Raw genomic sequence first — 57671 nt, 5'->3', positions numbered from 1 at the left:
CAGTCTTCAGAAAATAGCTAAAAACATAGTTGAGCAAATAGATTACATTGGAGGCCAAAATTCGCATAACTTAGCAGAGGGCATTCGTGATGCGGTAGCAAGGGAGAAAGGCGATTTTGCTCTAATAATAGGGAATAAGGGCGCGGGGAAGTCGACTTATATAGAGCGATTTTTCAAGACCACGCTTGATGCTGAAACAAGAGAACGCTGCTTGGTGCTGCGAATTGATTTGAGGTCCTCTTCCGGTCAAATTTCCGATTTAGTTAACTGGTTAGATGACACGCTGTCCAATCTAGCCGAAATCGCATTATTTCCTGAGGGAGAGCTCACTTATGATGATCTCCAAGGCGTATTTTTTAGAGAGTACAAAAGATGGTATCAGGGGGAGCTTAAACATCTTTACGAGTCAGACAAGACACAATTTAAAATAGAGTTTGGTAAATTCATTCAATCGCAGCGATTGAATGAGAAAGGAAAATACCTAAACGCTTTGCTTTGGCATACGATCGGCGGGCGGCAAATGATGCCATGCCTGATTTTTGACAATGCTGACCACTATCCTAAAGAATTTCAAGAAGCCGTCTTTCAGTATGCCCAGTCATTATTTCGAGTAGTAAACCACTGTTTTATAATTTGCCCCGTGACTGATAGAACAATTTGGCAGCTATCCAAAAACGGTCCCTTCCAGTCTTATACATATAAAGCATTCTACTTGCCTACCCCAGCAACCAAAGAAGTGCTTCAGAAGCGAGTGGAATTCTTAAGGCAAAAGATCAAGGCAGTCTCTACTGGTCCGAAAGAGCAATATTTTCTATCAAGAGGAATTCGAGTCAGTCTTCAAGATATAAATGCATTCACTGCTTGCATCGAGAGTATATTCATTGACACAGACTATATATCACGACTAATCGGCTCGCTCTGTAATTTTGATATTCGGCGAACGCTTGAACTGACAAGGCGAACCCTCACCTCGCCACATATTGCCATCGATGACTTAGTAAAAACATATTTGTCACAGTCAGGCAGAGTTAGGATACATTCATCTAAAATAAAAAAGGCTATTTTTCTTGGCGATTACAACTATTTTTCTCAGTCGGATAATGCATTTATCCTTAACGTGTTTACCATTGATCCGTCGCAGATAAGTACACCGCTTGCAAAACTTTCTATTCTTCAAGTTCTTAAGCAAAAATCAGTTGATGCACAGAACCCGGAGACGCAGTACATGGATGCATATTCTATCGCCACGTTTCTTGAGCCGATGGGGATGTCCAGAAAAACAACTATGAGGCACATGGAAGATTTATTTTCCTATCGTTTAGTTGAGCCATACGACCCTACTAGCGAGGAGCTGAATGAAACTGTTCGTTTAAGAATCACAAGCTCTGGCTTGATGCATATAGAACTTGGAACGGAAGACCTTACCTATTGTGAACATGTAGGCTTAGCATCACCAATGCGTAGCTGTGAGAAATTTGACAAAATGAGAGAAATATTTAGTAAAAAACTCTCTTTAGAGGGTTGGGAGTTACTTTCAAAAGTCTTTATTGAATACATTAACGAGCAAGATGAAACATTTTGCCCAGCAGCCGAAAAGTTGCCTGGACAAGATTTAATCCGGATGCCATTGCGCCGACGCATCGCTTAACCCGACCAGATGGCGGGATAACCAGCCTTTAGTGCTTGGCCCGCCATCTATCTGCTAACTCTAAATTCAAGCGCACGATTACCACTATGTGAAGTTTTTGACTCAGTGGCAGATTCTGGTCAGTTGTGGTGCAGAGACTGCTCAGATCGAACGTAAATCAAAATGTAATCCCTTCAGCAGCCTGGATTATCAACTGCTCCACTCGCCACATGCCCTGTGAAGTGGAAAGCATCGCAATCGGCGTTTCTCCAGAAAAACGTTTTTTTGGCGTGGACAACCAGCGCCTGGCTTTCGCCTCATCACCAAAAAAAACATCTGCCAATGCAACAATCTGCGTAATGCGAACTAGGTACGCGCCATCATTCTCACTCAGTAGCTGCGTAAGCGCTGGTTGCATTTGGTTCGTACTCAAAGCGGCAAATCCTGCACGGTCGAGTAGATCTGGACTGAAGTGTTCGCAGAACGAGTCTAAACTGGAGGTCGGAAGACCAGCTGCAATTCTTGCGTGGATATCATCGTCCGTGGCGCAGGAGGGAATATGGAGCATCACTTCCAGATGGGCCCTATACGATTGGTATGCCTTCGCAAGCATGGCTTCAGTAGACATAATCAACACTCATACACCGCGCTTATCAAAAACAGTTTTACATCGGAGATAGCTTCGTCTCTAACTTGAAACCCCACCTTGGTCCGCTCCTTAGAACCTCTAAAGCATGAGGGGAGCTCCGAAGCATCGTTGATGATGGCTACATCTATTTTCCCCCAGCCAGGCTGCCAATGGGTTCTAGATTCTTGTCAACAATTGATACCGCATCTAGAAACCGACTAGCACGAGCTGAACGCCCAGCGAGCAATCGACGCGCTTCCCGAGTTATCTTGATCGCCATGATGGGCTTGATAAATGGCTCGTTCTTTCGTTTGTTTTTCTGTTTCCGCATAACAGCCTCTCACATTGGCCATCAGGCAATGACCTGTATCAACCACATCAATGTTGGCTTCCAACTCGCTGCGCTCGCACGGTGTAGTCACGGGCGAACGAGGCGAAACTGCTCCTAACACCAGCCCCCGGCGCATTACATTTCTTTCAGCACACACTCAAAAGCTGAGTTCGGTACTGCTGAGAAAAATTTAGCTCATAAATGGAGCGCTCAGATGAGCCGAGAATTGAGATGGCTTGGTCGCCTCCCTTTCGTGCAAACGCCCCGCTGATTGAACCGTCGAGGATGGCTATCTCGAGTCCATTCGGATCTTCTGATTGGTCATCGACCTGATTCTCGGGCCCGAACTCCGAAGCGCGCACGACGCTCAACACCGCGTGATCGTCGGGCAGGTCATTGGCCAAACGCTCCGAAAAATGCTGGAGTGCGGGCTCTGCAAGGACATACAGCCATGCTTCATCATCTGAATCGCTGCAGCACCTGAGAATTCTACCCAGTACCTGACGGTAGTGCAGTTCGGTACGTATACGACTCAAATGACAACACACCCGCAGCCTGGGTATATCCGTTCCCTCGCTGATCATGCCTACCGCAATAATCCAGGCGCAGCTCCCATGTCTAAAATCGTCGATGACCTGTTGTGCGTTCGGCGTCTTGTTGGTCACGATTTGGCACGCCTCACCATCTGCCTGCATGATGCTGGCTATGAGATGAGCGTGTTCAATGTTTGTGGCAACCACCAACCCCCCAGCATCAGGGTGCAATTTTCGGGTTTCGCGCAACTTGGCACACCCCATCAACAAAATCTGCCGCAGGATGTCGTCATGAAAGAGCAAGTTTTCGTATGACACGGGGGATTCAGAAAGCAGCCTAGCAATGCTTGGAAACGTCGTAACGGTACTCTCCGTGGATAGGGCTTCGGTCAACCTGACCATGCTGTTATCCAACACGACTATACGTGGCGATCGACATACGCCGTCAGCGATTGCCTCCTGTAAACCGTATCGGAAGTCACATATCAAAATTCCATCGGGATGCGAATATCGAGCAAGCGCAATTGCCTTTTGGTCAGATCGCCAAGGAGTACCCGAGAGAGCAAGGGTGAAGGTGGCTCTGTCTTGAATCCTTTGGACAATCTGCTGTCCCCATGCATTGCTCAGCAGCAAGTCATGACCCGCACAATGATGAATTTCATCAAAGACGGCGAACACCCTATAGTCGTCGAACAATCTCCAAAATGCGGCATCTCGATACTCCATTCCCTGATATGTACAAGCGACACCAACGGCACCAATCAATCCATCCAGACGCTTTCCCAGGACGGCAGTGAACGTCTTTTGAAAGCCATTCATTGTCTGACGTGACGGAGCAAAGCAGAGGATGAGATCGATCTTGTCTTGTTGGAGCAAGTGCTTGGCTAACTCTGCGGCCATTTTTGTTTTGCCGGCTCCAGGAGTGGCTTGGCAAAAAAAATGAGGTTGCTGCGTGTAGTGCTCTAAAGCCAACTTTATGCAGTCGTGCTGCCATACCCTGAGTGAGGCTTTCATGCGGCCGAAATCGCCTTAAGCGTATTCTCAATTGCACGCAGATGGCCAAGAAGCTTGGAGCTTCTGTCGCGCACCTCCAGATACACCGTTTCAAGACGCCCTTTCAGATGAGGAATTTCCTCAAACAACTGCTTGTAGCGCTCTGTCTCGCCCATGGAGGAGAGCAGATCGAGTCGTATTTCTTTCAGCATTGCTTGAAGCCGAGCCTCATCGTCAGGCGAAGTCAATTCCATTGAGGTAGACAAAGGAAGGGGGCTTTCTCTTTCCTCATCTGCTGGAATATCCGCAGGTTCGACGATCTTGGAAAAGCAGCTATCTACAAGTACCAGCTGAAGTTGTTGCGGCATCTGCAGCAAGCGGAATACTTGTCCCCGCTTTTGACGCTGCTCATTCATCTCCACCCAGCCAACCCGAACCAGCCTGCGAATCTGCTCATAAACATAAATTCGCACGTCCGCGAGCCGGTAGCTCGATGGATGAAGCAGAGCCGCGTACGCGTCTCGAAGCTGCCGGGTTGTGAAGTCCACGGAAAACTGCTGGCAAAGCAGATCATGAAGCTGCCTGTCGAATTTGAATACATCTTGTTTCATGCAGGCATCTCGTTGATCCGCAAACAAAATACGGATTATAGTCCGTGGCTGATTCGTCCGCAAACCCACGATAGTCCTTCCTCATACGTGTCGAGGCGGCTATGGGGAATCTCGCGAAAGAATTGGGGACAAAGATCAGGCAAATGAGGAAGGCGAAAGGACTATCGCAAGACATGCTAGCCCTGATTTGCCAAATCGATCGAAGCTACATGGGCAGGATTGAACGTGGCGAAGTGAATCTCACGGTGGAAAAACTGTACCAGATCGCTGAAAGCCTAGCGTGTGCTCCGGTGGAATTACTACCGTAGAAAATATCTCCGTCTCATGGCAATGAGGTCATGGCCTCATTGAGAGCCTTCTTGATAGCGTCAGACAGCCGTGTTTGTAGGCTTCGCGCTTGTTTTTCTCCTTCACTAGGCCCGCTGTGTTCATAGATAATTAAATCCACTAAAAAAATCATCCGAAATAGCCGCTTTCAACGCATCAATTTCCAAGTCATCCAACCAGTTCGATGTTCAGCAACTCGCCGAGAAGGACGTCCATCACTGAAACGACATGCAGAAGGAGATCAATAAACACATCCCACTGCCATCGCATGTGTTCTGAAACTTCACAGTCGTCCGCACAGAATAACTATTGGATATTCACTCCACTTCTGGCAGATGAACTGATCCCATATCCAACGCCCGTACATGGGCAACCGACAGCGTTCGGCCAAAAGCAGCCGCTCGCAACAGAGAAGGCGGCCATCTCCATTTCCGCATAACTGCGTCGACAGCGAATCCCGACACAGTCGATGGCGGTTGGCCACTGGTTGTTGCGGAGGAGGTTGTAGCGCATTCTGAAGGATCGTCGTTTGTGAGTGCGTTATGGACAAGCAGCTCGTGGGTCTTTCGTTGATCATGACGATCGTCTGGGTCTCAGTGGTACTCTTGGTGATGTATTGGATGGCGTCGTGAAGACAATCCCAAACTATTAGCCATTGCCCTTGTAGTCTCCACCTTCAATCTCTCCCACCGGCTCAATCAGGGCGCGTCCCTGGTTCCGCACGTTGCCAATTGACCTGTCCACCTTGAACCATTCGAACATCTCGCTGGGCTCACCCTGCAGTAAAGCCATCTGCTCGGCACGCTCATTGTGAGTGGAAGGATCCAACCACTCCCGGGCCAAATCGGGTGAAAACACCACCGGCCGCCGGTCATGGATGTCCACCATGCCGCCCGCGCTGTCGGCGGTGATAATGACAAAGCCATCATGTTCAGCAGGCTCGCGTTCGGCATGCGGATATTGACCGATCGCTGCGCACAGAATCGGTGATTGATCGCGGTGGCGGATTAGATACGGCTGCTTTTTCGGCCCGCCTTCGTCCACCCATTCAAACCAGTTGTCGATGGCGATGATCGCCCGGTGCCGCCAGATGGAGCGGAAGAAGGGGCCATGGGCCACCTTTTCCACACGGGCATTGATCGGCGCAGCGCGGTCTTTGGCCCAGTGTGGGCGCCACCCCCAACGCACCATGTCGGCGCGCAGGTAATGTCCTTCCTGGTGGAAGAGGGCGAGCTGCGTCGTCGGGGCGGCGTTGTAGCGATCAAAGGGTTGGTCGCCAGCGTAGTTGAGCAGCGCGTTGGGAATGCTCAGTGCCGCGACAAAATCGTGAATACCGCGATATTGAGAAAGGCGTCCACACATGGCCAAGTTCTCCAAGGGTGCTTTCAGGGTAGACCAGGCAGCGGGCGCTTTGGCACAAAGCCCGATCCGCTACAGGCTGAACAGTCTTCGCGCTGGTCGAAACGATCCCAGCAAGCCGAGCAAAGACGAAAGCAGGCCAGATCAATCAGCGGGCGTAACTTTTCGAAGGTCCGCAGATCGCGTCCTTCGTGGGCCACTTGCGCGACGTCAATCAGGGCACGGTAGGTGTCCGCATCATCCAGGGGCTCGTAGGTCACCCCGTCAATGGTGCGGGCTGTCTCGATAAGGCTGTACTGCTTACCGTCCGGGAGTGTCAGGCTCAGCCCGCTGATCCGTGCAATCTCTCCAGAGGGGTTGAGCACCAGGTTGGCCCCGCTGGCATCGCGATATACTTTGCCGTCGTAGGAGGAGGGGTGAGCGTCGGCCAGCGACTCGGTAGCATAAAAAATCGAGCGGCCGATCTTGCCGAACAGCGCGCCGTGGCCGTCGATCACGTCGTAGGATGAGGCCCCGCAATAGTGGACCGCATAGCTCTGCAGTTCCTCCACCGCGTGCCAGTACGCCGCATTCGCCATCTCGTTCAGGTCAAATTGCTGCAGCGCGTCGATCAGTCCCTCGCTGAACAAGGTGGCGCTCATGGCAAGCAGGGTGTGTCGATGTGCTTCCGGGTTCTGCAAACGAAAGTCGTGGTCGTCGAGGGTCGAGCGCCACTGCTGCAGTCTCAGCGCTTTGGCCTGATCGAAGTTCATGGAAAGGTTCGCTGTAGAAAAATACTGTGTATTTGCACAGTAAATCACATTCGAAGTTCAAACGAGGGGTAGGCGACCGACAGCCATCGTGGCGGATGTGACTGACTCGAGGGTGAGGCGGTGGCGGCTGGTTGCCGCTATCGCCTTCAAAGCTCGACGATAAACCCGCGCAACCCGATGCCATCGGCGAACCGCCCGACGGCCGTCAGGCTGGCCCAGGTGCGCAGCTGCTCGCGCCGCGATCGCACCGGAATCAGCCGCGCGCTCGGGCTGCCGAGTCGCACCGACAGCGACCACTGTGTGTCATCCCCCGCGACTCGGCCGACCCGTACCTCACGGATCGCGTTCTGCTCGACCAGCACGCGCAGCACCTCTTCATGGATGCCTTCACCGATCATCTTCGAACCCCCAGCTGCATCTGCCTCGCTTGCGCGGCGCCATCGAAGGCCAGGTACAGACCTTCGAGGCTCGCCGTGTTCAGCCCCTTCAGCGTTTCCAGACCCAGCACAAAACCTTCCGCACGGTCCAGAGCGTGCAGCGTGTCCGAAACGGTGGTCGCGCGCAAAATGCTCTGCCACAGTTTCAGCGCCTGGGCCTGCACCGCCGGCGGCAGGTTCAGCCCGGCAAACGGGTTATGTGCGTCAAGATCGCTCATATATCGGTCACCATCTTTTTCCCTGCAAGCGCTGCAAGGCATCATTCAGCGCGCGCTGGGCGGTGGCCTGCATGAGCGTGCTGTCGACCGTATCGATGAGTTCCGCATCCTGCAAGGCGGCCAGATAACCCAATGCCTGGTGGTAGCTCTGGCGCGCGTCGGTGGGCAAGCGCGCGCCCATGATTGCGGTCAACAAGTTGAACCAGGCGGCTTGCGTTCGGTCGTTGGGCAACAACGGTTGCCCGATCAGTTCTTCGGGTGTTTCGGGCATGGCCGACTCCCGTGCAGAGGGGCTAAACCAGAGGGCAGTACCATGGTAGACCAGTCCTTGGGGAGCTGGTAGCGGCGGGCCAACCCCCGCAGTGAGACCAGGTGCGGGGGCCGATTGAACGAAAGTCCCGTTATGCGCGACACAGCGGGCAGGTCTTTGAGCGGCCAATTGCGGACCTTCGGCTTCCAGCTTCTGGGCCGTTTAGCGGCTAGCTTAATGCCAACACGCATAGCAAAGAGGGAATTGTCGTTCTTTGCGGTTGCTGGAACCGATCATTCGACTAATTAGTCACCGTCCGAACCCCGCAATCGGTCAAGGATCAATTTCTGTTGGAGTGATGAGGATCAAGCAGCGCTTGTGCGACAAAGGACATTGCTTGCTCAATTTTCGATTCTGTGTGCGCGGCGAATCCCATCACCAGACCCGGCGGCATTTCGACGCTTTGAGTGTACCGGCTGAGGGGAAAGGCACCGATACCGCAGTTTTGCAGCAACGCCATTGCGTCGGGTTCTGAAAAACTCTTCAGCCGTCCCGCTACGTCGAGGCCGGCGTGGATAGGTGTGAACTCGATGAAGTCGGCCCATAGCCGCTTGGACAAGGTTTCGAACGCTCTTGCACGGGCGGCATAGAGCTTGCGCATCTTGCGGATGTGACGATCGAAATGGCCCTCGGTCATGAAGTCCGCCAGCACCGCCTGGGCCAGGCTGTTGGCATTGCGTGCGGTCAGGGACATCGCTCGAGTGAAAGGCTCGACCAGCTGTGGTGGGAGCGCCAGGTAGGCCAGCCCGATGGCGGGAAACAGCAATTTGCTGAAGGTGCCGGCGAGGATCACATGGCGGTCGCCCTGGGGCATGCTCTTGAGCGCGGGGATCGGTTTGGCGATGAACCGGTACTCACTGTCGTAATCGTCCTCAAACAAATAGACGCCATTGTCTCGAGCCCACTGCAACAGCGTCAGGCGCCGGTCCGGTGACAGGGCCACCCCCATGGGAGCCTGTCGACAGGGCGTCACGTAGACAAAGCGCGCGTGCGGCGCTTTCCTGATGCCTTCGTCGACGACAATCCCCAATTCGTCTACAGGTACGTCAACAACGTTCGCACGGGCGCCGAGCATGATCTGCCTGGCACCGGTGTAACCCGGATCCTCCATCCACACCGTATCGCCCGGTTCGATAATCAGTCGCAAGCAAATATCCAAGGCCTGCTGCACGCTGCTGACCAGCACGATATGTTCCGCGCTCACCGCTACGCCCCTGGCGATCGCCAGGTGATCCGCGATGGCCTGGCGTAATGCCGGTAAGCCCTGCGCGGTCCGCCTGGACAGGATCGTCGGCTGGACGGCGGCCAGGTGTCTGGCGTGCAGTCGCCGCCAGATATCGATCGGGAAGTTGGCGACATCGCAGCAATGCGGAACGAAGGGTTTAGTCTGGAATTGCGTATCCAGCAGAAACGCGGGGGACTGTTCGACCAGCTCACGTGCCCAGCGGGAAACGGGCAGAAGGGGCGCCGCCTCAATTGGTACTGTGGATTTGGGCGCATGGCGCGCCAAGGCGCGGTGGTCGTGGGGCAGAGTGAGGCTGACCCGTGTTCCGCTGCCCCTCGCGGTTTCCAGATAACCCTCGGACAGCAGCTGGTTGTATGCCGCCTGAACCGTTCCCCTGGCCAGACCGTATTGCGCCGCGAGATGGCGTGTGCCGGGCAGCAAATGATTGCGCGGCAGGCGCCCGCCGAGAATGTCCTGACGAAGCGCTCTGTAGAGCCAATTCTGCAGGGTTTCACCCTCCTGGCGAGCATCGAGGGCGAGGGACCAGGTGACCTGGCTGGAAATGCTGTCGTTCATGGATGGCGCCTGAAGTGGCTCAATCAGATTGTTGAAAACTGGATCAATACTTTAGTCCAGTCCCGGACAAAGATGATCACCTCCTTATGGTTTTCATGCTACTGGGTACTTTTTATGCGCACATATCAGATGCAGTCGGCTTCGACGGCTTCAGCAGTCAAGCCCCAGACGGAATGGTTTATCGGACCGATCATCGCGTTGATCTATCCCTTTCTGCTGATCTGCTTCAACACCTACAGCGTCAAGATCACCCAGGGTGCGGGTGTTGCCTCATGGCTGATGGCCGGGCTGGTGCTGATGCTCGCCATTTTCATGCCCTTGATTGGGCTGCTCTGTGCGATTCGCCTGGGGAATAATCCGATGCCCAGTTCAGCCGAAGTGCTGGCGCGTCGAGTGGCATTGGTGTCGGGCGCAGTGGCGCCGATTTTCGTCTTTACCGGCGTGATCTTCCTGCTATTGGGCAAACCGACCTGGGACATCGGTTTCCTGACCGTGGTCTGGACTTCCTTCATCGGTCTGATCGCCATTGCGGACAAAACGCCGCGGCAACCCAAACCTTTGGTGGAGGGCAAGCACAGAGTCAGGTTCTGGCACGGTGTCGCCGCAGCAGCTGTGGTGGTTTATCTGGGCTTCCATTTCAGCAACCACTTCTTCGGCCTGCTCGGCCCTGAGGCTCACACCGCGGTGATGAAAGTGTTCCGGGTGGTTTATCGCTCAGCGGTCATCGAACCGCTGCTCACCCTAACTTTCGTGTTCCTGATCGGCAGCGGCGCCTACATGGCCTGGCGCCTGACCGATCGGCAGGCCGATGCCATTCGCACGTTCCAGATCGCCGGCGGTGTGTTCCTCGTGTTCGCGATCACCAGCCACATCAATGCCGTGCTCTACTTGGCTCGTGTGCACTTTCAGATCGACACGGATTGGGGATTCGCCGTCGGCGCGCCCACCGGCATGTTGAAAGACCCGTGGAGCATCCGTCTGTTGCCGTATTACTTCCTGGCAGTGTTCTACGTGATTTCCCACGCCTTCTGCGGACTGCGCGGCGTGATGCTGGCGCACAATGCCAGCGAGCGCACGGCGAGCCGTGTGTTGGCGGCGGGGATGGTGATGGCGGCGCTGGTGGCGATCATCATTATTCTGGCGATGTCGGGAATGCGAGTGCGGTTCGAATAGCGGGAGTAGCTTGGTCAACTGAGAACCGACATCGTTGTCGGCTTCTCAGTCGAACATATTTCGAGGCACTGCCAAATGCTAACTCGACAATCAGAGTAGATTATCGTGCGATTGCATGGTCGATGGAAAACTTTCCTGCACCTTCGAGCATGATCAAAATACATGCACCGAGTAAGGCGAGCGCAAACTCATAACCGTTGTTAGCCATGAACAATCCGTTACTGATGTGTACCGAAAAAATCGCCACTAAAGACAGAATGGTTAACCCTAATGCCGCAGGACGAACTAGTAGCCCTATGATGAATGCCAGACCGGCGAAGAATTCAGTTCCGCCCGCGAGCGTCGCCATGAGATAACCAGGCGTCAGTCCCAGACTTTCCATGTAGTGAGCAGTCCCGGCCAAGCCATAACCACCGAACGCGCCAAAAATTTTCTGCGAGCCGTGAGCGAGGAAGATTAAACCGACGAAAATTCGCAGAACTGTCACGCCGTAACCAGCACGGGTCAGGAGTAGTTTATCGATTAGTGTGCTCATGCTTTTATCCTTTGTGCAAATTAATATTGGGAAAATATTGGTCGGCAAAAATATTCACTTCGACTAATAGTCACAATCATACTTCAGTGTAATTTGCGGAGACATTAGGATTGCGCTTGATACAAAATTTGCCAGATAAATTCCAGCTAATAGAGCTGGGCGTAGATAAGGATTAGCTTAAACTCCCGTTAGCCCCGTCAATATGTTCTTCGTTAGATTATATCTAGGTATAAAAAACTGAATATTAGTCTAAGTGCATCTTCAGCTATTCAATGACATGGTATGCAGTTCATCCAGGCACCCATTTTTTCATTTTGATAAAAATCATGAAAAACGGACATTTCTCAATTCTTTGAATGCTGGCGCGCACTCGACCCGCTTTCTTCAAGTTCCGGCCGCCAAATGTCGAGACAGGCTAAGCGGATTGAACGATGCGAAATAATTGGTTTTTAAAGTTAGATGGATCCCAACATGCAGATATTATGGGGAGACAGTGAACGTGTCTTCTATAGAGTATTACGTTCGGACGTAGAAGGTAGTCGTAGCGTGCTATTGTCAAAGCCCGCCGCGCAACAGCCTTTACCGGCTAGCCTTGCCCGACTTGCCAACGAATTTATGTTGAAAGAGGATTTGGATACCAGTTGGGCAGTTATGCCACTGGAAATATTACGTACAGACGGACAAATGCATTTGATCCTTCAGGATCCTGATGGACACCCGCTAGAGCAGTTGCTGACGTCTCCAATGGATATTGCACCATTCTTCCAGCATGCTATTAGTATCGCGAGGGCACTGGGTAAGCTCCACCAGCGAGGTCTTATCCATAAAGACATCAAACCAGGCCATATTCTGGTTAACTGCTTCGATGGACAGGCCAGAATCACAGGTTTTGGTCTAGCCGCCCGATTGTCCAGTGAGCGTCGGGTGCCGGAGATGATTGCGGGCACACTCGCCTATATGTCTCCCGAGCAGACTGGCCGAATGAATCGCTCGATTGATTTGCGAAGTGACCTTTATTCCTTCGGGGTTACTCTGTACCAGATGCTCACCGCTACACTGCCATTCAGCGCCATCGACCCTATCGAATGGGTGCATTGTCATATCGCCAGAAAACCAGCTCCTGCTAGTTCGAAAGTCGACAGCATTCCACGCGTCCTTTGTAACATTGTCGGAAAATTACTCGCCAAAGCTCCGGAGGAGCGCTATCAAACCGCTGCCAGTGTCGAACACGATCTGCGCAGGTGTGCAGCCGAATTGCAGCAAACGGGGCGGATCAAGCCCTTCAACCTTGACGAGCTTGGCACATCCGATCGATTAAAAATCCCTGAAAAGCTCTTCGGACGCGAACGTGAGATTGAAACCCTAAAAAACGCTTTCAACAGGATTACTGTAAGCGGCAGACCTGAGTTGGTATTGGTCACGGGCAATGCAGGTATCGGTAAATCCTCGGTTGTCAATGAACTCAACAGAGTGGCGGTGCAACCGCAAGGGCTTTTTGCTTCCGGAAAGTTCGACCAATACAGCCGCGACATCCCCTATTCGACTCTGGTACAGGCTTTTAGAAGTCTAGTCCGTAACCTGTTGGGAAAAAATGAGAGAGAACTGGCCGGATGGCGCAGCGCTTTGCAGCATGCACTGCAGCCAGATGCGCGGCTGATGACCGACCTGATTCCCGAATTAAAGCTGATCATCGGTGAACCGCTACCTGTTCCGGCGCTGGATCCACAGCAGGCGCAATGTCGATTCAGGCGGGTGCTGCGCCGTTTTATCGGTGCTTTCGCACACGTCGATCACCCACTCGTTTTGTTCCTCGATAACCTGCAGTGGCTTGACGCAGCAACTCTCGAATTGCTCGAGAACCTGATGACCGACACATATACACCACACCTGATGCTCATCGGCGCTTACCGAAGCAACGAAGTGGACGCCACGCATCCTTTGTCGGTGAAGATCAAGGCCATCCGAGAGGCTGGTAGCAGTGTCGAAGAAATAAACTTGCCCCCCCTTACCAAGAACCACATCGAACAGTTGATCGCTGAAGCACTCGATGATCAGATCGATCGGGTAGAACCTCTAGCGCAATTGGTGCGCGACAAGACTGCTGGTAACCCCTTCTTCGTGATTCAGTTTCTGCAAACTCTCACCGACGAGCGATTGCTGAAGTTCGACTATCGCTTGAATCACTGGTCCTGGGATCCCGACCGTATCCATACCAAGGGCTACACCGACAATATTGGCGACCTGATGGTCGACAAGTTAACCCGCCTTCCAGTCGAGACTCAGCATTCGTTGCAACGGCTTGCCTGCCTGGGGCACATCGCTGAATTCCAACTGCTCGCCACTGCCATGGAGGTGCCCAAGCCACAATTGCGAACGTTGATGTGGGAGGCAATTCGTCAAGGGCTTATTGAGAGATCGGATGGTGCCTACAGATTCGTTCATGACCGTATCCATGAGTCCGCCTATTTATCGATTCCCGAGGAGACGCGCGCCCACATGCATTTGCGAATCGGCCGCCTGCTTTCTGCTCAGTTGCCATGCGTAGAGGAGGCGATCTTCGACGTAGTCGGCCAGCTCAACCGTGGCATTGCTTTACTCACCGAGCAGTGCGACCGCGAGCAACTCGCCGAATACAACCTTATCGCGGGCCAACGGGCCAAAGCGTCATCGGCTTACGTCTCGGCGCTCAATTACCTCACTACCGGCGCCATGCTACTGAGTGAGGACTGCGGGACGAAGCGCAATGACCTCAGCTTTGCTTTGGAATTGAACCGGGCTGAGTGCGAATTCCTCACCGGCGAGTTAATCGTTGCCGATGAGCGTTTGACCGCGCTGGCCAAGTGCGCAATGACCGTAATCGACCGCGCAAACGTCGCTTGCCTGCATATGGATGTCTATCTGTTGATGGATCGCAGTGACGCCTCGGTTGCTGTTTGCCTGGACTTCCTGCGGTATGTAGGCATTGAATGGTCAGCCCACCCAACGGACGATGATGTATGGCAGGAATACAGCCGAATCTGGTCGCTGCTGGGTGCACGGGAAATCGAAGAGCTTGTCGATTTACCACTGATGCAGGACATCCCATCTCTGATGGCAGTCAGCGTTTTGGGCAAGCTCTTTCCCCCTGCTTTGCAGACGGATGCGAACCTAACATGTCTGTCCATCTGTAAAGCAGTTTGCCTTAGTCTCGAACGCGGTAACTGTGATGCATCGTGCGTGCACTATGCCAATCTATTCCGAGTTGCCGGACGTCGTTTTGGTGACTATCAGGCAGGGTACCGCTTCGGACAATTGGGTTGCGAGCTGGTCGAACAACGTGGATTGACACGCTTCGAGCCGAGCACCTTTCTTTGCTTCTCGAACTTCACTGCACGTTGGATGAGTCCAGTGGCGGATTGTCGGGACCTCCTGCTCCGCTCGTTCGCGGTCGCAGATCGTGTTGGAGACTTGCCGTACGGTGCTTACGCGGGAAATAGCCTCACATCTGACGCGTTGTTCGCCGGAGAGGCTTTGTCTGATGTTCAATGCGAGGCTGAGCGGGGACTGGCATATGCCATCAAAGTAAAGTTTGGCCTGGTAACCAATCTCATCGAAACGCAATTTGCGTTCATCCGAATGCTTCGAGGCAAGACGAAAATTTTCGGCTGTTTTGACGATCAGCAATTCGATGAATTGACGAGCGAAGCCTATCTATCCAGCAGTCCAGATTTAGCGCTCGCAGAATGTTGGTATTGGGTACGAAAAATACAGGCGTACTACATGGCCGGCAATTTTCGGGCGGCCATGGCAGCTGGTACTCGTGCGCAGCGGCTGCTCTGGACATCCAACTCATTCTTCGAGGAAGCTGAATACTATTTCTATCATGCGCTGGTTCGGGCAGCGTGGTGTGACACCGTGCCAGAGTGTGAGCACGCACAGCACCTTGTCGTGATGGAAGCAAGTTTTCGGCAGCTGCAGATGTGGGCACAACAGTGTCCTGAGAATTTCGCAAGTCGGGCTACGCTGATCGCTGCGGAAATCGCCCGGGTCAAAGGGCAAGTGATGGATGCCGAGCTGCTTTTTGAGCAAGCCATCAAATTGGCGCAACAGAGTGGCTTCATTCAGATAGAGGCACTCGCCAATGAACTGGCGTCTTGTTTCTACGCCCGTCGTGGGCTCGGGAAAATAGCCAGGGTTTATCTGCAGGATGCCCGTTACGGCTATCTGCGGTGGGGAGCTGACGGCAAGGTCCGTCAACTTGATGCGCTGTACCCGTCGCTGCGTCCAGAAGAACAAGCCGTCGGCCCGACTACTACCATGGCTGCGGCAGTGGATCATCTGGATTTGGCGACTGTGCTCAAGGTATCCCAAGCGGTCTCAAGCGAAATCGTTCTGGAGAAATTAATTGATAAGGTGCTGTTAACAGCTATCGAGCAGGCCGGTGCCGAACGCGGGCTGCTGGTTTTGTCAGGCTGTGGTGAGCCCCGTGTCGTGGCGCAAGTGACTACCGGAGATGATGTGGCGCAATTGCGCGATGCGCCAGTCAGCGCCGAGCTAATACCGGAATCCGTTCTTTATCATGTTTTGCGCACCCGCGAGAGTATCGTCCTGGTCAACGCTGCTGCCGAATCGCCATTCGCTGCTGACTCTTACATCATTGATAAAGGCACCCGTTCAATTCTTTGTCTGCCACTAACGATTCAGACCAAGCTAGTTGGTGCCCTTTACCTGGAAAACAATTTGATTGCAGGCGTATTCGATCGGGACCGTATCGCCATACTGAAATTGGTAGCGTCACAAGCGGCCATATCGCTGGAAAATGCCCGGCTCTATCGTGAAGTTGCAGAGCGTGAGACGAGGATTCGACGCCTCGTGGATGCCAACATCATTGGAATCGTGGTCTGGAATAACGACGGACTAATCGTCGAGACCAATGATGCCTTTTTGAACATGCTTGACTACACCCGCAAAGACCTTGCCTCGAACCGGCTACACTGGCGCGATCTGACGGTGCCGCAGTATCGCGATCTCAGTGAGCGATCAATTTTGGAAGCGGCTCGCAACGGTCACGCGCAGCCTTTCGAAAAGGAGTATTTCAAGAGAGACGGCAGCACGCTGCCGGCAATTGTCTGTCTGGCCATGTTCGATGCAGATATCAAGGAAGGGGTAGCTTTCATCCTTGACCTGACCGAGCTCAAGCTGGCGGAAGAGAAAATGCGTGAAAGTGAGCGGCGCTATCGGGAAGTGCAGACCGAACTGTCCCACGCGAACCGTGTCGCCACTATGGGAGAAATGGTGGCTTCGATCGCACATGAGGTCAATCAGCCAATTGCCGCAGCCATCCTCAACGCCAATGCCGCGCAGCGTTGGCTGAACATTCAACCACCAGCACTCGACGAGGTGCACCAGGTGCTCGCTCGCTTGATCCAGGATGCCAACAGGGCTGCGGATGTGCTGGGGCGAATCCGGGGATACATCCGCAAGGCACCACCGCAAAAAATCCCGTTGAATATGAACGCAACCATCACTGAAATGATCGAGTTCACACGCGGTCAGATTACGAAGAGTGGCGTGTTGTTACAGACCCAACTCACCGATAATTTGCCGCTAGTTTTTGGTGATCGTGTCGAGCTGCAGCAAGTGCTGCTCAACCTGATCATGAACGCTCTTGAGGCGATGGGTAACACACCCGAAGGCGAGCGCGGTTTGCACATAAGTACAGTAGCGAGGGACAAAGGCTTCCTTTTGGTAAGCGTTAGCGATTCGGGACCTGGTTTCGCCTCCGAGAACCTTGAACAAATTTTCGCCTCTTTTTACACAACCAAAGCTACCGGGCTAGGCATGGGGCTTTCAATCTGCCGCTCAATCATTGAGGCCCATGGTGGGCGTTTGAAGGCGAGCGCCGACAAGCACCGCGGTGCCACGTTTCAGTTCACGTTGCCAGTGGTGAATCAGTGAAACACGACTGTACACGGAAAAAATCGCACCCTGAATTTTTTATCCCCTGAGCTCTTATTTGTTAGGGCGCTTCATATTTTTCTTTTACGAGTTAGTGCATGAGTCTGACATCTAGTAAAACGCATGTTCACGATGCCGCTGTTTTCGTAGTTGATGACGATGCTTCCATTCGATACGCCGTGAGCAATCTTTTGCGTTCGACTGGTATGCATGTCGTTGCTTTTTCGACTCCTGCGGAATTCTTACTTCATCCAGTATCCGGAGGCGCAAGCTGCCTGGTGTTGGACGTGCGCTTACCTGGTATCTCCGGTCTGGACTTCCAACGCCAATTGTCTGAGTTAAAAAGGACAATCCCAATTATTTTTATCACCGCCCATGGCGATATCGAGATGTCAGTTATGGCGATGAAGGCCGGTGCCGTGGACTTTCTAGTGAAACCGGTTCGCGAACAAACTTTATTGGATGCTGTGTCCACCGCGCTTCAGATCGACCTAAACCGTCGCGACATTGAACGGCGAACTCTAGACCTGCATGCTGCCTACCATTCGCTAAACCCGCGTGAAGAGGAAGTCATGGCACTGGCGGTAAAAGGCCTGATGAACAAACAGATCGCGGGACAGATGAACTTGAGTGAAGTCACAATCAAGGCCTATCGCTCTCGCGTAATGAAAAAAATGCATGCCCGATCCTTCGCTGATCTGGTACGAATGGCTGTCGCGTTGGCTGACAGCCCCCCCATCGCTTCGCCATATCGAAAAAGATGACTCCAAAGCGCCAAGCTAATTACTTTCTTTCAATCGTTCCCGATAAAAACTGAGGGGCCCACTGCTAGGCATGTGAATGGGTGGGCACGTCTGTTTAATTGCAGCGCCGAACGGAGTTGGAAGGATTATCGTCGAAGATATATAGGAAGAGGCGCTACTCCCCTTGGTCGAGCAGCACGCCATTCGAGAGACACGGGCCTGCTGGGTCGCGGGGCATGAAACACAGTGGTCGCTATCGGTGCGCCTGGCCAACTTAAACGTAACTGGTGTCCCGGTGTACTCGCGGCACGAACAGCTATGTACCTGGGCCCGCCTGACGGCGGTGGGAATATTCGCCGACGACATCCGGCTGTGCGGATTTTGGATGAGTTGAGAGGGTAATTTCTGGCCCTAGCGGTAATGACCGCTTTTGGGCCGATTCTGTTGAAAAAGTCGGCTCTTCCAAACTGCCCGCATTCTGACCGCTGAAAACGCCTTTATTGCGCGCCGCTACGCGAAATCTGAGCCCAGAATCTTCTGATCGATCCAAAGATTTCAATCTCAAGCGCGTACTTTTCTAGCGAAGAAACCATGGCCGACTTTTTCAACAGAATCGGCCAAATGCAGCCGCTCGAGTGGATAAATCATCGCTACCTTTTGTTTTGTGCAAAGGCGAGCCGACTGGCCCGACTTAGAGCAGCGAAGCGAGTCTAGGGGTTCAAGAGGACTTTAAAGTGGTGCTGAAAATCCAATGATCGCCTTGGTCTCCAGATATTCTTCGAGACCGTAAACACCATATTCTCGACCATTGCCAGAACGTTTGTACCCGCCGAAAGGTGCCATTGGGTCCCATGCCGGGTGATTCAAATGTACTTGCCCGGCGCGTATACGTGAGGCGACCGCGCGTGCAAGGTCCAGGTTCTGAGATTGCACATGAGCACCCAGCCCATACACGGTGTCGTTTGCGATCTCGACAGCGTCATCGATAGTTTCATAAGGAATGATGCACAGCACTGGACCGAAAATTTCTTCCTGCGCGATCCGCATGGCCGAATCAACCTCCGAGAACACAGTCGGCCGGGTGTAAAAGCCTTTTTCATAACCTTGAACACGACCTGGTCCACCGCAAACCAGTTTTGCGCCTTCTCTCAGTCCCGCCTCGATCATTTCCTGTACTCGATTGAACTGGGCCTCGTTAGCGATGGGGCCGAGCACCGTATCCTCCGAGCGCGGATCGCCGACAATTATCGCATTGGCGGTTGCGACTGCGAGGGCTTCTACCTGTGCCAGTCTGTCCTTGGGTACGATCATTCTTGTCGGAGCGCTGCACGACTGTCCGACGTTGCGAAACGCCGACATGACTCCTAGAGGCACGGCTTTGGCAAAGTCGGCGTCGGGAAGCAGGATGTTCGGGGACTTGCCTCCCAATTCCTGGGTGACTCGCTTGACTGTATGCGCGGCCGCCTGCGCAACCAGTGCGCCCGCGCGGTTTGATCCGGTGATCGAAATCATATCGATGTCGGAATGTGCAGCCATCGCTGCGCCTACTTCGTGGCCACTTCCATTCACCAGATTGAATACGCCTGGTGGAAGGCCCGCGTCGTGGACCAATTGTGCAAACAGAAGAGCGCTCAGAGGCGAAAGTTCGCTTGGTTTGAGCACCACTGTGCATCCGGCCGCGATGGCAGGGGCGACCTTCGCAGTGATTTGATAAAGCGGCCAGTTCCATGGAGTGATAAGACCACAGACGCCTATTGGCTCGCGCTCAATCGCGGTTCCACCTTGAACCGTCTGAAAGCGATAAGTGGACAGCAGATCGCGGGCGACCCGAACGTGTTCAGCGGCAAGAGGAACCTGCATTGCCCGGGCGGAACTGATGGCAGCGCCCATTTCGTGCGACAGGGTCTGCGCCAGCAGTTCTTTTCGCTCGAGCATCAGCTCATGGATTTTGCCCAGGATGAGCGCACGCGCCTGAGGAGGTGTAGTGGACCAGCCGGCAAACGCTGCTCGCGCCGCCGCAACCGCCCGGTCGACGTCTGCAGAGGTGCCTTGTGCGACTTCGGCGAAAATCTCCTCGGTAGCCGGATTGATTACTGGCAGCGTGGCAGCATTACTCGGAACCGACCAGCCCCCATTGATATAAAGCTGTCGGGCGGTTTGCGGGTCAATCAAAAATGGGGTTGTCATCCAACGGGCTCCTATAGAGCGGTACCGGCAATACCAGCGACATAATCCTGATGCCATTTACTGCACCGAATTTGCCCCGATGTGCCGTTGTTAAAGTCGATTAAGGAAAATCAATGTTTATGTCGAACCAACTTCACCTGGACGTAGCCGGGTTCAGTGCTGTTTCGTCGGTTCTTCCAACATCTGCGATTGAGCGCCGCGAGCTTGGCGCGCGGGGTCGTCGATGGCTGACTCGTCGTCGTTTTCCATAGATTTACGGAACCCCTTTATCGTGTCACCGATATCCGAGCCCAAACCCTTCAGGCGTTTGGTGCCGAAAAGCATGATCACGATCAATAGAATGATCAGGAACTTCCAGATACTGATGCCGCCTATTCCCATGATGTGCGCTCCGAAGCAAGTGGGCGTCCCTGGCGAAACGCTAACCACCGAGTGCGTTCGCGTGCCCGACCGATACGAATGGCGCCTGCAGATTGATGGTTTGCAGGCACCAGCTATTTTTCGCGTTTATTTGACGGCGTAGAGCTTGCGAACGTAGACCGTGCTCTTCCACGCGCAAGGCACGCCTTTGGGTACGAATACGGTATCGCCGGTGTTGACCGTCAATTCACTTCCGTCCGCCGCCTGCAGCGTGACGCGGCCTTCGATCAAGTGCATCAGTTCATGCAGTTTGTGCGGACGCCCCCGGCGCGTATAGGGCGTTGAGTCCCAGACGCCAATGTTCAGTTTGGTCGGTTCTTCAATGAACATACTGTTGGAGCGGCATTGAGGCGCTGGACTGAGCAGAATCGCGGCGTCCAGTCCTTGGGAAGGCGCCAGCGCGGCGAGCGGGTTGAGCTCAGTCAGCCCGGGATTGCGTTCATCGATGCTCTGGATATCGGCGCAGAATGCCCAACGGGCATTGTCGTGTGCTTCGACCTGAAGCTGTGAACCACGGCCGATCACGGCGCTGGAACCTGGGCCAAGTTCCAGGGTGCTGCCCAGGCTTTGCAGGATGACTCGACCGCAATGGACCACGATCATTTCGGAGTAAGGGTAATCCTCGATACTGAATTGTCCGCTGGCTTCGACCAGGCCGGCTGCGATTTCCCCCGGACTTGCATAGGCCGTTTTGCGCAGCGCGCCAAAAGGATCCCCTGCACCCAAAGGTCCACGAGTGAACGTTGTCGAGACAGGATTGCCGTCGGCGCGGGCCAGCAGCACTGTGGTGGGTTCTGACATCAGGATTCTCCATGTAGAGGTGGGTCAAGAAGCTGGATGTGTGCGTTGGTGATCAGCCAATCGCTTGGGTTACCAAGGCGTATTGACTAACGTCGCCGACGGACTGAGGCGGGGTTCCGCGAGCCATTTGGGCGACTTTGTCGACCTGTTTCAAACCCGCGGTCTCGAGCCAATCGGACAGGCCGCAATCGGCGGGTACATCTATGCGTACGAACGTATCCGGTACTTGCGCCAGCAAGGAGCCGATCAGGTGTTTGGCCTGATCGGCCGTCTGCGCGATGACCGGACCGACGCAATAACCGCGGCCAAAGGCGCGCAGGATCGCGAAGGCGGACAACTGGCCATCGCGCTCGATACCAACGGCGTGCTCGGTGACATCAAGCAATACGTTGAGGACGGATTCCCGATCAAGTCCGCTGCCGGCATTGGCCAGTTCGAGTTGGCGGGCCCGATCGGACACGGTCAAAGGGCGAGACCGTTCGTTTACCGGCAGGGTAGGGGTATCGATGACTTTTGCCTGGCCCTGATGTTGTTGGATAAGACCGAACTCGACAAATCCCTGGCTGATGTACAGCGGGGCGCCAGCCAATGTGGCGTTGAGGATGGCGGTGCGTGGCGTGGACGCCTCAAGCGCCAGCTCCATCAATTTGCGACCAATGCCCTGGCCCTGGTAATCGTCGCTGACGATGACCAGGCCGATGGTGGCATACGCCCCTTGGGGACACGTGAATGCGGTACCGATCAAGTGCTCGCCGTCTTCGGCGACGAAGCCTTCAGCGATGCGCTGCAACATGGCCCAATCTTCCAGGCGGTGAGGCCACTTCAATCGGACCGACAAGGCGTGTGCCGCAGGTACATCGGCACTGGTCATGGGGCGATAGCGCAACGAGACGGACATGGCAGAACTCCGTTAACAGGTTTGCCGGTGTGAAATTTTCACCGACGATAAGGCTTGTATCCCACTTGCGTTGGGGCCTGACAAGGGGGTGGATTCAATTCGGCAGATTCACCAAGTCACCGGTTCATGAGCCCAATTTTTGACTTGAACGGGGCTAGCTATCGGCAGTAAATACTTGCCTGTTTTTTCCGAATGGAAACAGCGCAAGGGGCTTTGGCAAAATCACCCAGAATGAAAAAAAGGCGCCGAAAGGGCGCCTCAGGCTAAGGGAACGTGGAGAAAGCCTTAAAGAAAACCGACCGGCCCGAAGAGGGAAAAGCCGACCGGGTAATACCGTTACAGAATGCTCAGTGGATACTCGATGATCAGGCGCACTTCATCCACGTCGCTCTCATACGAGCTCGCGCGGTGAGTGGCCTGGCGCACGCGGAATGACAAATCCTTGGCCGAGCCCGACTGGACCACGTATTTGGCTTCAATGTTGCGCTCCCATTCCTTCTCGTCGTCAGCACCGGCACGGTAATAGGCCCCCGAGGGATCGGCCTTGGTGAAATCGATCTGGTCGCCCTTGATATAGCGGGTCATAAACGTCAGGCCCGGCACACCGAAGCTCGCCATGTCAATGTCGTAGCGAATCTGGACGGACCGTTCGTTCGGGCTGTTGAAATCCGAGTACTGCACAGAGTTGGCCAACCAGATGGAATCGACACCGATATAGTCGAAGGTCTCGTTACCATCAATCTTCTGGTAGGCCAGGCTGACTTTGTGGGGGCCGTAGGTGTAAGCGGCCTTGGCAGACCAGCTGGTGGTGTCGATCTTGCCGGCACGAGCCTCACCTTCGTCGTTGGTCTTGTAGGCAAGCAAGCCGAAGTTCAATGATTGCTTTTCGGCCAGCGGGATGGTGTAGGAAGCGCTGCCGAAGTACTGGCGCCAGACCTCTTCGGCTCGACTGGTGTAGGCCATCAGGCGAAGATTGTCACTGACCTTGTAGGAGCCGCCGAGGAAATCGACGCTGTCGGCTTCGACACCTGCGTAGCTGGTGGTCAGCTTGTCATTGGAGTTGGTCGAGTTTCTACCGTTGTAAGCGGTGAAGTGACCGGCCTCCAGAAAAAGATCATCGAACTCTTTGCTCGACAGCTGGAAACCGGTGGCCACTTCGGGCAGCAAGCGGTTGTCCCCCATGGCGAAAACCGGTGCGGTTGGCCGCTGTTCGCCAAATTTCAGCACCGTGGAGGAAACACGTACTTTCACCGCTCCGCCAATTTCACCGTATGAGTCCGGCACATTAGCGTCCAAGGTTTTATTGTTGCTGATGGGAAGCAGCCCGTTGCCGACCCGGCCCCCACCGGTATCCAGTTTGACCCCGCCGTACGCAAAGGCATCGGTACCGAAGCCGACGGTGCCTTGAGTGAAGCCTGAGGCGAAGTTCAGCATAGCGCCCTGCGCCCACTCTTCTCGATAACCGTTGCGCTCGCTGGCTGGTTTGGCGCCGTTGGTGCCCTGGCTGTTACTGCCACCGTTGCGCAAGTCTCGGTTCATGTAGAAGTTACGGTTGAGCAGATTCAGGCTGCTGTCCTCGATAAAACCTTTGGCTTCCTCCTGCTGGCTTGCGATTGCCAGTTGCGAGGCCGTGGCGGTGACCGCCAGGAAAAGGCAGCTGTGTTTCACGACGTTCATGGGGTGCTCCATTGAATTTTTATTAGGTGTCGTTGCCCCGACGGCGGGACAACGCTTTTGCGGCAGACCGGTGAACTGCCCAGAGCAAATCCGAGGGTGTGGCTCGTTGTCGGCAATGCCTGATAACGCCAGCGAACCGCATTGGATGCCCTGTCGGCGGTGGCTGTATCGCAGCTGCTGGGACGCCTGACAAGAGGCCAAAACCAATTCGGTAGATTGCATAAAAAATGGCGAATCAGACCGCATCTACGACTCAATTCGGGACCAAAGTCGGCAGCAAATATCGACAGAATTTTTACGGCTGAGACGCTGGAAATCGCCTTAACGAAGTGCTCTGATTCCGTCAGCGAACAAAAAACATGGGCGAGTTTTCTCTTCAGGCGTCGTCTAGCGAGAGAGCCGCTTTCGCGTCTGGATGTGTCGCGTAGTCTCACCGCGTTTTTAAACTGTAAGTGCGCAGGAGGGTGAGACTGTGCCCGCCACTTTCGGGCTGACGTCGAACCCATCCGTAGCAAATGTGGGGGGGATTGCGCGGGTAAAAAAAGGCGGAAGCAAGCTTCCGCCAAATAACGAAGAAGTAGGATCAGAAATCAGAAACCTTGCCCCAAACCCCTTTGTTAAGACGGGCAAGCGTGTATTGGGTGTGGTCTACAAATGGCGTCTTACCCGTCACCAGTTCGGCAATGAGCCGCCCGGCACCAGGGCCGATGCCAAAGCCGTGACCCGAAAAGCCGGCGGCGAGAATGAAGCCGGGCAAGTTTTGCGCTTCGTCGATGACCGGGACGCCGTCGGGTGTGCTGTCGATATAGCCTGCCCAACCAGCCTGAATGGGTACGCTACCCAATGCAGGCAACAGGCGCCTTGCTCGGGCAAGGGTTTCCCTCAGGATGGCCTCTGACGGGCGAGGGTCCAGGATACGAACGCGCTCCATCGGTGTAGGTTGGTCGAGCGCCCACTTGCGCAGTGTCTCGTGTCCGTACTGCCAACCCTGCAGATCGCCGGGGGAGAGCATTTGCCAACGCTTGGCGAACATCGGGAGAAAGGAGGGGGAGAACCGAAGTTGCTGAGGCGTCGGGTCCACGCAGGCCCGTCCGGAAATGGCCAGAGTATGGCCGCCATCCCCGCGCCGCGTGACGGTCACGTTGCTGGTATGAAGCGCATCGGGAAGTCCTTTGGCACCCGGCATGACGGACAGGATGCTCGATCGCACCGACGCCTGCGGAAAACGTATACCGAGCTGGGCGCAAAAAGATGAGGCCCATGCGCCGCCTGCCATAACTACCTGACGGGTTTTGACTACTCCCTTTTCAGTAATGACCCCCGACACCCGCCCGGCTTCGGTCTCGACGCCTCGTGCGGCACAGAACTGGTGGATCGAACCGCCATGCTTGAGTACACCCTTGGCAATCAGCGGCGCCGCCCGCGACGGATCGGCGATACCGTCGGACGGCGAAAAAACCCCTCCCAACCAGGGCTTGCCGGTTGCCGCGCCTCGTTGTGTGGCTTCGGCGCTGCTCAGCATATGAGTCGTAACACCTTGAGTAAGCGCGAAGTCACCCCATTTTGCCCAACCATCCAGTTCGGCCTGGTTATCCGAGAGATAGAACAAACCACAGCGACGAAAACCGAGATCTTCGTCAAGGTCGGCAGTAATCTCTTCCCAGAGCGCGAGGCTTTGGGTCGATAACGGCAGCTCACGTGCGTCGCGGTTCTGTTGGCGGCACCAGCCCCAGTTGCGGCTGGACTGCTCGGCGCCTATGCGCCCCTTCTCGATGACGGCGACGTTCATCCCCTGGCGGGCCATGAAATAAGCGGCACATACACCGATGATACCGCCGCCGATGACGACAGCATCGGCACTCTTTGGCAGCTCCGGTGTGGACGCAATGGTTATCAAGGGAGCCGGCATTCTATTCTCCAGGCCTTAAAATTAAGTGGGGTAGAGCTTCCACCGTTTCGTAATGTCGGATGTGGATCGATACGCAACGGTTGAGTGGATGGCGCGCGGTTTCGGCCCCGACATGGACCTCTTCACGTTGGTCCCATATTAGTCCGCGCGGTCCGAAGTGGACTGTCGTATTAAGGACCCGTGATCGCAGAATCGGGCGTTTTCGAAGGTGTGCTTGGAAGTTTCTGCTGCGGATGACGGAACATACGCAGCACTAGAAGCTCAGCTTGATCGCGGGTGGTATGCCTCTCACCCATGATGTCCTCAGGAGAGACGCCGGCTCAGTGCCTTTGGCTATTCGCCTAGACTCAACGCATGCGGGGCATGGCGTTAGATTTCGCTGTTGGAGGTAGAAAATTATCGGAAAAATTGCGTATGCAGGGAGGATTCGAGATTTTCTGCTCGGCGCTCGGCACCATACTTAGGTGCAGATAAACCGGTAATGCGCTGCCGCAGGCCGTCACCCTAGAGGTCATGTAATGAAAACACTGCTGCTAAAAAAAGAAGAAGTAAGCAGATTAATATCGATCCGGGAAGTCATCGGTACGGTAGAAGAAGCCTATAAAGCTTTCAATAGCAATCAGGTAGAGCAGCCTGACTATATAGGGATACATCTGCCACCCCCGCGAGGGGAAATTGACTTCAAGCTTGGCTACTACAAAGCCAACGAAGTGATTTCCATGAAAGCCTCTTCTGGCGGGTTTAACAATAATCCAACAGCTCACGGCGTACCGAGCGGGATGGGCACCATTTTACTGTTCGATGCCAAGACCTGCGCATTGATTTGCGTAATGGATGGAAGTTTGATTACTGGCCTCAGAACGGGTGCAGCCGGAGCTGTTTCCGTAAAAGCGTTGGCAAGAAAGAACTCCAAAAAAGTGACCTCTATCGGTACGGGTAATCAGGCAAGAATGCAGATTCGGGCCATCAATGAAGTCATGAGTATTGAGGAAATCCATGCCTGGGACAATTCCCCGGATTCGCTGGCTAAATATAAGGCTGATATCGAGGGCGAGTTCGGCATTCCCGTCATCATGGCCCGTTCAAAAAAGGAAGCTGTTGAGCAGGCGGACATCTTGATTACTACGACCCGTGGTACAGGGTCGCTTGTAGAAGCGGATTGGGTAAAGGCAGGTACTCACATCGTTGCCATTGGTACAGACCAGCAAGGTAAGCAGGAGCTGGACCCTGAAATTTTCAGGCATGCAAAAACAGTCAACGATTCAATAGGGCAATGCATAGAAAAAGGCGAGACCTGGCACCCATTGAATAAAAAGATCATTACCCAAGACGATATCCATGGGGAAATCGGCGAGATACTGCTGGGTAATAAGCCGGGGAGAGAAAATGACGAAGAAATTACCATCTTCGACTCCACGGGTATGGCCATACAAGACAACACTACAGCCGAAAAAATATACCGCAATGCTTTGGATAATGGCGTTGGGGCTTTCTTTGAATTTTGTTGAATGCATTCACTGCGAGGATAAGCACTGTGCGTAACTACCCGACCATTCAGGATATTCGAGAAGCCCAGGAACGGCTCAAACCCCACATCAAACACACACCGTTGCTGCGAGCGGAAAAAATAGAGAAGGCTGTCGGCTGCCAACTCTACCTTAAGCCTGAGACCTTGCAGATCACGGGGGCCTTCAAGATTCGCGGAGCTTTGAACAAGGCGCTGTCACTTTCCAAGGAAGAGATCGCAAACGGCATCATTGCCACGTCTTCTGGCAACCATGCCCAAGGCCTCGCTTACGCCGCCAGAATGCTGGGCGTACCGGCATTTTTAGTACTTCCGATAACCGCGCGTCAAATAAAGATCGAGAACACGAAAGCCCTTGGCGCAGAGGTCATCCTTTTCGATGGTGATACGGCCGCGAGATGGAAAAGGGTGTGTGAAATTGCTGAAGAAAACAAATACGCCGTTGTACATGCTTTCGAAGATCCTGTGGTAATGGCGGGTCAGGGAACAATAGGCTGTGAAATATTGGAAGATCTGCAGGATGTCGACACGGTCATCATTCCGATGGGCGGTGGCGGGCTTATTTCAGGCATCGCCACTGCCATCAAGGAAACCAAACCCTCTGTTCGCGTAATCGGCGCAGAGCCCGCCTTGACACCCAAGTATTATCACAGCCGGATAAATAAAGAGCGGACGTCGCTTCCTTTGAAAGATACGATTGCGGATGGACTGAGAATAAGTGTCCCAGGTCAAAATCCGTTCCCCATCATCGAGAAGTATGTCGACGAAATCGTGCTTGTTGAAGACGAACATATCATCGAGGGTATGCGTGCTCTTGCCAAAGATTCGAAGTTGATAGCTGAACCGGCCGCCTCGATTGGTATTGGTGCACTGTTGGCTGGCAGCATAAAAGTCCGACCCGATGAAAAGGTTTGCGTGGTGTTGTCTGGCGGCAATTGGGACTTGTGTGACATTGCCGAGATATACAAAGCTGACCAGTAGTCGCTCGTTGCTGATAGTAATGTGGACTATCTGCGAGTATTCGCAGATTAACGCTCTTCCTTCATGGAAGGGCGTTTTCGCTTGTGCTAAATCAAGTTGACTCTGACGACTGACACGGTCGCGCACTCTCTATAAAACCAAAAATGCCCTGGATGACACATCTTCCTCGCGCTTGATACGGCCATCAGGCGAGCAGCTCTGTACCTCGCCGCAAAGTCTGCTGAGGGGGAGTTTAAAAACGGCGGTTTGTGTCGAGTAGTTGGTGCTTTAAGCGCCATATGCTGGGTTGACGGTGCTGTAATGAAGCTGTGGTGCTGCGACGCATTAGAGGCTCCTGACAGGGCTGGAAAAATGCTTGGCAGAACACGACTTCAACGAACCTTCAGGACTACCCAAATGAGCATCATGCGCCCCAAGTACATCACCTTCGACTGTTACGGCACGCTGACCAATTTCCAGATGGGCCCGGTCACCCGCGAGCTGTTCGCTGATCGCGTCGCCCCTGAGCAGATGGACCAGTTCGTCAAGGATTTCACCGCTTATCGTCTGGATCAGGTGATGGGCGACTGGCGGCCATATGATGAAATTCTCGATACCGCCATGTCGCGTCTGTGCAAGCGCTGGGGTATCGAATACCGCGGCGAAGGGCAGATCTACTACAACGCCGTGCCGACCTGGGGTCCGCATCCAGACGTGACCGCCGGCCTGGCGAAGATCGCCGACAAGATCCCGCTGGTGATCTTCTCCAATGCGATGGACGAACAGATCATGTCCAACGTAGACAAACTGGGCGTGCCTTTCCACAAGGTCTATACCGCCCAACAGGCCCAGGCCTACAAACCGCGCCTGCAAGCCTTTGAATTCATGCTCGACAACCTGGGCTGCGGTCCGGAAGACGTGCTGCACGTATCTTCCAGCTTCCGTTACGACCTGATGCCGGCCGAAGACATGAAGATCAAGAACAAGGCCTTTGTCGCTCGCGGTCACGAACAGCCGGGTAACGCCTGCTACAGCTACCGTCAGATCGCGGATATCGGCGGGCTGGCCGGATTGGTCGGTCTCTGAGAAACATGCATCGCACCGCCTCGGTAAGAGGCGGTGCGATGCTGTGCCGTATCCCCGTCATGCCACGAATCTGTCTCATCAATCTTTCCGAACATAGGCCCACAAGGTGACCTCATGAGCGATAACGAAACAAAAGACGGTCGGCCGCTCCGTAGCGCGCGCTGGTTTCGCAAGGATGACCTGCCTGGCTTCGTGCATCGTTCGACCTTGTCGACCGCCGGCTGGAGCCGAGAAGACCTCATGGAGCGTCCTGTCGTCGGCATTCTGAACACCTGGTCCGAGATCAATCCGTGCAATCTCAATCTGCGCACGCTTGCCGAAGAGGTCAAAGTCGGGATTCTGGAGGCGGGCGGAATCCCGTTCGAGGTTCCATTGATGTCAATCAGCGAAAACATCATCAAGCCGACGTCCTTCCCGTTCCGAAATCTTCTCGCAATGGAAGCCGAGGAGACCATTCGCGGCTATCCCTTCGATGCAGTGGTGCTGCTCGGCGGATGCGACAAGACGCAGCCAGCCCTCCTGATGGGGGCCGCGAGCGCGGGTGTTCCGTTCATATTCCTTGCCAGCGGTCCGGCGACCCCCCGCTCTGCAACTGGTGGCAATCTGGCGAACGCTACTGGCGTCTGGCGTCTGGTCGACCAGCTGCGTGCCGGTGAGCGCACCGAAGGGGATTTCGCTGCATTCGAGCGAAGCGTGATGGGGACCGCCGGTCATTGCGCGGAAATGGGTACCGCGTCTTCGATGGCGGTCATCTGCGAGGCCCTGGGAGTGTCGTTGCCTGGCAGCAGCCTGGTTCCGGCAGTCGACCGGCGTCGTCATCAGATCGCCCGCGAAGTGGGACGCCGTAGCGTACGCATGGCTGGCGATGGCAATCCCCGCCCGAATGAAGTGCTCGATGCGCGAGCCTTCGACAATGCCATTACCCTGTTGTGCGCGGTGGGAGGGTCGACCAACGTCATCATCCACCTTTTGGCACTTGCCGGCCGCGTCGGTGTTCCTCTGACGCTGGAACGCTTCGACGAGATCGCAAGACGTGTGCCGCTGATCGCTAACGTCCAGCCGGCCGGCGAACACCTGACCGAAAAACTGATGGCGGCGGGTGGAGTACCGGCCCTGCTTAAAGTCCTCGAGCCATTGCTGCATCTTGATGCACGCACCGTCGATGGCCGCACGATCAGCGAAATACTCGAGACGGCAGAGGTCTTCGATAGCGATGTAATTCGCCCGCTGGACAGACCGGTCAAGCCTGGCGAGACGATGGTCGTGGTCAAGGGCAACCTGGCGCCGGACGGGGCGGTGATGAAGACCTGTGCGGCGGATCCCAAGCTTTTCCGACATCGCGGCCGGGCTGTGGTGTTCGAAGACGTGCAAACGATCGCCGACCAGATTGATAACCCTGCGCTAGGCATTGACGAGAACAGCGTGCTAATTCTGCGCAACGCCGGGCCCGTGGGCGCGGCGATGCCGGAGTGGGGCATGCTGCCTCTGCCGCGGCATCTGATGGAGCGCGGCGTACGTGACATGCTGCGCATCTCGGATGCTCGAATGAGTGGCACTGCTTATGGTGCCGCTGTGCTGCATGTTTCTCCAGAAGCTGCGATCGGCGGTCCGCTGGCTTTGGTTCGAGACGGGGATATCATCGAGCTGGATGTTGAGGCACGGCGACTGGAGCTTTGCGTCGAACCGCAAGAGCTCGAACGTCGGCGCCAGGCATGGCAGCCGCCTCTCTCCCAGCACGTGCGTGGCTACCGGAATTTATACAACCAACACATCGAGCAGGCTCATCTGGGCTGCGACTTCGATTTTCTCCGTGGTGCAAACGAAGAAACACTTCCTGAAGGGCTCTTCGATGGCTGGGTAGGAGGCTGGTAGGACCTGATATGAGCATTCTTTATAGATCGGATGCCCCGCGCGCTGCTGCGTGGGCGCGTTATTTTGCCGAGTACGCACCGGACCTCGATTTTCGGGTGTGGCCCGATGCTGGCAACCTTGACGAGGTCGAATATCTTATCGCCTGGCAGGCACCGGCGGAGTTCATCGCCAAGCTGCCTCGACTGAAGGTGTTCTTCTCCTCTGGAGCCGGTGTCGACCATGTCGATTTTTCCGCGCTGCCCAAGCACGTTCCACTTGTCAGGATGGTCGAGCCAGGGATCATCAACGGCATGGTGGAATATGTCAGCCTCGCCGTTCTGGCGCTGCATCGCGACTTCTTCGACTACGTGGCGGCGAAGGCTGCGCGCGTCTGGGATCCGTTGGAGGTGCCACCTGCCTCGGCCCGCACGATCGGTGTGATGGGCATGGGCGCGTTGGGGCGTGCCGTGCTGGAGCGACTGGCGAGCTACGGCTTCGACCTGCGCGGCTGGAACCGCTCGCTGCGTGAGATGGATGGCGTGGAGAGTTTCGCCGGTCCGGATCAGTTGCAACCCTTTCTCGCAGGGTGCGACGTGCTGATCTGCCTGTTGCCGCTGACCCCCACCACCCGGGGTATTCTGAATCGCGAACTGTTTTCGCTGCTGCCTGCAGGTGCAGCGCTGGTCAATGTCGGGCGAGGTCCGCATCTTGTTGATGCGGATCTGCTCGAAGCGTTGGACACGGGACAGCTGTCGCGCGCCGTTCTCGACGTGACCGATCCGGAACCCCTGCCTGCGGAACACCCTTTCTGGCTCCATCCGCGAGTATTCCTGACGCCTCACGTGGCGAGCATGACGCAGCCCGAATCGGCAGCGCCAATCTTGCTTGAGAACGTTCGCAGACATCAGCGGGGTGAGCCGCTCCTGGACGTTATTGACCGCTCTCGAGGCTACTGAGCGAAGTTGCGGATGACCGCAGAAAATGCCGTCGAAAGTGGTGTACAAGAGTGTAATGACTAAAACGGGCGTTTCCTTCGGGGCGCCCGTTTGACGTTTGTGCCTGGAGCATTTCTTCGAGCGTGACGCTTTAGAGCGGGTTCTATGGGGGGGAACACGTTTCGGGGGGAGTATCAGGGCTGCAATTGGCCCGCTATGTAGGGGTCCGCAAAGTCTGCTGGAGGGGGCAGATAAAACGGTGGTTTATGTTGGATGGCTCGCGCTTTTAACGTCATATGCTGGTTTCTTGGTGCTGTAATGAAGTTGTGGTGCTGCGACGTATCGTCGCCCCGATTAATCAACATTCAGGACTGCCCAAATGAGCTTCATTCGCCCCAAGTACATCACCTTCGACTGTTACGGCACGCTGACCAATTTCCAGATGGGCCCGGTCACCCGCGAGCTGTTCGCTGATCGCGTCGCCCCTGAGCAGATGGACCAGTTCGTCAAGGATTTCACCGCTTATCGTCTGGATCAGGTGATGGGCGACTGGCGGCCATATGATGAAATTCTCGATACCGCCATGTCGCGTCTGTGCAAGCGCTGGGGTATCGAATACCGCGGCGAAGGGCAGATCTACTACAACGCCGTGCCGACCTGGGGTCCGCATCCAGACGTGACCGCCGGCCTGGCGAAGATCGCCGACAAGATCCCGCTGGTGATCTTCTCCAATGCGATGGACGAACAGATCATGTCCAACGTAGACAAACTGGGCGTGCCTTTCCACAAGGTCTATACCGCCCAACAGGCCCAGGCCTACAAACCGCGCCTGCAAGCCTTTGAATTCATGCTCGACAACCTGGGCTGCGGTCCGGAAGACGTGCTGCACGTATCTTCCAGCTTCCGTTACGACCTGATGCCGGCCGAAGACATGAAGATCAAGAACAAGGCCTTTGTCGCTCGCGGTCACGAACAGCCGGGTAACGCCTGCTACAGCTACCGTCAGATCGCGGATATCGGCGGACTGGCCGGACTGGTCGGTCTCTGATCCTTAACGGTCGGTTTTCAAGGCGCAAGGGGTGCACATGCACAGTGAATCTTACTGGCTCGATACCGCACCGGTCTTCACCGGGGCTCAGACTGGCGCGCTGCCGGCGCGAGTCGACGTTGTAGTCGTCGGCGGCGGTTTTACCGGTCTATCGGCGGCCCGGGCGCTGGCCCTTAAGGGAGCAAGCGTAGCGGTGCTGGAGGCCGGCCGGGTGGTCGGCGAGGCGTCTGGGCGTAACGGTGGGCATTGCAACACCGGTGTTGCCCAGGATTACGGCAGCCTGGTCGCCAGTCTCGGAGCCGAGCAGGCCCGCGCCTATTACCGTGCGTATGAAAGCGCGGTCAAGAGTGTGGTCACACTGGTAAAGGAGGAGGGGATCGCGTGCGATATGCGGCGTAGCGGCAAGCTCAAGCTGGCCGCCAAACCCCAGCATTACGAGGGATTGGCGCGGACATGCGAGATCATCCGTCGTGAGGTAGACGCCGAGGTCGAGCTGCTGTCCGCGGAGCAGGCCCGAGCCGAAGTCGACTCGGCCCAGTTTCATGGTGGCCTTCTCCAGCGTAACGGCGTGCAGATGCATGTGGGCCGCTTCGGCGTCGGTCTGGCTGAAGTGGCAGCGCGGCACGGTGCACTTATCTACCAGCAGACCACCGTGCAGGGCTGGAAGGCCGAGGCCGGTGGCTATAGGGTCGATACCAGCCGAGGCAGCCTGCACGCTGGGCAAGTACTGATGGCCACGGGCGCAAGCCAGCACGGCGGCCTCGGTTGGTACCGTCGTCGAATAGTACCGGTGGGCAGCTTCATCGTGGCCACCGAGGTACTGCCCAAGACATTGATCGAACGCCTGTTGCCGCAACAGCGTTCATACGTCACCAGCCGCATGATCGGCAATTACTTCCGGATTACCCCGGACAACCGCCTGCTGTTCGGTGGTCGGGCCCGCTTCGCGATGTCCGGGGGAAACTCCGACGCCAAGAGCGGCAAGATCCTACACGCGGCGATGGTGCAAATGTTTCCGCAGTTGGCCCAAGTAAAGATCGACTACTGCTGGGGCGGATTGGTTGATATGACCTCCGACCGCCTGCCACGCGCCGGTCAACATGGAGGCGTCTATCACTCCATGGGCTATAGCGGCCACGGAGTGCAAATGTCGGTGCATATGGGCCAGGTCATGGCCGAGGTCATGGACGGCAAGGCCGACGCCAACCCTTGGGGTGAACTGGATTGGCCGGCGATTCCCGGGCATTTCGGCAAGCCCTGGTTCTTGCCGGCAGTGGGCCTCTATTACCGGCTGCAGGATTATTTGCATTGAGGCTGTTTGGTGTCCGCGTGCAACGCCGTGCACGGACATCGTTGCTCGAACTACTGGGTTTGTTGCTTGACCGTCGTTTGCGTTAACAGGTCGCTCAGGCTCGACCGTGAGCATTTGAGCCTTCTCATTATCGACAGGTAGAACCGATATGACTGACAACAAGAATAAAACAGATTCCCCACTGATCACCGGCGAACAAAGCCTGCGTGTCTTCGAGGGACTCAATCGGGGCATGTCACGCCGTGATGCGTTGCGTATGCTGGGCATGGCCGGGGTGGCCGTCGCAGGTGCCAGCAGTCTGTTCGGCCAGGCCGGCAAGTTGTTCGCTGCCGAGGCTGGCGCGACAGCCGGCGCGACGGGTAAAGGCAAGCGGGGCGGCCGCATCAAGGTCGCCAGTTCGACCAGCTCGACTGCCGACACGCTGGACCCGGCAAAGGGCTCCAACTACACCGACTACTGCCGCCACAACATGTTCTATAACGGCCTGACAACGTTGGACGATGCACTGGTGCCGCGCATGGCCCTGGCGGAATCGTTTGATACCACTGACGCAACTTCATGGACAATCAAGTTGCGCAAGGATGTCGTCTTTCACGACGGTAAGCCGTTCACCTCAGCTGATGTTGTCTATTCGCTGAATCGTCACAAGAACCCGCAGGTCGGCTCCAAAGCGCTGACCACCGCGCAACAGTTGGATGAAGTGAAAGCCACCGGCCCGGATGAGGTGCTGATCCGTTTGACCAGCCCGAACGCCGACCTGCCGGCCATTCTCGCCACTACGCATTTTCTCATCGTGCGTGACGGGACCACTGATTTCACTACTGCTAACGGGACCGGTCCTTTCAAATGCAAGGAGTTCCAGCCGGGCGTGCGCTCGATCGGCGCACGCAACGATAGCTACTGGAAGCCGGGGCTGCCTTACCTGGACGAAATCGAGTTTTTCTCGATCCCGGACGAGGCTGCGCGGATCAGTGCCTTGCTCGCCGGCGACGTGGACCTCATCAACCCGGTCAACCCTCGCTCGACTTCGCGCATCCTGGAGAGTACCAAGGTGGCGCTGATGGAGTCCCGAACCGGTGGTTATACCAATCTGGTGATGCGCGATGAATTAGGCCCTGGCCAGAATCCGGACTTCGTCTTGGCGATGAAGTATCTGCTGGACCGTAAACAGATCAATCGTGCCGCCTTTCGTGGTTACGGCGCCATTGCCAATGACCAGCCAATCGCCTCGAGTAACCGCTACTACTTCGCCGGTCTGCCGCAGCGCCAGTTCGACCCGGAGAAAGCCAAGTTCCACTTGCAGAAGTCCGGCATGGCCGGTCGCACCTTGCCTTTGGTCGCCTCCGAAGCTGCCACCGGCTCGTTGGACATCGCCCAGTTATTGCAGCTTTCAGCTCAGCAGATCGGACTCAAGTTCGACATCAAGCGGGTGCCGGCAGACGGCTACTGGTCCAATCACTGGATGAAGCATCCACTGGGTTTCGGAAACATCGGTGCACGTCCAACCGCTGACTTGATGTTCAGCCTGTTTTTCCAGTCCAGCGCCAGCATGAACGAGTCGGGATGGAAAAACGAGCAATTCGACCAGTTGCTGGTGGCTGCACGTGGAGAGACCGACGATGCCAAACGCAAGCAGATGTATGCCGATATGCAGGTGCTGGTACACGAAAAATGCGGGATCGGTATCCCGCAATTCACCAGCAGTCTGGATGGACACAATGTCAAGTTGAAAGGTCTGGTTCCTCATCCACTCGGTGGATTGATGGGTTACATGTTTGCCGAGCACGTATGGCTGGATGCCTGAGCGACTAACGCAACGATAGCTCGATAACCAAGGCGCGCCTGCGGGTCGATGCAGGCGTCGTCATTAAGTGAAGGTATCCATTATGAACAGCACTATTGTGCGCCTGGTTTCCAGTCGACTGGCTGTAGGCGTGCTTACGCTGCTTATCGTGTCGCTTGTGGTGTTTTTTCTCACCAGCCTGTTGCCGGGTGACGCGGTTCAGGAACAGTTAGGTCAAGACGCAACACCGGAAGCGGTGGCAGCAATGCGGACGTTGTTAGGCCTGGACCAACCTGTGTACTTGAGGTACGTGCATTGGCTGGGCGGATTGATTACCGGCAATCCCGGGGTTTCTTTGGTCAATGGCATGCCGGTCGACGAAATGATCGCGAGCCGTCTGCCCAACACCCTGCGCCTGGCATCGATCGCGGCGCTGGTCTCGGTGCCGTTGGCCCTGACGATCGGCATTTTGTCAGCGATGTACCGTGGCTCAATCTTTGACCGCTACAGCAACATGCTCGCGGTTTTCGCCGTCTCCGTACCGGAGTTTCTGATTGCCACCGTCGCAGTACTGATCTTTGCGGTCAAGCTGGGCTGGCTGTCGGCCCTGTCACGTGACGTTGAGGTCGAGTCCTTCGGGCAGCTGGTGCGCGTCTACGCAATGCCTGTGCTGACTCTGTGCTGTGTCCTGGTAGCGCAGATGGCACGTATGACGCGGGCTGCGCTGATCGACCAATTGAGCAGTCCCTATGTCGAAATGGCGGTGCTCAAGGGCGCGCGACCGATACGGGTGGTGCTTCGCCATGCGCTGCCCAATGCAATCGGACCGATCGCCAATGCCATCGCACTCAGCCTTTCGTACCTGCTGGGTGGTGTCGTCATCGTCGAGTCGATCTTCAACTACCCGGGTATCGCGACCCTGATGGTAAACGGTGTAGTCACTCGTGACATGCCGCTGGTCCAGGCGTGCGTAATGTTGTTCTGCCTGGGTTTCCTGGTGCTGGTACTGCTGGCCGACCTCTGTGCAATTCTGTCCAACCCGAGGCTGCGCAAATGAAACTTGATATGACTCCCCCAAAGCCGGGTGCAGGAAACGGCATCAATCAGGATGGACTGAAACAGACCGTTGCACTCCCTCATCGTCGTCGGCTCAAGCTGACTCTGGGCGGCTTCATAGGCCTACTCATCGTGAGCTTCTGGGCGCTGATGGCCATCGCCGGCCCGATGTTGGCACCCTACGATGCCAACGCGATGGCCAGCGAAGGCTTCTTTGGCCCGCTCAGCCGGCAGTTTCCGTTGGGTACCGACTACCTGGGTCGGGACATCCTTAGCCGGTTATTGCATGGCGCACCCTACACCATCGGCGTAGCGTTGGCGGCGACCGTTCTCGCCTGCACGGCAGGAGTGGTGCTTGGGCTGGTGGCGGCTGCCTCCGGTGGTTGGGTCGACGCACTCATAAGCCGAACCGAAGATGCGTTGATCTCCATCCCAAACAAGATTTTCGCGCTGTTGATGGTGGCCTCGTTTGGCTCCTCCGTACCGTTGCTGCTGTTCATGGCCGCATTTGCCTATATGCCGGGATCCTTCCGCATTGCAAGAGCGGTTGCGGTCAACGTCATGACCATGGACTTCGTCCGGGTTGCTCGCACTCGAGGTGAGGCCATGCCGTACATCATCTTCATCGAAGTACTGCCGAACATGCTTCGTCCGGTGCTGACCGATTTTGGTCTGCGCTTTGTGTACGTGGTGCTGCTACTGAGTGCGATGAGTTTCCTTGGGCTGGGCATACAACCGCCGGACGCGGACTGGGGCTCTCTGGTGCGAGAAAACATCCAGGGCCTGGAGGAGGGTGCTCCGGCCGTATTGGTGCCGGCGCTGGCAATCGCCACCCTGACCATGGGGGTCAACTTGCTCATCGACAGCTTCGGCGGGCGATCCACGCGCGGGACGGAGAAGTGAAATGAACGAAATCGTCAGGGTAAGTGGCCTGCGTGTGGCCGCACGCAATGAAGAGGGCGTCGACGTACCTATCGTACACGGCGCGGATTTCAGCTTGAACAAGGGCGAGGTACTGGCGCTGATCGGTGAGTCCGGTTCCGGCAAGAGCACCATTGCGTTGTCATTGATGGGTTACGCCCGCAGTGGCTGCTGCATCGTAGGCGGCTCGGTACGTATCGGCGATGTGGATGTACTCAAATTGTCGAATGCCGAACTTGCAAAGTTGCGCGGGCGCACTGTGGCTTATATCGCACAGAGCGCGGCGGCGGCATTCAATCCGTCCAAGTGCATTATGGATCAAGTGATTGAAAGCGCATTAATCCACGGCACGCTGCCAAGGCACGAGGCGCAAGCCAAGGCCGTCGGGTTGTTTCGGGCGTTGGCGTTGCCGGACCCTGAGGGAATAGGTGCGCGTTATCCGCATCAGGTCTCGGGAGGTCAGTTGCAAAGGTTGATGGCGGCGATGGCGCTTATCACCGATCCGGCATTGGTAATCCTCGACGAGCCGACCACGGCGCTGGACGTCACCACCCAGATCGAAGTGTTGCGGGCTTTCAAGCAGGTGGTTCGTGAGTTAGGCACAACAGCCGTATACGTTTCGCACGATCTGGCGGTCGTGGCGCAGATGGCCGACCGGATCGTGGTGCTGCGCAATGGTCAGATTCAGGAACACAGCAGCACCGAGCAGATACTTAGAGAACCCGAACACCCCTATACCCGAAGCCTGCTCTCTGCGATGAAGCCGTCGGCGACACGTGACACGGCTGATCAGGGGGAGGCCCCTTCGGGTAATGATGTGCTGCTCGACGTCCGTGGCCTGGAGATTTGCTATGGCGTCAAAAAGGTCCTGCAGGATGTTGATCTGCAGGTTCGTAGAGGTTCGGCAGTCGGTGTGATCGGCGAGTCGGGATCGGGAAAAACCACGCTGGCTCAGGCAATCGCCGGCTTGGCGGAGCCGTCAGCCGGGCGGATCCTGCTGGACGGCCAACCGCTCAGCAAAACCCTGGCCGGTCGCACCCGCGAGCAGTTCCGACGTGTACAGTTCGTATTCCAGAATGCCGATACTGCGCTGAATCCTCGCCACAGCATCGAAGAGATCCTGGGCCGGCCGTTGCGGTTCTACCACGGGATGAAGGGCGCGCAACGTCAGCGTCGAGTAGCAGAGCTGCTGGCGTTGGTGCAACTGCCGGCAAGCATCGCGCAGCGCCGCCCTGGCGAGTTGTCCGGCGGGCAGAAACAGCGAGTCAACCTGGCGCGAGCGCTCGCCGCAGAGCCGGATCTGATCCTCTGTGACGAAGTGACCTCGGCACTGGATACCGTGGTAGGCGCGGCGATCCTCGAACTGTTGCGTGACCTGCGTCGCGATCTGGGTGTTTCCTACCTCTTCATCAGCCACGACATCTCGACCGTCCGCGCGCTCTGTGACGACATCGTGGTGATGTACAGCGGTCACAAGATTGAGGCAGGAGACTGTGAGTCGTTCGTCCAGGTGCCATTCCATCCCTATACCGACCTGTTGATCAATTCGGTGCCGGAGCTGCGCCAGGGTTGGTTGGAAGGCTGCAATGCCTCTCACGGCGACCTGCCGTCGATCGGCGCGCTCGACACAACCACGCACCTGTGCCCGTTTCTTAACCGTTGTCCGGTGCGCATTGATGGGCTCTGCAATCGCAGCGCGCCGCCACGACGAAGCATCGCCGGCGGTAGCGAGGTCCTGTGCCATCACGACAGTGCCGAACTGCTCATGGCACAGCAAGGATCAAACAGCATGAAATTAGTGGGGACCTACGCATGAACGCGCGTTTCGTACGTTTGGCCGAAAAGCAGCGGGCAAGGGTCAGCTTGATGGTCGATGGCGAACCCCTCGAGGCGTTGGAGGGCGACACCCTGATGGTTGCGTTATTGACCCGGGTGTCGGCCCTGCGCCAGTCAGAATTCGATCCGGGTCGACGCGCCGGCTTCTGCCTGATGGGTGCTTGCCAGGACTGCTGGGTCTGGACCCGCGGCGGCGAGCGTCTGCGTGCTTGCTCCAACGAGGTCCGCGAAGGGCTGGATATCGTAACCATACAACCGGAGGCTACATGGCCATTGCGCGGCTGAAAGGTCTTGAAAAGGATGATGTGCGCGTCGTGATTGTCGGTGCCGGCCCGGCCGGCACGCGTTGCGCCGAAACCCTTGTGGCAGCAGGGATCAGGCCGATTGTGCTGGACGAGAATCGCCGCGACGGCGGCCAGATCTATCGTCGACAACCAGAGGCTTTCGTTCGCGACTATCCCGCTCTGTACGGTAGCGAGGCGGACAAAGCCAAAGCTCTGCACGACAGCTTCGACCGCTTGCGCGGGCAGATCGATTATCGGCCCGATACATTGGTATGGAGCATGAGCCCTTGGGAACTGTGCTGCGTCAGCCAAGGCAAGCACACGACGGTTGAGTACGATGCGCTCATCCTCTGCACGGGGGCCACCGACCGTTTGATGCCGGTCGCCGGCTGGCAGTTGGCGGGCTGTTATAGCCTGGGCGGTGCGCAGATCGCCCTGAAGGCGCAGGCGGTTGCCATCGGCCGCCGCGTGGTGTTCATGGGCAGCGGGCCGCTGCTTTACCTGGTCGCCAGCCAGTACCTCAAGGCCGGCGCACAGGTAGCCGCGGTGCTCGACACTTCGCCGCTGCGCAAGCGCATATTCGCCTTGCCCAAACTGCTGGCTCGACCAAGGATGTTGTTCACCGGTCTGCAGTTACTGACCAGACTCTTTCTGGCGGGTATTCCGGTGCGTCTGGGTGTCGAGCCGCAGCAACTGGTGGGCGAAGCGAGCACAGGCGTCAGTGCAGTACGCGTGCGCACTGCACACGGCGAAAACCTGCAGATCGACTGCGATGCTGTCGCCCTTGGATATCACCTGCGCCCGGAAACCCAGTTGGCCGACCTCGCCGGTTGCCGTATGCGCTTTCATGAGCCTTCCCAACAGTGGGTGCTGGATACCGATGAAGACGGTCGCACCTCGGTCGAGGGGGTGTACGCCGCTGGCGATGGTACGCGAATCCGCGGCGCTGACGCCGCCGAACACGCCGGACGCCTGGCTGCCATGGCGTTGTTGCAGGATCTGCGGCAACCCGTATGCACCGATGCACTGTCCCGCCAGCGATGTGCCTTGGCGGCGATGGAACAGTTCAGCCTGGGCCTCTACCAAGCCTTTCCCTGGCCTGCGACGCAGGCCAGGACGTTGCCTGACGACGCGATCGTCTGCCGTTGCGAGATGATTACCGCCGGCGAGTTGCGCGACGCGGTGCGCGAGAAGGGCGCCTGCGAGGTCAATCGTGCCAAGGCCTTCAGCCGGGTTGGCATGGGTCGCTGCCAAGGTCGCTACTGTTCGCAGGCCGGCGCCGAGGTGATCGCCGCGGCGGCTGGCGTGTGTGTCGAACGTGTCGGTCGTCAGCGCGGTCAGGCACCGGTCAAGCCGCTGCCGATGCAGATCGAGGAAATCAGGCTAGTCGAAGAGGTGTCGCGGTGAGCGTTGAACAAATCGATGTACTGATCGTCGGCGGCGGCTTGATGGGCGCGGCTTCGGCTTTTTTCCTGCGTCAGCGCGGGCGCTCGGTGGTGCTTCTGGAACGGGACATGATCGGCCAGTACGCCAGCGGGGTGAATTTCGGCAACGTGCGTCGCCAAGGCCGTTTCCTCGGCCAACTGGAACTGGCCAACCGCTCCTTCGCGCTGTGGAAGCGTCTCCCACAGTTGATTGACGACGATCTGGAGTTCATCGCCAGCGGTCAGATGCGAGTGTGCTACCACGAGGAGCAAATCGCCGAGTTGGAGACCTATGCGGCTGCCCCCGAAGCGCGGGAACTGGATCTGAAAATCTATCGAGGTCGTGAGCTGCATGAGCGCTTCCCGTTTCTCGGGCCGGAGGTCAAGGGCGGTTCCCATGCGCCGCACGATGGCCACGCCAACCCGCGTCTCGCCGCACCGGCCTTTGCCCGCGCCGCACGGCGTGCAGGCGCGCGGATCGAGGAACGCACCGAGGTGACGCATATCCAGAAAGTCGGTGGGCAGTTCCTGGTGGATACCACCGATGGCCGCCAATACCGCGCCGGGCAGTTGCTGATCACGGCGGGCGCCTGGGGCGAGAAGCTTTCGTCTCAATTCGGGGAGCCTGTGCCAATGATCGCCAAGGGGCCGCAGATGTCGGTCACCGAGCCGGTGCCCTACGCGCTGAAAACGGTGATCGGTGTGTACACCAAGCATCCCGAAGAAGTGCTTTACTTCCGTCAGATTCCTCGCGGCAATATCATCATTGGCGGTTGTCACCACACCCAGCCGGATATGCTCAACCGCCGCGCTCACTTCGATCCGCAGAGTGTTCTCAAGCAGTTGCAGCAGATGCGCAGGCTTTCGCCGCAGATGGCCAACCTGAACATCATTCGTACCTGGAGCGGGATTGAGGGCTACGTCGCGGATTCCTTGCCGGTGATGGGGCCAAGTGGCCAGGTAGACGGCCTTTATTACGCCTTCGGCTTCAGCGGCCACGGTTTCCAGCTCGGGCCTGGCGTCGGTGATGTGATGGCGGAGCTGATCAGCACCGGTAGCACCAGTACCCCTATCACTCCCTTTCACATCAGTCGATTCGCCCGTTCGGTTGAGCCGAGGAGCAAAGCATCATGAGAGGGCGGGCGCTGGAAATACTCAAGCGATTGATCGCCTTCGAGACCGTTTCCTCGGAATCGAACCTTGCGCTGATCGAATATGTCCGCACGCTGCTGGCGACCAAAGGCATCGAGTCGTTGATCGTCAAGGACGAAAGCGGCCGCAAGGCCAACCTGTTCGCCAGCGTTGGCCCGCGCGATCTGCCGGGCGTGCTGTTGTCCGGACACACCGATGTGGTTCCTGCCGCTGGCCAGGCCTGGAGCGTGCCAGCGTTTCAGGCGACGCTGAAGGACCAGCGGATCTATGGCCGAGGCAGCTGCGATATGAAGGGCTTTATTGCCTTGGCGATCGACGCCATGCTCGAAGCAGCTGACTGCTCGTTGAGCCGCCCGTTGCAACTGGCGCTGTCCCATGACGAGGAAATCGGCTGCGTCGGCGTACGCCGGCTACTCGATGTGCTGCACCTGGCTCCCTTGCGACCGATGCTGTGTATCGTCGGCGAGCCCACCAATATGCAGTTCGTGCTCGGGCACAAGGGCAAGGGGTCCTACCGCGCTTTGTGCCGGGGGCAGGAAGCCCACTCTTCTCTGGCCCCCCGGTCGATCAATGCCATTCATCTGGCTTGCGACTTTATCGCCACGTTGCGCGAGGGCCAACGACGCCTGCAACAGCACGGCGCGCATGATGCAGATTACGACGTACCCTACAGCACCGTACACGTCGGGCAGATCACAGGGGGCAAGGCGCTGAATATCGTGCCGAACCTGTGCAGCCTGGATTTCGAAGTGCGCAATCTGCCTGCCGACGACCTGGACCAGTTTCTTGCGCAGATGCAAGAACAGGCCGAGCAGATCGTTCGTGAGGCCAAGCTGTTGTCCGGCGCTGCCAACATCGAAATCGAGACTTTGAACGTTTATCCCGGCCTGGATACCCATCCCAGCGTGGAAGCTGTGCGGTTACTGAAGAACTTCGCACCTGCGGATACCGGCAGCGCAAAAGTTTCCTTCGGCACTGAGGGTGGCTTGTTCAGCCAGCGCCTGAATGTACCGGTGGTGGTCTGCGGGCCGGGTTCGATCGAGCAGGCACACAAGCCCGATGAATTCGTCGCGTTGAGCCAGATGCAGGCCGCAGAGCGCTTTCTCGATGGGCTGCTGGGCTCGCTGAGGCTATAACGTCAGACTCTCGTGTGGCCCTTGCGAATCCGAAAGGGCCATTTCGCATGATTACCCTTCACGATGATACCCCTTGGATGGTCAGTCGCATGTTCGCCTGAGCAAGAGTGCGTGCGCGTGCCCAAAGCTACACCTTGACCGAATAACCCAAAAAAGCGGGACTCTCGCGAGTCTCCGACAACACTACGGGAGTCCGTCCATGAAAGCCCTCGAGCGTCTTTCCTTCTCCACCAAGTTTGTCTTGCTCGGTCTACTTGTTATTGCCCTGATTGCAGTGCCAAGCACCCTACATGTGCTTGGCGCGCTGCAGACGGGGCGCCAGGCAGATCGGGAAGTGCAGGGACTTGCGCCGGTAAACGCGCTTTTGCATCTGGTTGCGCTGACCCAGCAACATCGCGATCTGGTCGCGGCAGTGCTCGGCGGTGCCGATTCACTGCAGCAGCCGCGCCTGGTCAAGCGAGCGGAGCTAAAGCGTGCCTTCGAGGCAAGTGAGCTGGCGCTGCAGACAGCCCAGGTCAAACCGGATCTCCTGACCGCCTGGCGTCAGGTACGTGAACAATGGCAAGCGCTCTCCGATCAGGTCGATAAAGACTCGATCAAGGCCAGGCAAAGTCTGCAACTGCATTCGCAACTGATCGCCTCTATTTTGCTGATTGAGGATGCCCTGCTTGATCATTTCGAGCTGGCGCTGGATCCGATGCTGGAGACCTACTCGTTGATGTACGCCGCGCTGATCGAGATGCCGCAGACCGCCGAGCTGGTCGGTCAATTGCGCGGTTTCGGTGGCCTGTACCTCGCGCAGGGGCGAATCATGCCTGAACAACAAGGTGCATTGATGGGGCTCACCGCCCAGGCTCAGTCCAGCCTCGACAGGATGAGTCGGGCCTTCACCAAGGCTGGTGCCACCGATCCTGCACTTGCGTCGGTGCTGCAAGCACCACTGGCGGCGTTGCGCGCCCAGATCGAACAGGTCCTGGCATTGACGGACAAGCAATTGGTCGCGGCCGTCGAAATGGATCTATCTGCCGATGGCGGCTACGGCGTGAAACTGAGCTATCCGGTCACGGATTACCTGGCTGCGTATGATCGGCCCATCGGCGCGCTTCAGTCACTCGCAGATAACGCCTTGACGAAGCTTGGTGACGCGCTGACCGCGAGGCGCGACAGCTATCGCCAAGACACTCTGTGGATGTCTATCGGTTTGCTGTCGCTGCTATTGGCTGGCGGCACTTTAGCCATCCTGATCGTACTGCGTCTGCTCGACCAGCTGGGTATGGCCATGGTAGCGGCGGAGCGAATCGCCAAGGGTGATCTGACACAAGCACTCGATATCAGCGGCAAAGATGAAGCTGCACGTTTGCTGCAGGCGCTGCAGTGCATGCAAACGGACCTGCGAGGTACCGTCACTCAGGTGGTGAGCTCAGCCGAACAGCTGAGTTCGACTTCCCAGGCATTGAGCACTGTGACCGAAGACGCCAGTCAGGGATTGCAACGCCAGAGCGAGGAGCTCGACCAAGCCGTTACAGCCGTTACCGAGTTGACCTGCGCCATCGAAGAAGTAGCGCGTAATGCTGCTTCGGCCTCCCAGGTGTCCCAGGCAGCCGATCAAAGTGCTCGACAGGGCGAAGACAGTGTCATCCGGACTGTCGGTGCCATCGAGTCGTTGACGGGCGATATGGCTCATACGGCTGATGCGCTGCAGAGCCTGGCAGCCCGGATAGGAGATATCGGCTCGGTGCTGGATGTGATTCGAGGCATCGCCGAACAAACCAATCTGCTGGCGTTGAATGCCGCGATCGAGGCGGCCCGGGCGGGAGAAAGCGGCCGCGGTTTCGCCGTGGTGGCCGATGAGGTGCGGGCATTGGCTCGAAGGACCCAGGCCTCCACTCTGGAAATAGAAACCATCATCGGCTCGGTACAACAAGGCAGCCGTAGTGCCCTGAGCGCCATGCACAGCAGCAATGAAAAAACCCGCGACACTTTAGGCCTAGCGCGCGCAGCGGGCACTGCACTCAATTCCATTGTCGAGGCTATCGGGCAGATCAACGCGCGCAATTTAAGTATTGCCAGCGCTACCGAGGAGCAATCGCAGGTCGCCCGCGAGGTCGATAGCAATCTTTTGAATATACGTGATGTGTGCGCTCGTACATCTGCTGGAGCTCGGCAGACCCGGGTTTCCAGCCAGGAACTTGCAAGCCTCGCCAACGAGTTGAGTGGGAGGGTCGGTCACTTCAACGTCTGAACCCGAGTTCGTGCTCGCTGGCATCGTGCGAGTGCATTCGCTCTTTTGATCAGCCATGGCATCCGCCTCGGTAGAGCCTGCTGCCATCAGCTTATATTCAGCAGCCAACGCTGCAGCCGCGATACTTTCAGCATCCTGGCCTGCGGCGTCTGAATAGACTGAAGGCTGTCTCGGAACAGGACTCGATCATGCTCAAGAATCGTTTGCAAGACCCCAGCCTTCTGGCAGAACTCGCGTACATCAACGGCCAGTGGGTGGGTGCCGATAACGCCGCCACCCTGGATATCATCGATCCCGCCACGGGCGAATGCCTGGCCCGGGTTCCGGCCATGCAAGGCGCGCAAACTCGTCTGGCCATCGAAGCTGCCGAGCGCGCCTGGCCAGCCTGGCGCGCCCGACCTGCAGCGGAGCGCGCGGCGCTATTGGAGCGCTGGTATCAAGCCATGCTCGATAACCTCGACGACCTTGCGTTGATCATGACCTGCGAGCAGGGCAAGCCTCTCAACGAAGCCAAGGGAGAGATCCGTTATGGTGCCAGCTTCGTCAAATGGTTTGCCGAGGAAGCACGGCGGGTTTATGGCGAGACCATTCCTGCTCCCAGCGGCGACCGTCGCCTGCTGACCCTCAAGCAGCCGGTTGGCGTCTGCGCTGCAATCACGCCGTGGAATTTCCCCAACGCGATGATCACTCGCAAATGCGCACCGGCCCTGGCTGCCGGCTGTCCGGTCATCGTCAAGCCGTCGGACCTGACGCCGCTTTCAGCTCTGGCGCTCGCGGTGCTGGCCGAGCGAGTCGGTATCCCGGCCGGGGTGTTCAACGTTGTAACTGGCATGCCCAAGGGCATTGGCGAAGAGCTGACCAGTAACCCTACAGTGCGCAAGATTTCCTTCACAGGCTCGACCGCCGTGGGCAGCTTGTTGATGCGTCAGAGTGCCGATCAGATCAAACGTCTCAGTCTGGAGCTGGGCGGGAACGCGCCCTTCGTCGTGTTTGACGATGCGGATCTGGAACAGGCAGTGAGCGGCATCATGCAAAGCAAATTCCGGAACGCAGGACAGACTTGCGTCTGCGCTAACCGGATCCTCGTGCAGGACGGGATCTACGAGCGTTTCGCTCAGCGGCTGGTGGAGGAGGTGGGCAAGCTCAGGGTCGGTAATGGCCTGGAGGCTGACGTAACCATTGGCCCGTTGATCAATTCAGCAGCGGTTAGCAAGGTCGCCCGGCATATTGATGATGCTCTGGGCAATGGTGCTCGCTTGCTCTGTGGCGCCATTCCCACAGGGAACGACCAGTTCGTCCAGCCGACGGTGCTTGCCGACGCCCATGCCGGGATGTTGCTGGCTAACGAAGAAACCTTCGGCCCGGTCGCACCGCTGATGCGCTTCAGCACTGAAGAAGAAGCGCTGTCACTGGCCAATGCCACACCTTATGGCCTGGGTGCCTATTTCTTCACCCAGGACCTGCGCCGCTCGTGGCGCTTCGGTGAGGCGCTCGAGTTCGGCATGATCGGCCTCAATACCGGGTTGATTTCCATGGAAGTAGCCCCCTTTGGCGGCGTCAAGCAGTCTGGCCTGGGGCGTGAGGGCTCCAAATACGGTCTGGACGAGTACCTGGAAGTCAAAGCATTCCATATCGGTGGACTATAAGGCGACTCCTCTTTGTACAGGCTTGATTGACGCGAATCCGCGAAGGTAATGACATGAGCAAGACATTCAAAATCGCCGCCATTGCTGGCGATGGTATCGGCAAGGAAGTACTGCCCGAGGGGTTGCGGGTGCTGGAGCAGGCAGCGCGCAAGTGGGATCTGGACTTGAGCATCGAAGTGCTCGACTGGGCTCACTGCGATTACTACCTGGAACACGGGCAAATGATGCCCACCGATTGGTTCGAACAACTCAAAGGCTTCGATGCCATCTACTTCGGTGCGGTGGGCTGGCCAGACAAAGTACCGGATCATATTTCCCTTTGGGGATCGCTGCTCAAGTTCCGTCGCGATTTTGACCAGTATGTGAACATCCGCCCTGTTCGCCTGTTTCCCGGCGTTCCATGTCCGTTGGCTGGTCGCAAGCCTGGTGATATCGATTTCGTGGTGATTCGCGAAAACACCGAGGGCGAATACTCCTCGGTAGGCGGCAAGATGTTCGAAGGCAGCGAACATGAATTCGTGCTGCAAGAGTCGGTGTTCACCCGACGCGGTGTGGACCGGATTCTCAAGTTCGCCTTCGACCTGGCACAGACCCGGCCGCGTAAGCATTTGACCGCTGCGACCAAGTCCAATGGCATTTCCATCAGCATGCCCTACTGGGACGAGCGCACTGCGCTGATGGCCGAGCATTACCCGGATGTTAGCTGGGACAAGCAGCACATCGACATTCTCTGCGCGCGTTTCGTACTGCAGCCGGATCGTTTCGATGTAGTCGTGGCTTCGAACCTGTTCGGCGATATCCTTTCTGATCTCGGGCCGGCCTGCGCCGGCACCATCGGAATCGCTCCCTCGGCCAACATCGATCCCGAGCGCCGGTTCCCGTCGTTATTTGAGCCGGTGCACGGCTCGGCCCCGGACATCTTCGGCCGCAACATCGCCAATCCGATCGCCATGATCTGGTCCGGCGCGCTGATGCTGGACTTCCTCGGGCAGGGCGATGAGCGCTACCGTGCCGCCCATGACGGCATTCTCAAAGCCATTGAGCAGGTTATCGCAGAGGGGCCAATCACCCCGGATCTGGGCGGACAAGGCTCGACCCAAGATGTCGGCAAGGCGATTGTCGAGGCACTCTAGACCGGTTAAAAAATCGCGCATCACCCTTTTGCCCGCTCACACTGCGGGCTTTTTTCTTGGCCGGAAGGTTGCCGTGACTAGATTGTCGATCTTGCTTTTGGCTTGCGTTTGGCACGCCAAGGGCTGGGCGAGCGCGCCGATAGATGTGGTCATTCTGTGCGACGCCGGATACCCACCCTACAGTTACGCTGAGGGCGACGAGGCGAAGGGGATCTACACCGATATTCTGCGCATGGCCTTTACTCGGATGCCGGACTATCGCGTGCATATTCGGCCTATGCCCTGGGCGCGAGGCCTGAGCGAATTGTCGCAGGGGCGCGCCTTGGCCCTTTATCCGCCATATCGCCGTCCCGACGAGCGACCATGGATGGATTACTCACGCCCCATCGTGCGGGAGACGCTGGTTGTGTTTATGCGCACCGAGGTTGCCCGGACGCTAGAGCAGGAACGCTTTCCGCAAGCCTACGGCGGTTTACGCATCGGCCAGAACAGGGGGTTCATAAACATCGTCGATCAGGATTACCAGAGCATGCTGGCCAAGGGCGAGCTGCGACAGATCTATTCCAAGGACAACCGCACCAACCTGGCGATGCTCTATCGTGGAAGACTGGATGCCTACATCAATGACCGCCGAGCCGTTCTTTGGGAGCTGGAGCAAATGCGCCGCGACGGCGTGTTTGAACAAGAGTCTCTCAACTGGATAGTCGAAGGGCCGTGGCTCTCGGGTGAGGAGGGGTACCTGGGTTACACCCGTATCAATACATCGGCCTATCCATATAAGGACACCTTCAAAAAACGCCTCGATGGGATTCTCTCCGATCTTGAACGAGAGGGCGTCATCTATCGCATCGTGAGGCGTTACGATGCATTTTATCCTCTTGACCTGCAGGCACCGTCTATTCAAGGGTTCAGCCAGTAAGTCCTTGGGTCCCAACAACGCGTTGAAACCCGTCCTGGCTTTAGCTGGGGACAACGCTCCATCTCGATCGAGACACGTATTCTGGAAACAGGGCTAGTAGCCCTGTTTACGGTCAACTTCCCCGAGCATGGGATCGCCACGCTGATGTCGGCGGATATTGTCCAGCAGCACATCAAACGCGCTTTCCGGCTGAGTCATTGCGGCGATATGCGGGGTCAGCAGAATTCTCGGGTGCTGCCAGAATGGATGCTCGGGCCGCGCCGGCTCTTCGCATAATACGTCCAGCACCGCTGCACTGAGCTGACCGCTATCCAGCGCCTCCAGCAGATCTTCTTCAATCAGGTGCCTGCCTCGACCCACATTGACCAGCGCGGCACCTTTGGGCAAGTACTGGAATAGATGACTGTTAAGCATCCCTTCAGTCTGTTCGGTGAGGGGCAGGGCGCAGATCAGGATGTCGCATTGACTAAGGAATGCCGGCAACTGCTCCGCCCCGGCAAAGCAGTCTACGCCGGGTATGCAATGCCGGCTGCGCGCCCATCCAGACAATTTGAATCCATACGGTTGCAAAGTCGCGAGTATCTGCCGGGCTTGCAAGCCCAGCCCCATGATCCCGACGCGGCGTTTGGATGCGGGTAGCAGTCGATGGGCTTGCCAGCTTTTTTCGGCCTGTTGCTGACGATAGCGCAGCATATCCCGATGCACGCTGAGCACAGCGAAACTGGCGTATTCGCACATGCCTTGGGTAATTCCAGGATCAAGCAAGCGCACCACCGGCAAACTCGCGGGCAAACGGCCCAGGTCGAGCTGATCGACGCCAGCCGATAGCGCGAACAGCACTTGCAGGTTTGGCAGTAACTTTTCCAGATCGTCCGGGGCCTGCCAGGCCGCCAGGTAGCGAATATCTCGCGGATCGCCGAGCTCTGGCCAGGCGCGCCATTCAATATCCGGTGCCCGTTCAGCGAACAGGGTTTTCCAGTGCTCGCCGCGCACAGGGTCGGCTTTGTAGAGCAGGGTCATGGGCGTTTCCTCTCATGAGCGAAGAATGGAGCATGCCCGAACAGCGGAGCAGAATCGGTCGAAATGCCTGGTTTGAATTTATCTGTGCGGTTGTATTGCGTCGTAAATTGGCAGAATGCATGGAGCCATCAGCGCCTGATGGATTCTGCCGTTTTCTGTAGTGAAAACAGTCGATCTGAATTTCTCAGCGGGCAAGTTCGGCTTAGAGCATTGCGTCAAAGGCTTAACCTAGGACACATCGCAGCCGCCGCCTGGTTGCCTGGCTCACTATGGGAGATGCCATGAATAGCAAATGCGAAGAAACCCCTTATCTGCTCCAGCAGCGTGACCAGTTCGTGCCACGCGGGTTGGTCACTGCTCACCCACTGGTCATCGACCGAGCCTTGGGGGCCGAGGTATGGGATGTGAGTGGTAAGCGTTACCTGGACTTCGTCGGTGGCATCGGTGTAATGAATATCGGCCACAATCACCCGAAGGTTGTAGCGGCGGTGCAGGCGCAGATGCAGAAGGTCACCCATGCCTGTTTCCAAGTGGTTGCCTACCAACCTTATCTGGATCTGGTTCAGCGTTTGTGCTCACTCGTTAGTGGCTCGAGCGGCATTGCACACAAGGCCGCACTTTTCACCTCGGGTGCGGAAGCCGTGGAGAACGCCGTCAAGATTGCCCGTGCTCACACCAAGCGTCCGGCTGTTATCTCCTTTCGTGGTGGTTTCCACGGCCGGACGTTGCTTGGCACGACCCTGACCGGTATGAGCCAGCCCTACAAGCAGAATTTCGGCGTGGCACCCGAGGTATTTCATACTCCTTATCCGAATGCTTATCGCGGCTTCACCAGCGAAATGGCGCTGCAGGCACTCAATGACTTGTTTGCCACGCAGGTGTCGCCCGAGCGGGTAGCCGCAATCATCATTGAGCCGGTTCAGGGCGACGGTGGCTTCCTTACCGCACCGCCCGAATTCCTCCAGGCGTTGAGAGCGTTGACCGAACAGCATGGCATCGTGTTGATCGCGGATGAAGTGCAGACTGGCTTCGGCCGTACCGGCACATGGTTCGGTTTTCAGCATTCCGGAATTCAGCCGGACCTGGTCACCGTAGCCAAGAGCCTTGCGGCCGGAATGCCGATCTCGGGTGTGGTTGGTCGCGCTGACATCATGGATGCCCCAGCTCCAGGTGGACTGGGCGGTACATACGGCGGCAACGCGCTGGCTTGCGCGGCTGCGTTGGCGGTGATCGAGACCTACGAGCAGGAGCAATTGCTGGCACGCAGCAAGAAGCTGGGCGAACGTTTGCATAACGGTCTCCTGCGTTTGCAGGCTCGCTTTCCCCAGATTGGTGACGTGCGCGGTACCGGTTTCATGCTGGCGATTGAGCTGGTCAAAGACGATGCTGCCAGCAGTCCGGATCCGGAGTTGAACCAGCAATTGATTGATGAGGCTCGTAAAGGTGGCCTGCTGGTGATCAAGTGTGGTGTTTACCGCAACGTACTGCGTTTCCTGGCGCCTCTGGTAGCCGAAGAGACGCAGGTCGACGAAGCGTTGGACATTCTCGAAGGGGCGTTATCACGCGTTTTGAGCTGATGTCTGATCTCGGTCGGCACATTTCGATTCAGGGAGAGGGTTGCCGACCGAGCATTTCAACGAGTATCCATTCATGAAATACATTCATGGGAGGCTTCAAGCCATGGAACTGACTGACTACCGCGCGCTGCTGATTGATTGCGATGAGGTACTGTTCGATCGCAACTCTGGCATCTGGACGGCCTTGCAGCCACTGCTCGAGAATTATCCAGATACACTGACTAGAGAACAGGTGTTGGCTGACTATGATCAGGTGATACGCGGGCTCAATCCGCTGTTCTCCAAATTGGGGTTCAGTGGCTTGCAATGTCTTGCACATCGCCAATTGGCTGAGCGCCTGGGACTCGAGAGCAGTTGGGAGGAGGGCATGAGGTTCGCCCGTTCCGTTAGCGACTGGTCACTTTATGAGGACGCACCAGGCGCGATGTTGTACCTGCGCAAGTTTTACCGGCTGATGATATACGGGAATCGTGATGACGCGGATCGCGAGGCATTCTGTGAACGATTGGGAATCACATCTGAAGATTTTCTGTCACTCAGCAGCAAACCGCTGGAGGATCAAGCGTGGCTATCGGCGAATGGCCTTGATCCAAAGGAGATTCTGCTGGTATGCGGTTCAGCTGACGTGTCTTCGGCAGGTGGTTTGTGCCTGATCCAACGTGGTTGCAGCGAGCCCCGTACAAAGAGTCCGGCGGACTTTTACATAGACAGCATGGCGGATCTGGTAACGCAGCATCAACAATCTCTCAGGCGTTGATACTGACAGAATGATTGCATAGAACAATCACGAGGTATGCGATGGAAGGTTTAATCAAGCTTGACAGGATTGACATCAATATTCTGGTAGAGCTGCAGAAAGATGGCCGCATTACCAATGTCAGTCTTGCCGATGCGGTAGGCCTATCGGCCAGCCCTTGTCTACAGCGTGTCAAGCGGCTCGAGTCTGCCGGGTATATTTCCGGGTACAACGCACACCTCAACCTGGCCAAGATCACTGAGTCGGTGACGGTTTTTACAGAAATCACGCTGCACGACCACAAACGCGAAGATTTCGCCAAGTTTGAGTCCAATATTCGCTTAGTTGATGAGGTGCTCGAGTGTCACTTGATCAGCGGCGGCTACGATTATCTGGCTCGTTTCATGACCCGAAGTATTCCGCACTACCAAGAAGTGATGGAGGCGCTATTGGATAAGAATATCGGTATCGCCAAGTACTTTAGTTACATCGTTATAAAATCCCCGGTACTCAAGGATGGTGTTCCTTTGCGCAAGTTGCTGCATCGCTGATGGGGGAGGAACTTGCAGTGGACGGCCGCATAACTTTATTAGGGTATTCATTTGGGCTCAGTTGTCATCAAAAACAATGCGGTTTTATGAAGTGAAGAAGCCTTGTTCGGCATATCTAATCACCTCCATGCTTGTAGCGTCAGACAACTGGGCCTGATTGGCTCCAGTGTACCTCGGACAGCACAGGGCGCCGCGCAGATTTAGGTTTTGCGCGCACGTGGTTGTAGCCAAGAGCACTTACGCATTTAAAGAGAGTTCGCGCGATATTTTGACCATCTAAACTTCTGCCAGCTAAAAACATAAGGCGTTATCAGACAGTGAACGAAGTATTTTCGTTGGCACACCTGTGCCTTTAATAATTTGACCATCGCGCATTATTTTTTTGATTAAGTAATATAGAAGTTGCCTAATGAGAATGGGAATTGATAGCATCAATTTAGTTCCAGTCGGCTCGTTGTGTGCTCGGTAATTTCTCAAAGGATATGTTCATGCGTCGAACTCTTTTATCTGTGTGTGTAATTCAGGCTATCTTCCAACTTACATGGGCTGAACAGTCAACTAATAATGGTGGGACTCTAGAACTCCAAGCGCTCAACATCAATGGCATGTTTGAAGAGCTGCCGCAAGGTCCGGTACAAGGCTACCGCGCGACCCGTTCGGCGAGCGCGACACGCACCGACACCTCGATCCATGAAACACCGCAGTCCATCACCGTGGTGCCCAAGGATGTGGTCGAAGACATCAGCGCCACCCGATTGCAGGACGCCCTCGATTACGCCGGTGGCGTGGGGCGGGCCAACAATTTCGGTGGCCAGGGGCTGACCACCTTTACCGTTCGCGGCTTCACCACCGGTGAGTTCTATCGCAACGGCTTCCCGATCAACCGCGGCTATCCGAACATGCCGGATGCCAACACCATCGAACGCCTCGAAGTGCTGCGCGGGCCGGCGACCATGCTCTATGGCCGTGGCGATCCGGGCGGTACCTTCAACGTCATCTCCAAGCAACCGCTGGCGAAACCCACGGTGACCCTGGGCAGCCAGCTCGACGATCAGGGCATGCAGCGCGGCACCCTGGATGCCAGCGGTCCGCTGGACGAAGAAGGCCGCCTGGCCTATCGCCTGAATGTCGTGGGCGAGGGCGGCGACACCTTCCGCGATCATGTCGAAACCGAGCGTTACGGCGTAACCCCGGTGCTGAGCTGGCAGGCCACCGAGGACACCAAGGTGATCTTCGAGGGTGATTTCATGCGCAACAATCACCCGCTGGATCGCGGCCTCACTCGCTACCCCAACCAGATCGGCACCGCGTCTCGCGACACCTTCTGGGGCGAAAAAGACGTCGGCAAATTGCACAACGACAACAACATGGCCCAGCTGCGTTTTGAGCATTTCCTCAGTGACAACTGGACCCTGGGCGGTGGCTTCCAGTGGCTCGACGGCACGCTGCAGGGCAATGCGGTCGAAGGCAACGGAGTCGCGGCAGACGGCCGCACCCTGGGCCGCAACTTCAACTACCGCAAGCTGGAATGGACGGACAAGGACACTCAGCTCAACCTCACCGGCCATTTCTCCGCGGGCGGTTTCAATCACACCCTGCTGACCGGTGTCGAATACGAGGACTACGACTACAAGTCGATCATCCAGCGTTCCAGCGGCGCGGTGAGTGCCTACCCGATCGACATCTTCGATCCGGTGTACGGCCAGCCGCGTCCGGCCCTGACCCGCACGCCGACCGACGACAAGGAAAACCTCAAGACCTACGCGGCCTTCATCCAGGATCAGGTCGAATTGACCGAGCGCCTCAAACTGCTGGCCGGCGCACGCTTCGAACGTTTCGAACATGACTACGAAACCTTCGTCCCGGGTGGCAGAAGCTGGCAGGCCAGTGACAACGCGGTGACTCCGCGTCTCGGCCTCACCTATGACCTGACCGACACCGTGGCGGTCTACGCCGATACCGCTCGCTCGCTCAAGCCCAACACCGGCGCCAGCCGCGAGGGTGGCGGGTTCGATCCGGAGAAGGGCAAGTCCTGGGAGCTGGGCGTCAAGTGGGAAGCGCTGGACAGCCAACTCAGCGTCGACGCGGCGATCTACCAGATCGAAAAGCGTAACGTGCTGACCACCGACCCGGTTGACTCGACCTTCAGCGTCGCGGCCGGTGAAGTGCGCAGCCGTGGCTTCGACCTGAACGTCGCCGGCAACCTGACCCCGCAGTGGCGAGTGATTGGTGGCTACGCGTACGTCGATGCCGAGGTGACCAAGGACAACGTCATCAAGTCCGGCACGCGCCTGATGAACATCCCGCAGAACAGCTTCAGCCTGCTCAACGTCTACGAGTTTCAGGATGGTGCTTTGAAAGGGCTGGGACTTGGGACTGGCGTGAAGTACGTCGATGAACGTGCGGGGCAGACGGCCAATACGGCGTTTTCGATGGGCAGTTACACCGTTGTCGATCTGTTGAGTTACTACAAGGTCAACGAGAAGATCCGGCTGAACCTGGATGTGAAGAACCTGGGTGATGAGGATTACGAGGAGGGCGCGTTCGGCAACGTTTACGCCTATCCGGGGGCGCCGAGGACCGTGCAGGTGGGGATTTCCTACACCCTATAGATACCTTATTGCTACGAACTGAACACGATTAATCAGTGCAACATTCAACAAACAAGACTATTCCACCGAGGTAAGAAAGATGAGTGCGGCTTCTCTGTATCCCGTTCGTCCCGAGGTTCTGGCCAATACGCTGACTGACGAGGCGACCTACAAGGCCATGTACCAGCAGTCGGTCGTCAACCCGGACGGTTTCTGGCGCGAGCAAGCCAAGCGTCTCGACTGGATCAAGCCTTTCACCACGGTCAAGCAAACCTCTTTCGACGATCACCATGTCGATATCAAGTGGTTCGCCGATGGCACCCTGAACGTTTCCTACAACTGCCTGGACCGTCACCTGGCCGAGCGTGGCGATCAGGTCGCCATTATCTGGGAAGGCGATGACCCTTCCGAAAGCCGCAACATCACCTACCGCGAACTGCACGAACAAGTCTGCAAGTTCGCCAACGCCCTGCGTGGCCAGGACGTGCACCGCGGCGACGTGGTGACTATCTATATGCCGATGATCCCCGAAGCTGTGGTCGCCATGCTGGCCTGTACCCGGATCGGTGCGATTCACTCGGTAGTGTTCGGTGGCTTCTCGCCGGAAGCCCTGGCTGGTCGCATCATCGACTGCCGTTCGAAAGTGGTGATCACCGCTGACGAAGGCATCCGTGCCGGCAAGAAGATCTCGCTCAAGGCCAACGTCGACGACGCCCTGACCAACCCGGAAACCAGCAGCA

46 protein-coding genes and 1 pseudogene (1 of these 47 running past the window's edge) are annotated in these 57671 nt (G+C 56.6%); 30 read left to right on the top strand and 17 right to left on the bottom strand.

The window, feature by feature from the left end:
* On the top strand, positions 1 to 1648 hold the 3' portion of the coding sequence (locus ACW9JE_RS02775; protein ID WP_457431814.1) for a hypothetical protein. 761 nt of this gene lie to the left of the window's left edge; only the last 1648 of its 2409 coding nucleotides appear in the window; its start codon lies beyond the left edge, outside the window; its stop codon occupies positions 1646 to 1648.
* 157 nt (positions 1649 to 1805) lie between these two features.
* Here the strand turns inward: ACW9JE_RS02775 and ACW9JE_RS02770 are convergent, their stop codons facing one another.
* From ACW9JE_RS02770 to ACW9JE_RS02760, 3 genes are all read right to left on the bottom strand, one after another.
* The gene (locus tag ACW9JE_RS02770; protein WP_457431813.1) at positions 1806 to 2255 is read right to left on the bottom strand and encodes an antitoxin Xre/MbcA/ParS toxin-binding domain-containing protein; all 450 of its coding nucleotides are present in this window, start codon (positions 2253 to 2255) and stop codon (positions 1806 to 1808) included.
* A 477-nt stretch (positions 2256 to 2732) separates the two neighbouring features.
* Positions 2733 to 4133: a DEAD/DEAH box helicase gene (locus ACW9JE_RS02765; RefSeq protein ID WP_457431812.1), complete on the bottom strand. Its 1401-nt coding sequence runs from the start codon at positions 4131 to 4133 to the stop codon at positions 2733 to 2735.
* The gene (locus tag ACW9JE_RS02760; protein WP_457431811.1) at positions 4130 to 4723 is read right to left on the bottom strand and encodes a hypothetical protein; all 594 of its coding nucleotides are present in this window, start codon (positions 4721 to 4723) and stop codon (positions 4130 to 4132) included. The genes ACW9JE_RS02765 and ACW9JE_RS02760 overlap by 4 nt, the downstream gene beginning before the upstream one ends.
* Positions 4724 to 4824: 101 nt before the next feature.
* Between ACW9JE_RS02760 and ACW9JE_RS02755 the strand changes: the two genes are divergently transcribed.
* Positions 4825 to 5031: a helix-turn-helix domain-containing protein gene (locus ACW9JE_RS02755; protein WP_457431810.1), complete on the top strand. Its 207-nt coding sequence runs from the start codon at positions 4825 to 4827 to the stop codon at positions 5029 to 5031.
* A gap of 667 nt (positions 5032 to 5698) precedes the next feature.
* On the opposite strand, the gene ACW9JE_RS02750 is transcribed toward ACW9JE_RS02755, so the two are convergent.
* From ACW9JE_RS02750 to pdxR, 6 genes are all read right to left on the bottom strand, one after another.
* On the bottom strand, positions 5699 to 6412 hold the full coding sequence (locus ACW9JE_RS02750; protein ID WP_457431809.1) for an SOS response-associated peptidase family protein: 714 nt from the start codon (positions 6410 to 6412) through the stop codon (positions 5699 to 5701).
* A gap of 23 nt (positions 6413 to 6435) precedes the next feature.
* On the bottom strand, positions 6436 to 7161 hold the full coding sequence (locus tag ACW9JE_RS02745) for a hypothetical protein (protein ID WP_457431808.1): 726 nt from the start codon (positions 7159 to 7161) through the stop codon (positions 6436 to 6438).
* 146 nt (positions 7162 to 7307) lie between these two features.
* The gene (locus ACW9JE_RS02740) at positions 7308 to 7559 is read right to left on the bottom strand and encodes a hypothetical protein (RefSeq protein WP_457431807.1); all 252 of its coding nucleotides are present in this window, start codon (positions 7557 to 7559) and stop codon (positions 7308 to 7310) included.
* On the bottom strand, positions 7556 to 7816 hold the full coding sequence (locus ACW9JE_RS02735) for a hypothetical protein (protein WP_457431806.1): 261 nt from the start codon (positions 7814 to 7816) through the stop codon (positions 7556 to 7558). The genes ACW9JE_RS02740 and ACW9JE_RS02735 overlap by 4 nt, the downstream gene beginning before the upstream one ends.
* 7 nt (positions 7817 to 7823) lie before the next feature.
* Positions 7824 to 8087 carry a hypothetical protein gene (locus ACW9JE_RS02730; protein ID WP_457431805.1) on the bottom strand — a complete coding sequence of 88 codons (264 nt, stop codon included), beginning with the start codon at positions 8085 to 8087 and terminating at the stop codon, positions 7824 to 7826.
* Positions 8088 to 8406: 319 nt separating this feature from the next.
* On the bottom strand, positions 8407 to 9927 hold the full coding sequence (gene pdxR, locus ACW9JE_RS02725) for a MocR-like pyridoxine biosynthesis transcription factor PdxR (protein ID WP_457431804.1): 1521 nt from the start codon (positions 9925 to 9927) through the stop codon (positions 8407 to 8409).
* A gap of 114 nt (positions 9928 to 10041) precedes the next feature.
* Here pdxR and ACW9JE_RS02720 point away from each other — a divergent pair, with 114 nt between their 5' ends.
* A complete protein-coding gene (locus ACW9JE_RS02720) occupies positions 10042 to 11100 on the top strand; it encodes a hypothetical protein (RefSeq protein WP_457431803.1) in 1059 nt (352 codons plus the stop codon).
* A gap of 100 nt (positions 11101 to 11200) precedes the next feature.
* On the opposite strand, the gene ACW9JE_RS02715 is transcribed toward ACW9JE_RS02720, so the two are convergent.
* Positions 11201 to 11635 (bottom strand): DoxX family protein, encoded by a 435-nt coding sequence (locus tag ACW9JE_RS02715; RefSeq protein WP_457431802.1) that lies wholly within the window; start codon positions 11633 to 11635, stop codon positions 11201 to 11203.
* Positions 11636 to 12106: 471 nt separating this feature from the next.
* Here ACW9JE_RS02715 and ACW9JE_RS02710 point away from each other — a divergent pair, with 471 nt between their 5' ends.
* Positions 12107 to 17572, top strand: a complete 5466-nt coding sequence (locus ACW9JE_RS02710; RefSeq protein WP_457431801.1) for a trifunctional serine/threonine-protein kinase/ATP-binding protein/sensor histidine kinase — start codon at positions 12107 to 12109, stop codon at positions 17570 to 17572.
* Between the two features lie 98 nt (positions 17573 to 17670).
* Complete coding sequence (locus tag ACW9JE_RS02705) at positions 17671 to 18336, top strand: response regulator transcription factor (protein ID WP_457431800.1); 666 nt, start codon at positions 17671 to 17673, stop codon at positions 18334 to 18336.
* 708 nt (positions 18337 to 19044) lie between these two features.
* Here the strand turns inward: ACW9JE_RS02705 and ACW9JE_RS02700 are convergent.
* The 6 genes from ACW9JE_RS02700 to ACW9JE_RS02675 form a co-directional block, all read right to left on the bottom strand.
* Positions 19045 to 20502 carry an aldehyde dehydrogenase family protein gene (locus ACW9JE_RS02700; protein ID WP_457431799.1) on the bottom strand — a complete coding sequence of 486 codons (1458 nt, stop codon included), beginning with the start codon at positions 20500 to 20502 and terminating at the stop codon, positions 19045 to 19047.
* 153 nt (positions 20503 to 20655) lie between these two features.
* The gene (gene tatA / locus ACW9JE_RS02695) at positions 20656 to 20883 is read right to left on the bottom strand and encodes a twin-arginine translocase TatA/TatE family subunit (RefSeq protein ID WP_457431798.1); all 228 of its coding nucleotides are present in this window, start codon (positions 20881 to 20883) and stop codon (positions 20656 to 20658) included.
* Between the two features lie 126 nt (positions 20884 to 21009).
* Positions 21010 to 21723: a cupin domain-containing protein gene (locus tag ACW9JE_RS02690; RefSeq protein WP_457431797.1), complete on the bottom strand. Its 714-nt coding sequence runs from the start codon at positions 21721 to 21723 to the stop codon at positions 21010 to 21012.
* 52 nt (positions 21724 to 21775) lie between these two features.
* The gene (locus tag ACW9JE_RS02685; RefSeq protein ID WP_457431796.1) at positions 21776 to 22621 is read right to left on the bottom strand and encodes a GNAT family N-acetyltransferase; all 846 of its coding nucleotides are present in this window, start codon (positions 22619 to 22621) and stop codon (positions 21776 to 21778) included.
* Between the two features lie 336 nt (positions 22622 to 22957).
* Positions 22958 to 24298, bottom strand: a complete 1341-nt coding sequence (locus ACW9JE_RS02680) for an OprD family porin (RefSeq protein ID WP_457431795.1) — start codon at positions 24296 to 24298, stop codon at positions 22958 to 22960.
* A 583-nt stretch (positions 24299 to 24881) separates the two neighbouring features.
* Complete coding sequence (locus tag ACW9JE_RS02675) at positions 24882 to 26207, bottom strand: NAD(P)/FAD-dependent oxidoreductase (RefSeq protein WP_457431794.1); 1326 nt, start codon at positions 26205 to 26207, stop codon at positions 24882 to 24884.
* A gap of 518 nt (positions 26208 to 26725) precedes the next feature.
* On the opposite strand from ACW9JE_RS02675, the gene ACW9JE_RS02670 reads away from it, so the two are divergent.
* From ACW9JE_RS02670 to ACW9JE_RS02575, 20 genes and pseudogenes are all read left to right on the top strand, one after another.
* Entirely contained in the window at positions 26726 to 27715 is a 990-nt protein-coding gene (locus ACW9JE_RS02670) for an ornithine cyclodeaminase family protein (protein WP_457431793.1), read from the top strand.
* A 26-nt stretch (positions 27716 to 27741) separates the two neighbouring features.
* Complete coding sequence (locus ACW9JE_RS02665; RefSeq protein WP_457431792.1) at positions 27742 to 28713, top strand: threonine/serine dehydratase; 972 nt, start codon at positions 27742 to 27744, stop codon at positions 28711 to 28713.
* A 396-nt stretch (positions 28714 to 29109) separates the two neighbouring features.
* Positions 29110 to 29778, top strand: coding sequence for a haloacid dehalogenase type II (locus ACW9JE_RS02660; RefSeq protein WP_457431791.1), 669 nt, complete (start codon positions 29110 to 29112; stop codon positions 29776 to 29778).
* Positions 29779 to 29892: 114 nt separating this feature from the next.
* The gene (locus ACW9JE_RS02655; protein ID WP_457431790.1) at positions 29893 to 31650 is read left to right on the top strand and encodes a dihydroxy-acid dehydratase; all 1758 of its coding nucleotides are present in this window, start codon (positions 29893 to 29895) and stop codon (positions 31648 to 31650) included.
* An 8-nt stretch (positions 31651 to 31658) separates the two neighbouring features.
* Positions 31659 to 32585, top strand: a complete 927-nt coding sequence (locus ACW9JE_RS02650) for a 2-hydroxyacid dehydrogenase (RefSeq protein WP_457431789.1) — start codon at positions 31659 to 31661, stop codon at positions 32583 to 32585.
* A gap of 358 nt (positions 32586 to 32943) precedes the next feature.
* Complete coding sequence (locus ACW9JE_RS02645) at positions 32944 to 33612, top strand: haloacid dehalogenase type II (protein WP_457431788.1); 669 nt, start codon at positions 32944 to 32946, stop codon at positions 33610 to 33612.
* 37 nt (positions 33613 to 33649) lie between these two features.
* The gene (locus tag ACW9JE_RS02640; protein ID WP_457431787.1) at positions 33650 to 34924 is read left to right on the top strand and encodes an NAD(P)/FAD-dependent oxidoreductase; all 1275 of its coding nucleotides are present in this window, start codon (positions 33650 to 33652) and stop codon (positions 34922 to 34924) included.
* 148 nt (positions 34925 to 35072) lie between these two features.
* Complete coding sequence (locus tag ACW9JE_RS02635) at positions 35073 to 36728, top strand: ABC transporter substrate-binding protein (RefSeq protein ID WP_457431786.1); 1656 nt, start codon at positions 35073 to 35075, stop codon at positions 36726 to 36728.
* Positions 36729 to 36810: 82 nt separating this feature from the next.
* Positions 36811 to 37764: an ABC transporter permease gene (locus ACW9JE_RS02630; RefSeq protein ID WP_457431785.1), complete on the top strand. Its 954-nt coding sequence runs from the start codon at positions 36811 to 36813 to the stop codon at positions 37762 to 37764.
* Positions 37761 to 38666 carry an ABC transporter permease gene (locus ACW9JE_RS02625; protein ID WP_457431784.1) on the top strand — a complete coding sequence of 302 codons (906 nt, stop codon included), beginning with the start codon at positions 37761 to 37763 and terminating at the stop codon, positions 38664 to 38666. Before ACW9JE_RS02630 ends, ACW9JE_RS02625 begins: the two co-directional genes overlap by 4 nt.
* Position 38667: 1 nt before the next feature.
* Entirely contained in the window at positions 38668 to 40500 is a 1833-nt protein-coding gene (locus ACW9JE_RS02620; RefSeq protein WP_457431783.1) for an ABC transporter ATP-binding protein, read from the top strand.
* On the top strand, positions 40497 to 40805 hold the full coding sequence (locus tag ACW9JE_RS02615; protein ID WP_457431782.1) for a (2Fe-2S)-binding protein: 309 nt from the start codon (positions 40497 to 40499) through the stop codon (positions 40803 to 40805). The genes ACW9JE_RS02620 and ACW9JE_RS02615 overlap by 4 nt, the downstream gene beginning before the upstream one ends.
* Positions 40787 to 42211, top strand: a complete 1425-nt coding sequence (locus tag ACW9JE_RS02610; protein ID WP_457431781.1) for an FAD-dependent oxidoreductase — start codon at positions 40787 to 40789, stop codon at positions 42209 to 42211. The genes ACW9JE_RS02615 and ACW9JE_RS02610 overlap by 19 nt, the downstream gene beginning before the upstream one ends.
* Positions 42208 to 43362, top strand: coding sequence for an NAD(P)/FAD-dependent oxidoreductase (locus ACW9JE_RS02605; RefSeq protein ID WP_457431780.1), 1155 nt, complete (start codon positions 42208 to 42210; stop codon positions 43360 to 43362). Before ACW9JE_RS02610 ends, ACW9JE_RS02605 begins: the two co-directional genes overlap by 4 nt.
* On the top strand, positions 43359 to 44516 hold the full coding sequence (gene argE / locus ACW9JE_RS02600) for an acetylornithine deacetylase (protein ID WP_457431779.1): 1158 nt from the start codon (positions 43359 to 43361) through the stop codon (positions 44514 to 44516). Before ACW9JE_RS02605 ends, argE begins: the two co-directional genes overlap by 4 nt.
* A 199-nt stretch (positions 44517 to 44715) precedes the next feature.
* A pseudogene (locus tag ACW9JE_RS02595) lies at positions 44716 to 45900 on the top strand (nitrate- and nitrite sensing domain-containing protein); the annotation flags it as partial.
* Positions 45895 to 46758: a methyl-accepting chemotaxis protein gene (locus ACW9JE_RS02590; protein ID WP_457431830.1), complete on the top strand. Its 864-nt coding sequence runs from the start codon at positions 45895 to 45897 to the stop codon at positions 46756 to 46758. The pseudogene ACW9JE_RS02595 and the gene ACW9JE_RS02590, both read left to right, overlap by 6 nt.
* 188 nt (positions 46759 to 46946) lie before the next feature.
* Complete coding sequence (locus ACW9JE_RS02585) at positions 46947 to 48404, top strand: NAD-dependent succinate-semialdehyde dehydrogenase (RefSeq protein ID WP_457431778.1); 1458 nt, start codon at positions 46947 to 46949, stop codon at positions 48402 to 48404.
* Positions 48405 to 48457: 53 nt separating this feature from the next.
* Positions 48458 to 49537, top strand: a complete 1080-nt coding sequence (locus ACW9JE_RS02580; protein ID WP_457431777.1) for a tartrate dehydrogenase — start codon at positions 48458 to 48460, stop codon at positions 49535 to 49537.
* 73 nt (positions 49538 to 49610) lie between these two features.
* Positions 49611 to 50456, top strand: coding sequence for a substrate-binding periplasmic protein (locus ACW9JE_RS02575; RefSeq protein ID WP_457431776.1), 846 nt, complete (start codon positions 49611 to 49613; stop codon positions 50454 to 50456).
* Positions 50457 to 50549: 93 nt separating this feature from the next.
* Here ACW9JE_RS02575 and ACW9JE_RS02570 read toward each other — a convergent pair whose 3' ends face one another.
* Positions 50550 to 51476 (bottom strand): 2-hydroxyacid dehydrogenase, encoded by a 927-nt coding sequence (locus ACW9JE_RS02570; protein WP_457431775.1) that lies wholly within the window; start codon positions 51474 to 51476, stop codon positions 50550 to 50552.
* A 281-nt stretch (positions 51477 to 51757) separates the two neighbouring features.
* Here ACW9JE_RS02570 and gabT point away from each other — a divergent pair, with 281 nt between their 5' ends.
* The 5 genes from gabT to ACW9JE_RS02545 all read left to right on the top strand — a co-directional run.
* Positions 51758 to 53053, top strand: coding sequence for a 4-aminobutyrate--2-oxoglutarate transaminase (gene gabT / locus ACW9JE_RS02565; protein ID WP_457431774.1), 1296 nt, complete (start codon positions 51758 to 51760; stop codon positions 53051 to 53053).
* Between the two features lie 103 nt (positions 53054 to 53156).
* Positions 53157 to 53810, top strand: coding sequence for an HAD family hydrolase (locus ACW9JE_RS02560; protein WP_457431829.1), 654 nt, complete (start codon positions 53157 to 53159; stop codon positions 53808 to 53810).
* A gap of 41 nt (positions 53811 to 53851) precedes the next feature.
* Entirely contained in the window at positions 53852 to 54340 is a 489-nt protein-coding gene (locus ACW9JE_RS02555; RefSeq protein WP_457431773.1) for an Lrp/AsnC family transcriptional regulator, read from the top strand.
* 488 nt (positions 54341 to 54828) lie between these two features.
* On the top strand, positions 54829 to 56952 hold the full coding sequence (locus tag ACW9JE_RS02550; protein WP_457431772.1) for a TonB-dependent siderophore receptor: 2124 nt from the start codon (positions 54829 to 54831) through the stop codon (positions 56950 to 56952).
* A gap of 79 nt (positions 56953 to 57031) precedes the next feature.
* Positions 57032 to 57671 (top strand): AMP-binding protein (locus ACW9JE_RS02545; protein WP_457431771.1); only part of this gene is annotated, 640 nt, incomplete at its 3' end.

The organism is Pseudomonas sp. SDO55104_S430 (assembly GCF_054070595.1).
This window is presented reverse-complemented; position numbering and strand designations above follow the sequence as displayed.

What these genes read in the sequence shown, in the direction of transcription:
- ACW9JE_RS02770 (WP_457431813.1), bottom strand. Translation starts at nt 2,255, where the DNA reads ATGTCTACTGAAGCCATGCTTGCGAAGGCATACCAATCGTATAGGGCC.
- tatA (WP_457431798.1), bottom strand. Translation starts at nt 20,883, where the DNA reads ATGGGAATAGGCGGCATCAGTATCTGGAAGTTCCTGATCATTCTATTG.
- ACW9JE_RS02615 (WP_457431782.1), top strand. Translation starts at nt 40,497, where the DNA reads ATGAACGCGCGTTTCGTACGTTTGGCCGAAAAGCAGCGGGCAAGGGTC.
- ACW9JE_RS02685 (WP_457431796.1), bottom strand. Translation starts at nt 22,621, where the DNA reads ATGTCCGTCTCGTTGCGCTATCGCCCCATGACCAGTGCCGATGTACCT.
- ACW9JE_RS02700 (WP_457431799.1), bottom strand. Translation starts at nt 20,502, where the DNA reads ATGACAACCCCATTTTTGATTGACCCGCAAACCGCCCGACAGCTTTAT.
- ACW9JE_RS02705 (WP_457431800.1), top strand. Translation starts at nt 17,671, where the DNA reads ATGAGTCTGACATCTAGTAAAACGCATGTTCACGATGCCGCTGTTTTC.
- ACW9JE_RS02550 (WP_457431772.1), top strand. Translation starts at nt 54,829, where the DNA reads ATGCGTCGAACTCTTTTATCTGTGTGTGTAATTCAGGCTATCTTCCAA.
- ACW9JE_RS02730 (WP_457431805.1), bottom strand. Translation starts at nt 8,087, where the DNA reads ATGCCCGAAACACCCGAAGAACTGATCGGGCAACCGTTGTTGCCCAAC.
- ACW9JE_RS02590 (WP_457431830.1), top strand. Translation starts at nt 45,895, where the DNA reads ATGCAAACGGACCTGCGAGGTACCGTCACTCAGGTGGTGAGCTCAGCC.
- ACW9JE_RS02760 (WP_457431811.1), bottom strand. Translation starts at nt 4,723, where the DNA reads ATGAAACAAGATGTATTCAAATTCGACAGGCAGCTTCATGATCTGCTT.
- ACW9JE_RS02620 (WP_457431783.1), top strand. Translation starts at nt 38,668, where the DNA reads ATGAACGAAATCGTCAGGGTAAGTGGCCTGCGTGTGGCCGCACGCAAT.
- ACW9JE_RS02655 (WP_457431790.1), top strand. Translation starts at nt 29,893, where the DNA reads ATGAGCGATAACGAAACAAAAGACGGTCGGCCGCTCCGTAGCGCGCGC.
- ACW9JE_RS02745 (WP_457431808.1), bottom strand. Translation starts at nt 7,161, where the DNA reads ATGAACTTCGATCAGGCCAAAGCGCTGAGACTGCAGCAGTGGCGCTCG.
- gabT (WP_457431774.1), top strand. Translation starts at nt 51,758, where the DNA reads ATGAATAGCAAATGCGAAGAAACCCCTTATCTGCTCCAGCAGCGTGAC.
- ACW9JE_RS02715 (WP_457431802.1), bottom strand. Translation starts at nt 11,635, where the DNA reads ATGAGCACACTAATCGATAAACTACTCCTGACCCGTGCTGGTTACGGC.
- ACW9JE_RS02660 (WP_457431791.1), top strand. Translation starts at nt 29,110, where the DNA reads ATGAGCATCATGCGCCCCAAGTACATCACCTTCGACTGTTACGGCACG.
- ACW9JE_RS02610 (WP_457431781.1), top strand. Translation starts at nt 40,787, where the DNA reads ATGGCCATTGCGCGGCTGAAAGGTCTTGAAAAGGATGATGTGCGCGTC.
- ACW9JE_RS02630 (WP_457431785.1), top strand. Translation starts at nt 36,811, where the DNA reads ATGAACAGCACTATTGTGCGCCTGGTTTCCAGTCGACTGGCTGTAGGC.
- ACW9JE_RS02555 (WP_457431773.1), top strand. Translation starts at nt 53,852, where the DNA reads ATGGAAGGTTTAATCAAGCTTGACAGGATTGACATCAATATTCTGGTA.
- ACW9JE_RS02720 (WP_457431803.1), top strand. Translation starts at nt 10,042, where the DNA reads ATGCGCACATATCAGATGCAGTCGGCTTCGACGGCTTCAGCAGTCAAG.
- ACW9JE_RS02635 (WP_457431786.1), top strand. Translation starts at nt 35,073, where the DNA reads ATGACTGACAACAAGAATAAAACAGATTCCCCACTGATCACCGGCGAA.
- ACW9JE_RS02755 (WP_457431810.1), top strand. Translation starts at nt 4,825, where the DNA reads ATGGGGAATCTCGCGAAAGAATTGGGGACAAAGATCAGGCAAATGAGG.
- ACW9JE_RS02740 (WP_457431807.1), bottom strand. Translation starts at nt 7,559, where the DNA reads ATGATCGGTGAAGGCATCCATGAAGAGGTGCTGCGCGTGCTGGTCGAG.
- argE (WP_457431779.1), top strand. Translation starts at nt 43,359, where the DNA reads ATGAGAGGGCGGGCGCTGGAAATACTCAAGCGATTGATCGCCTTCGAG.
- ACW9JE_RS02585 (WP_457431778.1), top strand. Translation starts at nt 46,947, where the DNA reads ATGCTCAAGAATCGTTTGCAAGACCCCAGCCTTCTGGCAGAACTCGCG.
- ACW9JE_RS02690 (WP_457431797.1), bottom strand. Translation starts at nt 21,723, where the DNA reads ATGTCAGAACCCACCACAGTGCTGCTGGCCCGCGCCGACGGCAATCCT.
- ACW9JE_RS02645 (WP_457431788.1), top strand. Translation starts at nt 32,944, where the DNA reads ATGAGCTTCATTCGCCCCAAGTACATCACCTTCGACTGTTACGGCACG.
- ACW9JE_RS02560 (WP_457431829.1), top strand. Translation starts at nt 53,157, where the DNA reads ATGGAACTGACTGACTACCGCGCGCTGCTGATTGATTGCGATGAGGTA.
- ACW9JE_RS02675 (WP_457431794.1), bottom strand. Translation starts at nt 26,207, where the DNA reads ATGCCGGCTCCCTTGATAACCATTGCGTCCACACCGGAGCTGCCAAAG.
- ACW9JE_RS02670 (WP_457431793.1), top strand. Translation starts at nt 26,726, where the DNA reads ATGAAAACACTGCTGCTAAAAAAAGAAGAAGTAAGCAGATTAATATCG.
- ACW9JE_RS02650 (WP_457431789.1), top strand. Translation starts at nt 31,659, where the DNA reads ATGAGCATTCTTTATAGATCGGATGCCCCGCGCGCTGCTGCGTGGGCG.
- ACW9JE_RS02570 (WP_457431775.1), bottom strand. Translation starts at nt 51,476, where the DNA reads ATGACCCTGCTCTACAAAGCCGACCCTGTGCGCGGCGAGCACTGGAAA.
- ACW9JE_RS02710 (WP_457431801.1), top strand. Translation starts at nt 12,107, where the DNA reads ATGCAGATATTATGGGGAGACAGTGAACGTGTCTTCTATAGAGTATTA.
- pdxR (WP_457431804.1), bottom strand. Translation starts at nt 9,927, where the DNA reads ATGAACGACAGCATTTCCAGCCAGGTCACCTGGTCCCTCGCCCTCGAT.
- ACW9JE_RS02735 (WP_457431806.1), bottom strand. Translation starts at nt 7,816, where the DNA reads ATGAGCGATCTTGACGCACATAACCCGTTTGCCGGGCTGAACCTGCCG.
- ACW9JE_RS02625 (WP_457431784.1), top strand. Translation starts at nt 37,761, where the DNA reads ATGAAACTTGATATGACTCCCCCAAAGCCGGGTGCAGGAAACGGCATC.
- ACW9JE_RS02750 (WP_457431809.1), bottom strand. Translation starts at nt 6,412, where the DNA reads ATGTGTGGACGCCTTTCTCAATATCGCGGTATTCACGATTTTGTCGCG.
- ACW9JE_RS02580 (WP_457431777.1), top strand. Translation starts at nt 48,458, where the DNA reads ATGAGCAAGACATTCAAAATCGCCGCCATTGCTGGCGATGGTATCGGC.
- ACW9JE_RS02640 (WP_457431787.1), top strand. Translation starts at nt 33,650, where the DNA reads ATGCACAGTGAATCTTACTGGCTCGATACCGCACCGGTCTTCACCGGG.
- ACW9JE_RS02680 (WP_457431795.1), bottom strand. Translation starts at nt 24,298, where the DNA reads ATGAACGTCGTGAAACACAGCTGCCTTTTCCTGGCGGTCACCGCCACG.
- ACW9JE_RS02765 (WP_457431812.1), bottom strand. Translation starts at nt 4,133, where the DNA reads ATGAAAGCCTCACTCAGGGTATGGCAGCACGACTGCATAAAGTTGGCT.